This window comes from Arthrobacter sp. zg-Y877, from assembly GCF_030373105.1.
In the GTDB taxonomy this organism is placed as follows: domain Bacteria; phylum Actinomycetota; class Actinomycetes; order Actinomycetales; family Micrococcaceae; genus Arthrobacter_B.
This window is the reverse complement of record NZ_JAUCPU010000001.1, coordinates 1-57,671: the sequence shown is the minus strand read 5'-3', so window position 1 is coordinate 57,671 and position 57,671 is coordinate 1. Positions and strand designations below refer to the sequence as shown.

Here is a 57,671-nt window from a genome sequence, read left to right as displayed (position 1 = left end):
CCACCAGGGAGGGAAGCTTCTCGCGGATGTTCCGGGCCCCCATGCGGGTGATGAAGGTCAGCCGTCCGGGTTCCCGGTTGGGGTCCAGCTTCTCAATCAGGGCCAGGGCGTCTTCGGCGCCCGTGTTCGGGCCGAGTTTCACGCCGATGGGATTGCGCACCCGGGACAGGAAATCCACGTGCGCGGAATCCAGGTCCCGGGTCCGCTCCCCAATCCACAGGAAGTGCCCGGAGGTGTCGTACGGCTGGCCCGTGCGGGAGTCCACCCGGGTCAGGGCACGTTCGTAGTCGAGCAGCAGTGCCTCATGGCTGGCGAAGAACTCGACGCGCTTCAGCGCTTCGAAATCCGCTCCGCAGGCATCCATGAACCGGACGGCGCGGTCGATCTCCCGGGCCAGGGACTCATAACGGGAGTGCGCCGGATTGGATGTAAATCCCTTGTTCCAGTGGTGCACCAGCCGAAGGTCGGCGAACCCGCCCTGGGTGAAGGCACGGATGAGGTTCAGGGTGGAAGCGGACGTATGGTACGCCCGTACCATCCGGGCAGGGTCGTGCCGACGGGACTCGGGGGTAAAGTCAAAGCCGTTGACCATATCGCCGCGGTAGGCGGGCAGGGTGACGCCGTTGCGGGTTTCCTCGTTGGATGAGCGGGGCTTGGCGAATTGACCGGCCATCCGGCCCATCTTGATCACCGGGACGGAGGCGCCGTAGGTCAGGACCACGGCCATCTGCAGCAGCGTCCGGACGCGGGCGCTGATCTTATCCGCGGTGGCTGCCTCGAAGGTCTCGGCACAGTCCCCGCCCTGCAGCAGGAAGGCACGGCCCTGTGCTGCCTCCGCTAGGCGGCTGCGGAGCACGTCCACCTCACCGGCGAATACCAGCGGGGGCACCATCGAAAGTTCGGCAATGGCTGCGTCATATCCCGGATCGTCCCGCCAGGACGGCTGCTGGGAGATGGGCAGGGAACGCCAGGTGTCCAGTTCGGGGTGGGCCGCGGACGTCGCCGCTGCACCCGAGAGCATGGTCGGGATGGTCGCGCCAGTTACAGGTGTGTCAGTCACGACTTAAGCGTACTTGCTCCCCCGATGACACAAACAGGACCGTAACAATCACGCGCCCGGCACGAAACACGGGCACAGGGAGGAGTCCGGGGTGACCCGGATGTCCGAGGTTTCCCAGGGTGCCCTAGGCGGTATGGGAACGCTGGTCGGCGCTGCCGCCGTCGTCCGTGGATGCGGCATCGACGGCACCCGCGGCGGCCCGCCGGCGGCGGGACAGCATGCGGCGCTTGCTTCCGGCATTCGGGACGGCCGCTTCAGCTCTGCCTGCCTCAGCCGTTCCTGTTTCAACCGTGCCTGGCTCAGCCGCGCCTGTTTCATCCGTGCGTGCGGTCCGCTGACGTGCCCTGCCCTTGGCCGCCTTGCCCTTGGCCGCCTTACCGATGATGGTCACGGTACCGGGACGTTTGTCCCCGTCCCCGGCGGGCAACGCATCGGGCGCACCGGCGGTTCCGTCCTGCGCTCCGGCGGAAGGAGCGGGGAGACGCACGGCGGCACCCCGGGCCTGGGCAGCCTTGCCGCCCTTGCGTGCAGCCAGCTTTTCCTTGACGGTACTGGCGTACACGTCCACGTATTCCTGGCCCGAGAGACGCATGAGTTCGTACATGATCTCGTCGGTGACGGACCGCTGGATGAAACGGTCATTCTCCAGTCCGGCGTACCGCGAGAAGTCCAGCGGTTCGCCGACGATAATGCCGATCCGGCGGATATTGGGGATCCGCCGGCCGATCGGCTGGACCTTGTCGGTGCCGATCATGGCGACGGGAATGACGGGCACACCGGTGGAAAGCACCAGCTTGGCAACACCGGTCTTACCGCGGTAGAGGCGCCCGTCGGGGCTGCGTGTGCCTTCAGGGTAGATACCCAGCAGTCCACCGTTCTCCAGAACGTCGACGCCGGCCTTGAGCGAGCTGGCCGAGGCGGCACCGCCGGAACGGTCCATGGGCAGCTGGTTGGCGAGGCGGAAAAACGTCGCTGTGAGCTTTCCTTTAATACCCTTGCCGTTGAAATAGTCGCTCTTCGCCAGGAAGCTCACCGGGCGGGGCACCGCCAACGGAAGGAAGATGGAATCGGAGAAGGAAAGGTGATTGCTCACCAGGACGGCAGGCCCGGATTCGGGGATGTTATCCATTCCCTTGACCCAGGGCCGAAAGAGAAGATTTACCACCGGCCCGATGAATATCGTCTTCATCACCCAATAGAACACGCGGCTTGATCTCCTGTCCGGACAAGACAATTACGAGGGACCCGTTTGGTTCCCCGACTCTACTGTATGCGTGCTCGTCCCCGCTGGTGAATTTCCGCGCACCACGGCTGCCGGCATTTTGCCGCGTCCAGGGTCCAAAAAGGGTCCTCTAATGCAACCATAGACATATGACTTCCCTCCCGGGCACTGCTGCCTTCTCGTCTGAAGGGCACGGGCCCAATGCAGGCGTAGGCGTGCTCCTAAGCCACGGTTTCACAGGTTCTCCGGTGAGCATGGCGGCTTGGGCACGCTACCTCGCCGACCGCGGCTACGCGGTGAGCCTGCCGCTGCTGCCCGGCCACGGAACCACCTGGCAGGATCTGGCGCGCACACCGTGGCAGCGCTGGTACGAGGACTACGAGGGCGCCTATTTCTCCCTGCGGGAGCGGACCAACTGTGTGGTGTCGGCCGGCCTCTCCATGGGAGGCACGCTCGCCCTGCGTCTGGCCGCGCGCCAGCCGGTGGCCGGCGTCGCCGTCGTTAACCCCGGCCTGACGTTCTCGGACCCCCGGGCACGCTACGCCGGCGTGCTCAAGTACGTGCTGAAATCAGCTCCCTCCATCGGCAATAACATCCGGCTCGAAGGCCAGGATGAGGGTGCCTATACCCGGACCCCGGTGCGGGCGGTGCACCAGCTCGCCAGGCTCTTCCGGGAGACCACCCGTTCCCTGCCGGACGTTACCGCCCCGGTGCTGGCGTTCCGGTCCCGGTTGGACGCGGTGGTGCCCGAATCCAGCATGGACGTGCTGCGCAGCAGGCTCCTCAACGCCGACCTTGAGGTAGTGCCGCTGGAAAACAGCTATCACGTGGCCACGATGGACCACGATGCGCCGCTGATCTTTGACCGGTCCCACGAATTCATTCAGCACGTCAGCTCCGGGGTGCGGGCATGAGCGAACGCGAACCCGAGAATAACAAGTCCACCGACGAGGAAGCCTGGCTGGACCTGGTGGACCGCCTGGAACACATGGACGCCAGCGAGCCCGTGCGTCCACCGCAGGCCCAGCCGGGCGGCACCCCTGACGCCAGCGGGGACGCCGGCAACGCGGACACCGGCCCGCAGCAGCGCGGCGGATCCGGAGCCGGGCAGGCGCCGCCGTCCCCGGCGGAACGGACCCGGGACATCTTCGCCAACCAGCCGCTGGCAGCAGGTGGGCCGCGGGACTATGCGGCAGCGGAGGACGAGGACGACGACGGCAGCTTCGTTCCGCCCGAGCCGCCGCCGCTCGGCACCGGGGAACCCCTGGTGGTGCTGGGCTGGCTGGGCACGCTGGCAGGCCCTCTGCTGCTGCTGCTCTTCGCAATGTTCTGGCGCGACGCCCCGCTGGCAGTCATTCTGGGAACGGTCGCCGTCTTCGCGGGATCGGCGGGCTACCTGCTTTTCCGGCTGCCCCAGCACCGTGATGACGGCGACGACGGCGCGGCCGTCTAGGCGCAGCGCCCTCCAGAACCGCCGCTCACCGGCGGGCGGAAATCCGCGACAGGTCCGCGGCGCCGATCAGCCCGGCGGCCGGCCCCAGGGCCGCACGCTCCATCCTTGCCGCGGGGCGGAAGCCGCGTCCGGTCAGGTTCCGGGCAAAGGACCGCCGCGCCGGTTCGAGCAGCAGGTCGCCGGCATCGCTCAGGCCGCCGCCGATCACGAACATCCCCGGGTCCAGGGCCGCGGCCAGGTTTGCCAGCCCCAGCCCGAGCCACTGCCCCACCTCGTCAAGCAGTTCAATGCTGGCAGGATCGCCCTCGAGGGCCAGACGGGTGACGACGGCGCCGGTCACCTCATCCGCGTTGCCGCCTACCGCCCGGAGCAGTTCCTGGGCGACCGGCGAATTCGCAGCCGCAAGCTCCCGGGCTTCCCGCCCCAGGGCGTTGCCCGACGCGTATTGTTCCCAGCACCCACGGTTGCCGCATTCACAGCGGTGGCCACCGGGCATGATGATCTGGTGCCCGAACTCCCCGGCCACACCGAACCGTCCGCGCTCCAGACGGCCGTCGAGCACCATCGCTCCGCCGATTCCAGTGCCGAGGGTGACGCAGACCATCCGGCTCTCCCCCGCACCCACTCCGAACCGGTATTCCGCCCAGGCGGCGCCGTCGGCGTCGTTGACCAGGAAAACCCGGCGCCGCAGCAGCCGCTCCAGGTTTTCGCGGAGGGGTTCGTTGCGCCAGGCCAGGTGCGGGCTGAACAGCACGGTGCCGCCGGCGAGGTCCATCCACCCGGCTGCTCCGATCCCCACGGACCACACATGGTGATCCACCGAAAGTTCACGCACCAGGTCGACGATCACCGCCTCGACTTCCCGGGGATCCTGTCCCGGCGTCGAACGGCGTGCCTGCTTCAGGACACGGCCGTCCCCGTCGACCAGCCCCGCGGCTACTTTTGTTCCACCGATATCGATGCCGATGGCCAGACCGCGCCGCCGCATGCGGTTGGACAGCCGCATGGGCCGGCGGTTCGGGAACGGCTCGGTGGCTGCAAGCCGGCGCTGCAGGCGGGTGGAAACGGGCCGGGGAACGGGCCGGGGAACGGGTGCTGGGTTAACGGAACGCATAAGAAACCTATTCTAAGGAAACGGCAAGAGCAGCGACGCGTTCGTTATCTATCCGCAAGGTTACCGGCGGGTACGAAAATGTGATCTACGTTATAGGCTGACAGTGCCTACGGGCCCACCGGATATCAAAGGAGCTATCGTGCGAGAATTCAGCGTTCCAGTCCTGGCGGAGTCCCCGCCGCAGACAAACATCACCACCATGCTGCTCGACCAGGCAGCCAAGCCCAGCAACCCCGCCCTCTTCGCCGTCCGGAAGGACGACGGTGAATGGGAGCGGATCAAAGCCACCGAGTTCACCAAGGACGTCCGCGCACTGGCCAAGGGCTTCATGGCCAGCGGTATCAAGGCAGGCGACCGGGTAGCCATCATGTCCAGGACCCGGTACGAATGGACCCTCGTGGACTTCGCACTCTGGTTCGCCGGCGCCGTATCGGTACCTGTCTACGAGACGTCGTCCCCATCCCAGGTTGCCTGGATCCTCAGCGACTCCGGTGCGGCCGGCATTGTGGTGGAGGCCGCCCGGCACGAGAACATCGTCCGCACGGCCGCAGCCGACGAAGACCTTTCCCAGGTCGCCAACGTGTGGCAGATCGACGGCGGCGGGCTCGACACCCTGCGTTCCGCGGGCACCTCGATCAGTGACGAAGATCTCGAGGCCCGCCGCTCCACGGCGCAGATGACAGACCTCGCAACCATCATTTACACCTCCGGCACCACCGGCAAGCCGAAGGGCTGCGAACTCACGCACGCCAACTTCGTCGATGTGTCCCGGAACTCCGAGCTGGCAGAGCCCGAAGTTGCCACCGAAGGCTCGCAGACCATCATGTTCCTGCCCCTGGCACACGTCCTCGCCCGCTTCATTTCCGTGCTTTGCGTGGCCACCGGCGCCACCGTGGCACACACCCCCGACGTCAAGAACCTGCTGCCGGACCTGCAGAGCTTCAAGCCCAGCTTCATCCTCGTGGTTCCCCGCGTCCTCGAGAAGGTCTTCAACGCCTCCATGCTGAAGGCCGAAGACGGCGGCAAGGGCAAGATCTTCCACGCCGGTGTCGCGACCGCCGTCGCCTGGTCGAAGGCGAAGCAGGAGGGCAAGGTTCCGTTGAGCCTCACCCTGAAGCACGCCCTCTTCGACCGCCTCCTCTACGGGAAGATCCGCGAGGCCATGGGCGGCAACGTCAAGTACGCCGTCTCCGGCGGTGCCCCCCTGGGCGAACGGCTGGGCCATTTCTTCCACGGCATCGGCCTGCTGGTGCTCGAAGGCTACGGCCTGACCGAAACCACCGCCCCGCTGACCACCAACACTCCGCAGCTGGTCAAGCTGGGCACGGTGGGCGCCCCGCTTCCCGGCAACAGCGTGAAGATCGCGGACGACGGCGAGATCCTCGCCAAGGGCATCAGCGTGATGAAGGGCTACTACAAGCGCCCCGAACTGATGAACGAAACCTTCACCGACGGCTGGTTCCACACCGGCGACATCGGTGAACTCGACTCCGACGGTTTCCTCAAGATCACCGGCCGCAAGAAGGAAATCATCGTCACGGCCGGCGGCAAGAACGTGGTGCCCTCCCAGCTGGAGGACTCGATCCGCGCCGACTCGATCGTCTCCCAGTGCGTTGTGGTCGGGGACCAGAAGCCGTTTATCTCGGCCCTGATCACCATCGACGAAGACGCCCTCCCGGGCTGGCTGGAACGCCATAAGCTGCCGGCCACCATGACGGTGACCGAGGTCGCCAAGACCGACGAGCTGCAGAAGGAGCTTCAGGCGCTGGTGGACCGGGCCAACAAGAAGGTGTCCTCCGCAGAGGCCATCAAGAAATTCCGCGTCGTCCCGACGGACTTCACCGAGACCAGCGGACACCTGACGCCGTCACTGAAGATCAAGCGCGCCCAGGTGCTGCGCGACTTCTCCGACGTCATCGACGACATCTACAGCGGACAGCGCGTCTAAGGCACAGCCGGCCCGCGTCCTGAGCCGGGCGGGAACCCCTCTGCTAGAGGCGGTTCCTGCCCGGCTTTTCCTTTGTCTTCAGGGAAAGCAGTGCATTTTCGACAACTTCCGTCAGTGCCGGATGGATCCAGTACTGACCGCGGGCCATGGTGGCGGCATCCAGCCCGAATTCCATCGCCTGGACCAGCGGCTGGATCAGCATGGAGGCCTCATGGCCCATGATGTGGGCCCCCAGGAGCCTGCCCGTCTCCCGCTCGGCCAGGAGCTTCACGAAACCGGTGGTGTCCTCCATCGCCCAGCCGTACGCCGTCGATCCGTATTCCTGGACCGCGAGGGCCAGCTCCACGCCGCGGGACCGCGTATCCGCGATCGCCTCATTCTCGGTCATCCCCACGCTGGCGATCTGCGGACTGCTGAAGACCGCCGCAGGAACGAAGCGGTGGTCCATGGCACACAGGTCTTCGGGGTGCACCAGGTTGTGCGCCACCACCCGCGCCTCGTGGTTGGCCACATGCTTGAGCTGGTACGGGCTGCTGATGTCCCCCAGCGCCCAGAGTCCCGGTACGGGTGTCCCGGAAGCGAGGACGCGGCCGTAGCGGTCCACCGCCAGGCGGCCGTCCCCGGTGACGTCGAAGCCGGCCACGTCCACGCCCAGACGGTCGGTGTTCGGCGTCCGGCCGGTCGCCGCGAGCACCAGGTCCACGTCCACTGCCTGCTCGCCGGCCGGGCCGGAGAGTACGGCGCGCACCGAACCGTCCCCGTTTTCCACCAGTGAGTCCACGGTGGTGTTCAACTGCAGGTCCCACTCCTTGGAGGCTTCGGCCGTGAAGCGTTCGGACAGTGTTGCATCCAGGGAACGCAGCATCTCCCCCGAGCGCACGGCCACGGTGACATCCGAGCCGAAGGCCGAGAAAACGAACCCGAACTCGGCCGCAATGTACCCGCCTCCGATGATCAGTACCCGCGCCGGCAGCTCGTCGATGCGCATCACCGTGTCCGACGTATGGACCTGGGGCAGGTCCACACCTGGAATATCGGGCAGGACGGGCCGCGACCCGGCGGCCACCACAATCTCATCTGCCGTGATCTTCTCCCCCGACGCTGTCGTGAGGGCGTGCGGGGAGGTGAAGCGGACGTTTTCGCTGATGAGCGTGACGTTCTCCAGCTCCTCGTCCCGGTAGCGTCGCCCGCCCTCGGAAATGGCGTCGATGCGGCCGAAGACCCGGTCCCGGATGTCCCGCCACCGCACGCCTGCGGAGACCGAATCCACGCCCAGCCGCGCGCCGTCGGCCGCGGCGGCGGCGAGCTGGGCGGGATAGACGAACATCTTGGTGGGGATGCAGCCGACGTTCAGGCACGTTCCTCCAAACGTGCCGCCGTCGATGACCGCTACCTTTTTGCCGTCCCAGTCCGGGGTGATGAGCGAGTTGCCGGAGCCGGAACCGATGATGGCCAGATCGAAGTGAGTCACGCCTTCAGTCTATGCAGTCATCCCCCGGGGACCTCGTTGCGGCTGTCCCCGGGACCCCACCTACTTGGGTGCGATCACGAGCAGGAGGTCTCCGCCCTGCACCTGTTCCACCCGGGAAATGGCAACCCGCTGCACCGTTCCGGCGACCGGGGCCGTAATCGACGCCTCCATCTTCATGGCTTCGATCGTGGCGACCGTTTCCCCCGCGGCTACCTCCGCCCCCTCCTTGGCGGTGACCGTGACGGCGCCGGCGAAGGGCGCCGCGACCTGCCCGGCCTCGGTCGGATCGGCCCGTTCCGCCGCCTTGGTGGAGCTTTCGATGCTGCGGTCCCGCACTGCGACGGGCCGCATCTGGCCGTTCAGGGTGGTCATGACGGTGCGCATGCCCTTGTCGTCGGGTTCGGACACCGCGTCCAGTGCCACGATCAGCCGCACACCCTTTTCCAGTTCAACAATGTGCTCTTCCCCGCGGCGCAGGCCGTACAGGTAGTCGCGGGTCTCGAGCACCGAGACGTCTCCGTAGGTTTCCCGGACGGTCGCGAATTCCTTTGCCGGGCCCGCGAAGAGCAGCCGGTTGAGGGTTTCCTGCCGGGTGGCGGAATCGGCGTGCAGGCCGGCCTTGTCCACTTCGGACAGTTCGACGTCGCGCGGCTTGATCGTGCGTCCCTGCAGCGCCTTGGTCCGGAAGGGTTCCGGCCAGCCGCCGGGCGGGTCCCCGAGTTCGCCGCTGAGGAAGCCGATCACCGAGTCCGGGATGTCGTAGTTCTGCGGATTCTCTTCGAAGTCTTCCGGCGAGACGTTGGTCCCTACGAGCTGGAGGGCGAGGTCGCCCACCACCTTCGACGACGGCGTGACCTTCACCAGGCGGCCCAGGATCCGGTCCGCGGCGGTGTACATGTCCTCGATGGCTTCAAAGCGCTCCCCCAGTCCCAGGGCGATGGCCTGCTGACGGAGGTTGGACAGCTGGCCGCCGGGGATTTCATGGCGGTAGACGCGGCCGGTGGGGCCGGCCAGGCCGGATTCGAACGGTGCGTAGACGCGGCGTACCGCTTCCCAGTAAGGCTCCAGTGCGCCGACGGCGTCCAGGCTGATACCGGTGTCCCGCTCGGTGTTGGTCAGCGCGGCGACCAGCGAGGACATGGACGGCTGGCTGGTGGTGCCGGCCAGCGGGGAGCTGGCGACGTCCACCGCATCCACTCCCGCGTCGGCGGCGGCCAGCAAAGTGGCCAGCTGGCCGCCCGCGGTGTCATGCGTGTGCAGGTGCACCGGCAGGTCGAAACGCTCCCGCAGTGCTGAGACCAGCTTGGCCGCTGCGGCGGGGCGCAGCAGCCCTGCCATGTCCTTGATGGCCAGGATGTGCGCGCCGGCGTCCACCATCCGCTGTGCGAGGTCCAGGTAGTAATCCAGCGTGTACAGGTCCTCGTTCGGGTTCAGCATGTCCCCCGTGTAGCAAAGCGCCACTTCGGCCACGGCCGTGCCGGTCTTACGGACCGCGCGGATAGCGGGCTCCATCTGGGAGACGTCGTTCAGCGCGTCGAAGATGCGGAAGATATCGACGCCGGTGGCCGCGGCTTCCTCCACGAACGCTTCGGTGACCTCCGTGGGATACGGCGTGTACCCCACGGTGTTGCGTCCACGCAGCAGCATCTGGATGCAGATATTGGGCAGCTGGTGCCGCAGCGTTGCGAGGCGCTCCCAAGGGTCTTCACCCAGGAAGCGCAGGGCGACGTCGTAGGTGGCACCGCCCCAGGCCTCCACGGAAAGCAGTTCCGGGGTGAGTGCAGCCACCGCCGGCGCCGCCACGGCCAGGTCCTTGGTCCGTACCCGGGTGGCCAGCAGGGACTGATGGGCATCACGGAAGGTGGTATCCGTGACCGCCAGTTCGGTCCGCTGCCGCAGGTCCGCGGCGAAGCCCTCCGGACCCAGCTCGAGCAACCGCTGCCGCGAACCGGCGACGGGCTCCGGCAGGTCCGCAGGCAGTTTCTCCGCCGGGTCGATGTGGGCCACGGGATCGCCGTAGGGCTTGTTGACCGTCACATCGGCCAGCCAGTTGAGCAACTTGGTTCCCCGGTCGGCCGAGCCGCGCGCATTGAGCAGTTCGGGGCGTTCCTCAATGAAGGACGTGGCCACGTCACCCGCCACGAAATCCGGATCGTCCAGCACGGCCTGCAGGAAGGAGATATTGGTGGCAACGCCGCGGATGCGGAATTCCGCCAGCGCCCGGCGGGCACGGTTAACCGCCACGGGATACGTGCGGCCGCGGCAGGTCAGCTTGACCAGCAACGAGTCGAAGTGCGGGCTGATTTCGGCGCCCGCGTAGACCGTGCCGCCGTCGAGCCGGACTCCGGCACCGCCGGCCGAGCGGTAGGCGGTGATACGGCCAACGTCGGGACGGAACCCGTTTGCAGGGTCCTCGGTGGTGATCCGGCACTGCAGAGCTGCGCCGCGGATCTGCAGTTCATCCTGCTTCAGGCCAAGATCGGCCAGGTTCTCCCCCGCGGCGATCCGCAGCTGGGACTGGACAATGTCCACGTCGGTGATTTCCTCGGTGACCGTGTGCTCCACCTGGACCCGGGGGTTCATTTCAATGAAGACGTGCTGGCCGGCGCGTTCACCCACGGTGTCCACCAGGAACTCCACCGTCCCGGCATTGACGTAGTTCAGCGCCTTGGCGAATTTCACCGCATCCCGGTACAGCGCCTGCCGGATGTCCTCATCCAGGTTCGGGGCGGGGGCAATTTCGACAACCTTCTGGTGCCGCCGCTGCAGCGAGCAGTCCCGCTCGAAGAGGTGCACAATGTTGCCTTCGGCGTCCGCGAGGATCTGCACCTCGATGTGGCGGGGCCGCAAAACCGCCTGCTCGAGGAATACCGTGGCATCGCCGAAGGCCGTTTCGGCCTCCCGCATGGCCGCCTGCAGCGCCTCGGGGAGCTTATCGGGGGTGTCCACCCTCCGCATGCCGCGTCCGCCGCCGCCGGCGACTGCCTTGACGAAGATGGGGAAGCCAATGTCCTCCGCCTCGGCGAGCAGCTTTTCGACGTCGGCACTTGGCTCCGTGGAACGCAGCACCGGAATGCCCGCCTTACGGGCGGCATTCAAGGCGTGGACCTTGTGCCCGGCCAACTCCAGGATGTCCGCAGCGGGACCTACAAAGGTGATGCCGGCATCGGCGGCCGCGCGGGCCAGCTGCGCGTTTTCGGACAGGAAACCGTAACCGGGGTAGATGGCGTCGCAGCCGGATTCCAACGCCACACGGATAATCTCGTCCACATCCAGATACGCCCGTACCGGGTGTCCCTCTTCCCCGATCAGATAGGCCTCATCAGCCTTCTGGCGGTGGAATGAATTACGGTCCTCGTGGGGAAACACGGCTACGGTCTTCGCGCCGAGTTCGTACGCGGCGCGGAATGCGCGGATGGCTATTTCGCCCCGGTTCGCTACCAATATCTTCGAGAACATGGGTCTCCTGCGTCGATTACGGATTCGGGGCACCTGGGAGGGATGCCGCCATTAACGGATTGCAGCGACGGGCCACGGGCATCGCCGTCGCCCGCCGGGAGGCGGAGTCGGGGCTTGCCGTGTTGGACATCACAGTGGCACCAGTCTAAGCGCCACCCCTGTAAAAGCACGCTGCCAAGGTAACCGGCGTCCGTCACATAGAATGAGTCTGCAGCGTCCAGTGATCCCTAGACACGTTAGGTTTTGGTTCAACAAGTGCAAGTAGTGAGCATCAGCAGCCTGAAGGGCGGCGTGGGCAAGACCTCCGTCACCCTGGGTCTGGCATCCGCCGCGCTGGCCGCAGGCATTCCGACGCTCGTCGTGGACCTGGACCCGCATGCCGATGCCACGACCGGCCTGGGCGTCAGCGCAGGCAACCAGCTCGGCATCGGTGAGATGCTGCGCAGCCCCCGGCGGATTCAACTTTCGGACCACGTGGTGCCGGCCGGCTGGGTGGCCAACGCCCGGCGCCTCGCCAGGGATTCCGGCGGGAAGAAGCCGGTACTGGACGTTGCCATGGGTTCGGCCTACTCGGGCATCTACGACCGCCCTGACCTGGGCAAGCGTGACCTGCGGCGCCTGACCAGCCTGCTCTCCCGGGTCACCGGGTACGGGCTGGTCCTCATCGACTGCCCACCGTCGCTCAACGGCCTGACCCGCATGGCGTGGACGGCCAGCAACCGCGTGCTGCTGGTGGCGGAGCCGGGACTGTTCTCCGTGGCCGGCACCGAGCGCACCATGCGGGCCCTCGAATTGTTCCGTGAGGAATTCGCCCCGAATCTGGCGCCCGCTGGAATCATTGCGAACCGGGTCCGTCCCAGCTCCAACGAGCATGTGTTCCGGCTTGCCGAAATGAAGCAGATGTTCGGTGACCTGCTGCTCTCGCCAAACGTTGCCGAACAGGCGAACTGGCAGCAGATCCAGGGTGCCGCCCATTCGGTGCACCACTGGCCGGGCGAATCCGCCAAGCAGGCGGCTGGAACCTTTGACGCGCTGATCAAGAACCTGATGGATACCGGCAGCGTCCGCAACCGCGTGATGCGCCGCCCGGTCGCCTAGTTCCGGCACTGGATACTAAAAGGGCTCCGGATACTAAAAGAAGGGCATCCCCGCGGGGATGCCCTTCTTTTGTGCTGTCTTGGTGCCCGGCCTGGCTGCTAGCTGATCTTCCGCGCGATACGGCGCTGGCTCAGTTCGTCACCGGGGAATTCATGCTCATTGACGTGCTCGCTGGGCAGCTGCGCGAGGCTTCCCTCGACCTCTCGCCAGACTCGGCCCACGGCGATGCCGAAGACGCCCTGGCCGCCCTGCACCAGGTCGATAACCTCGTCGGCCGACGTGCACTCGTAGACGCTGGCGCCGTCGCTCATCAAGGTGATCTGTGCAAGGTCCTCGACACCGCGTTCGCGCAGGTGCTCGACGGCGGTGCGGATCTGCTGGAGCGATACGCCGGTGTCCAGCAGCCGCTTGACGACCTTCAGGACCAGGATGTCGCGGAAGCTGTAGAGACGCTGCGTACCGGACCCGGTAGCGCCGCGTACGGCGGGCTCGACCAGTCCGGTGCGGGCCCAGTAATCCAGCTGCCGGTAGGTAATCCCGGCAGCCTTGCAGGCTGTGGGGCCACGGTAGCCTGCATCTTCGTCAAGAAGAGGCAGATCCTCGGTGAACAGCAAGCCCTGGGCACTCTGGGAAGGAATGCTCCCCAGCGCCACGGCAGGTTCGCCGGCATCGCCTTTCGGACTCACGTGTGCCTCCTAGTAATGGTTCCCGTGGGGGTCGGCACTGGCCGAGCTGTCAGGGCTTCTTCAGTGTGCCCCGAGAACTCCCCCGGTGCAATGGGAACTCTATTCTTCGACGTTAGAACCGACGGGCACCAAGGTCAAAGACGCCGGAACTTTTTCGCAGGCGTGTCGGCTGCCGCGGCCGACGGGCGGGCTAGCGTTCGAAGTCTTCAGGCTCGACGTCGGCCAGGAACTCCCGGAACTGGCGCATCTCCTGCTCGGCGTTGTCCTGTTCCTCTTCGTTTTCCGGGTCGGCATCGGCGATCCGCACACCCGCCTGGTTGAGGACCTCGTCGGCGCAGTAGATGGGGCACGGGATGCGCAGGGCTACCGCAATGGCGTCGGAGGCACGCGAGTTAACCGCTGTGCCGTCCTCGAAGACAATCTCCGCATGGAAAACCGTGTCCTCTACGGAGATCAACCGGACGAAGGTGACTTCACGCTTGAGCGCGTGGATCAGGTTGACCAGCAGATCATGCGTCATGGGCCGCGGCGGTACGATTCCCTGCTGCACGAAGGCGATGGCACTGGCTTCCGGGGCGCCGATCCAGATGGGCAGGTGCCGTTCACCTTCGATTTCCTTGAGCAGGACCAGCGGCTGGTTGGACGGGAGTTCTATCCGCACACCCACAACTTCCACTTCCTGCATGTCAGCCCTCCATCCGCGCGATTTGGCCATGTACCAAGGCGCTGTGCAGGCTCAGGCAAAGGTCGCTGATTTCCCGCGCGGTCTCGGCTGCGCGGGCCTTCGAGGCGACGTCCCGGCGGGATGCGACGGGGGCAACCACGCGTTCCACCAGCCCCAGCTCGCGGTCCGCGGCGGCGCGGAAGGGGCGGAGATGGCGGGGCTCAATGCCGTGCGCCTCCAGCTGCACGCAGGCCTTGGCCACCTTCAGTGCGTGTTCGTCATAGTTGTCATCAGCGGCGCTGATCAGCCCGTAGCTGACCAGGCTGTGCACCAGATCGGTGCTGGCCCCGGATTCCTGCACGAGTTCGGTGAAGGTAAGGGTCCGGGCCCGGGCGCGGGCGGAAAGCTCGCCGGCGAGCTGGTCCGACACCACGCGCGGTGCCAGGGACATGCCGCCGGGCAGGGATTCGGGCCGCTCGCCCCTGTCAATCGCATCCAGGTAGTCCTTGATGACTTTCAGGGGCAGGTACTGGTCCCGCTGGAGCGCAAGCACGAAGCGGAGGCGTTCGACGTCGGCCGTACTGTACTTGCGGTAGCCCGCGGCCGTGCGCTGCGGCGTCACCAGACCCTTTTCCTCGAGGAAACGGATCTTGGACGCGCTGATGGCGGGGAACTCTCCACTCAGCTCGCTGAGGACCTCGCCGATATTCAGCACCCTGCCGCGCAGCCGTTCCGGTCCGGTGGTGCGCCTGACGGGCTGTGATGCTGACATGTCTACTACCTTATCTGCCCTACGCCGGGGCCTGTGCCTAGTTTCCGGCGGATGCGGGGCGGGCAGCGTAAAAAGTGAGCCGGAACTTGCCGATCTGCACTTCACTGCCGGTGCGCAGCAGCACGCTGTCCACGCGGTCATGGTTGACGTATGTGCCGTTCAGGCTCATCGAATCCACGACTCGGAAGCCCTCGGGGCTGCGGCGGAACTCAACATGCTTGCGCGAAACGGTGACGTCATCGAGGAAAACATCGGCGTTGGGGTGCCGTCCGGCGGTGGTGACGTCCTGGTCCAGCAGGAACCGTGCACCCGCGTTCGGGCCACTGTGGGCGATCAGCAGAGCAGACCGCGCCGGAAGCGCGGCGACAGCAGCCCGCTCATCCTGGGTCAGCTTCGGCTCCACCGAATCAGTGTCGGAGAGTGGGGGAAGACTGATGGATGTGGTGTCTTCCGCGCTGGGTGCCCTTCGGCCGCCCGTTTGTTCGGCGTTGTACTGCTCGCCCGCCATGTGCAATTTCCTCCCCAAAAAGAAAACTGATCAGCCAAAATGCCTGGCTGATCCGGTTCCGATGACTGATTCTGCCTTACCTGCTGTATCAGCCTACCCGTTACCGGCCCGGTGCGGCACTGGTTTACAGGTAGTGCTTGCCGGTTCGTCACCTGCCGGGCAATTCTGCGTTCCACCCACCTGCCCCGACCGGACGCAATTCATTTCCGCGATGGCTGGATTCCAGCTCTGCCGGACCGGGAATTCTCCTGCACAGCCCGGACCGCCGCCCACAGATATGGCCACTGCTCGGGTGTAATGTCCCGCGGCAGCGCACGCACCGGTAGGCCACAACCGGCCAGCACGGCCCGGGCAGTCCGGGCCGATCCCAGGGACCGGCCGAGGATCTCCCCCAGTCCGGCGCCGGGCCCGGTAAACAGCCGGCGAACAAACTGTTCGTAGGCATTCCGGTCCTCCGGGTCCAGAAGCGGAACGGGGCGGCGCTGGACGCTGATGACGCCGCCGTCAACGGCCGGGCTGGGCCGGAATCCTGCCGCCGGCACCCGGCCCTGGAGGATGAAGTCGAACCACGGCGCGGTCTGGGCCGTCAGGAGGGTTCCGCCGCCCACGCCGGCCCGTTTGCGTGCAACCTCCCACTGGGTCAGCAGGACTGACTGGGACCAGGTGCCCGTGCTGAACAGGCGCCGCAGGATCGGTGTGGTCAGGTGGAACGGAATGTTACCCACGACCACCGGCCGGTCGAACGGGACAGCCAAGGCGTCGGCCTGCCGTACCTGCACGGAGGGAAGCCGCTGCTGCAGCCGCCGCACACAGCGGAGATCCAGGTCAATGGCCAGCAGGTCGCGGCCAAGGGCTGCAAGCGGCCGCGTCAGGGCGCCGTCTCCGGCACCAAGTTCGAGGATGCTTCCGCCGCCTGAGGACCGGACAAGCTCAAGGACCAGGCGGATGGTGGGTTGGTGGATCAGGAAATTCTGGCCGAGCTCATGCCGGCCGCCAAACGGGGTTCTCGCTTCCACGCGGGTTCCAATCGCTGCAATTGGAGCACCCTCAGGCGTATGTGCCTCCCGGGTGCCTGGCATCCGGAACGACGGCGCGCGTACGGCTTGCGGTACTGCGTGCGGTTCTGCGCGCCGTCAGCGGCGGCGGTTGCGCACAAAGAACCCGCAGCTCAAAGCGCGGGTGGAAGCCATGGAGGTGGAAGTCATAGGAAGGAGGATACGGCGGCAGATTCGCCGATTCCAGAGGGAACAGGCTGTTTCCGGAATACCACGTGGGATGGGCGGCAACCGGCCCCTGGGAGCGGGGCCGGCTGCCGCCCGTCTGCTTTCGAGACGCTCTTCCGAAAGTGCGGCTGTTTCTATGATTCGTGAATGCCGCGGCGACGCGTGAAGTACACGCCGGCTGCACCAGCGACAAGAAGCCCTCCAGCACCCAGCAGGACAAGCGAGGTGCCGGACGCACCGGTGTCCACCAAGCCGGAGTTCGCGGGATTGGAGGCTGCTCCGGTCCGCATGCACGGCGGTGTGGTGGTCACGGCCTGGATCAGCGTGACCCCGTATTCAGCCTCCGTCGAAGTGGGTGTCGGAGTCTCGGTGTATGTCGGGGTGTGTGTCGGGGTATCCGTCGGAGTCCAGGTGTGCGTCGGCTTGCCCGTCTTCGTCGGAGTCCAGGTGTGCGTCGGCTTGCCCGTCTTCGTCGGCGACGCGGTATGCGACGGCTTGCCCGTCTTCGTCGGCGACGCGGTATGCGACGGCTTGCCCGTCTTCGTCGGCGACGCGGTATGCGACGGCTTGCCCGTCTTCGTCGGAGTCGGCGTGGCCGTGGAGGTTTCCGTCGGAGTCGGCGTGGCCGTCGTAGTTTCCGTGGGCGTCGACGTCGGTGTCGGCGTGGTCGAAGGAGTTTCAGTCGGCGTCTCTGTTGGGGTCGGAGTCGGGGTCATCCGGCACGTGGGCGTAGGCGTAGGGTCGGACACCGACAGGAGTACACCGGATTCCATCGGGGCCGCAGCGCCCAGCCGAAGAGAAGTGGCCGGAACGTGCGCTGCAGCCGTCGGGGCGGAGGCCAGGGATCCCACGAGGGTAAAAGCTGCCGCCAGGCTGCAGATCGAAGTGGTAGCTGTGGCATTTAGAAGGCGTTTTTTCTGCATGCGGAGGACGTTCACAGTCTGTTTTGTTCACCGCAAGCGTAATGGGTGCCTCCCCCGCCCCGGCCTTCTCAGGAGCGCGGATACCCTCAGGTAATTTCATGCCGTGTCACAAGTACCCGTCCGGGGCTGGTCAGGTGTCTGGCTTCCATTGGACCAGTTGAATGATCAGGCCGTTCGGATCACGGTACTGCGCAAACCTCTCGCCCCAGGGCTCCGTCTCCGGGGGTGTGACCACGTCCACACCGCCGGCGAGGAACTGTTGATGGACTTCGTCGAGATTGTCCACCACGTGTACCAGCAGCAGGCCTTCACGGGCACGGCCGGCGACCTCGGGTGGCTGGAATGTCGCGAGGCCGGTGCGGAGGAAAACAAGGTTCGATCCCCCGCCGGGATGCCGGAGCGAGACAAAGCCGTCGCTTTCCATTTCCACGGCGTAACCCAGGTGCCTGATGAGGAAACCGGCCGAGGCTTCCGGAACGGGGACGTTCAGGGAGATTGCGAAAGAGGTCACTTTGATGTCCATCAGCGTTCCTTTCCGATCACGTCGTGGGGGCGGGATTGCCGAACCACCGGTGTACCGCTGGCAGGAGGTCTTGCTGGTTGTCACCGACCCAGGCCACATGCCCGTCAGGAAGCAGCAGCACGGCGGGAACGGCTGGGCCCGGACCCGTAACCGCGTCAATGGTGTCTATCCGGTCTGCCCACCCCGCTGCCGAGAGCCCGCCGGTACGGTCGATGAGGAGGCCACGGCCGCCGTGCATCCGCCCGTAGAGCCTCCCCTGCCCCAGTGGCAGGTCGGGCAGCCGCCGCCCGAGTAAGTCGTGGCCGGTTCCGAAGTCATACCGCACTGCGGTCGCCGTAATCTTTTCGATCAAGTAGCGGTTCACCTCGGTGAAGTCCATCAGCTCTGCCAGCAGCCGCCGGACCGCCTGCGGTCCCGGCTCCGTGGAGGTCAGTTCGGATTGGGCACGGGTATTGTCCAGCACCGCTTCGGCCACGGGACGCCGCTCAGCGGCGTAGCGGTCCAGCAGCCCCTCGGGTGCCCAGCCGGCTACCTCGGCGGCAAGCTTCCAGCCCAGGTTGAATGCATCCTGGAGACCTAGGTTCAGCCCCTGTCCCCCGAACGGCGGATGGATGTGCGCGGCATCGCCTGCCAGCAGCACCCGCCCGGAACGGTACCGTTCGGCCAGCCGGGTGGCATCGCCGAAGCGCGAAATCCAGCGCGGGGAATGAGCACCGAAGTCGGTGCCGGCGAACCGATGCAGCTGCGCGCGCAGCTCATCCAGGGTTGGCGCCGTCCGGTCGTCGGCTATCCCCTCGGCCGGCACGACGATGCTGTACGTTCCTTCGCCGAGCGGGACTGCACCGAAGTCCTTATGGGTTTCGCGTATTTCTGCGACTACGGCCATCACGGATTCTTCCGGCTCGGTCAACTCCACCTCGCCCAGCAGCCGGTCCTGCCGGCTCCCCTCCCCGGGGAAGCCGATACCCAACAGCTTCCGCACGGTGCTGCGGCCGCCGTCACAGCCCACCATGTACCGCGCGCGGAACCGGCCGCCGTTTGCAAGAGTTACAGTAACGCCGCTGCCGTCCTGACTGAAGCCGACCACTCCCTGCCCGCGCATAAGTTCGACGCCGGCCGCCAGTGCCTGCCCGGTCAGCAGCTGTTCGGTAAGTGGCTGGGGAATGCCCAGGACATAGGGATGGGTGGTCTCAAGGTCCTCAGGTGCGTCCTTGAGAATGCCGGCGAAGAAGCCGCTGAGCGGATACTTGCTGCCGTGGTCCAGGAACGGCTGCACGAGTCCCCGCGCGTCCAGGATCTCCAGACTGCGGGCGTGCAGTCCGCCAGCACGGACCACAGTTGTGGGCTGCAGGTCCCGCTCCAGGACCAGCACGTCGAGGCCGTGCAGGCGCAGCTCCCGCGCAAGCATCACTCCGGTGGGGCCTCCGCCGGCAATGATGACGTCCTTCATGGCTGCGGGGCCTCCCCCTCTTCCTCTTTGGCCAACTGGATATGCACGACACTCCCACTGGGGGTTAGGTCGATGGGCCGGTAGGACGGGATGCGTCCATCCGGCCGGGCGAGGTCCTCCAACAGCCGCTCGCCGCTTCCCAGCAGGACCGGCACCATAACGAGGTGGATGCGGTCAATGAGTCCGGCGCGCAGGTACTGGCGGACGGTGTCTGCTCCACCGCCAACCAGCACATCCAGACCGTCGGCGGCCACCAGGGCACAATCCCTGGCTTCCCCGATCCCTCCGGTAATGAAGTGGAAGGTGGTGCCGCCGTCCATCTCCACGGAATCCCGCGGATGGTTCGTCAGGACAAACACGGGGTGGTGGTAGGGCGGATTCCCGCCCCACCACCCGTTCCACGCGTCGCTGCTTTCCCATGGACCGCGGACGGGGCCGAACATATTCCGTCCCATGATGGTGGCGCCGATCCCGTCGAAATGGCTGCGGACAAAAAGATCATTGATTCCTTCACCCGTCCCGTCCAAACCCTCACGTTCCGAAAAGGTGCGGGTGGCGATCATCCATTCATGGAGGCGTTCCCCTCCGGTTCCGAGCGGGTTGGACAGGCTCTGGTCCGGCCCGGCACTGTACCCGTCCAGGGACACTGAGAAGCCGCGGACATGCAGTTGCTGGTTCATGGTGCTTCCTTTACCTGGGGGCTGGCCGCGGGTGCCGCATGGCCCGGAGCCGGGGCACTGCTGTGCCACTTCAGCCGCGTTGCTTCCGCTGCCTGGATCGGCAGGTTACGGTACAGGAATCCACGCCGTCACCGTATGGGCGCGCTGCGCCGCAGGGAGCCGAAAAATGATCGAGGTCCACCCGGCCACCGCCGACCGGTTCGGCGACGTGGCCGCCGTCCTGGCACCAAGGAACCCCGGGGCCCAGGCGTGCTGGTGCCTGAGTTACCGTCTGCCGACGCCGGAGTTCAGAGCGCTGGCTGGCCCCGATCAGCAGGCCCGGCTACGCCGGTATGCGGAGGAGGGAACCCCTCCCGGCGTCGTCGCCTATATCGACCATGAACCTGCGGGCTGGTGTTCGGTGAGCCCGCGCACCAGCTATCACAGGCTGCGGACCTCCCGCACCATCCCCACTGTCGATGAGGTACCGGTGTGGAGCATTGTGTGTCTGGTCATCCGGCCCCAGTTCCGCCGGCAGGGGCTGGCTCGGCACCTGCTCGAAGGCGCGGTCGACTATGCCCGTTCATCGGGAGCTCCGGCGCTGGAGGCCTACCCCATCGACGCCGACGGCGGCCGGATCAGTTCCTCTCTCGCTTATGTCGGCACTACCGGGCTGTTTGAAGCTGCCGGATTCGAGCGGGTGGTGGAGACGGCGTCGAAATCCGGCGGGAAGACCCGGTGGCTGATGCGGAGAAGCCTGGCCTAGTCCACGTCCATCCGCAGAATCCGGTCGTCCTCCGGTGTTGGCTGCCCGCGGCCGTCAGTGTTGTTCGTCAGGATCCAGGCGCTGCCATCCGGAGCGTTGACGACGTCGCGCAGCCGCCCGTACTCACCCATCAGATACTCCGTGGAGGTGCCGAGGTCGCTGAGCGGCACCTCCACCAGCCGTTCCCCCCGCAGGTTGGCGATGAGGAGAGAGTTCCCCGCCACGGCGATGCCGCTCGGGCTGGCTGCACCCGGTGTCCACTGCTGAACCGGGTCCGTGAAGCCTTCCTCGCCGGCAATCCCTTCGACCTCCGGCCAGCCGTAGTTCCCGCCGGCCTCGATGACGTTGAGCTCGTCCCAGGTGTTCTGTCCGAACTCGCTCGCGTAGAGGGTGCCGTTACTGTCCCAGGCGATGCCCTGCGGATTGCGGTGCCCGTAGCTGTAGACCAGAGTTCCGGGGAACGGGTTGTCCGGGGGCTCGGCGCCGTCCGGCGTCATCCGCAGGATCTTGCCGGAGAGCGACTCCAGGTCCTGGGCGCTGTCCCGGTTCCCGGCGTCGCCCGTGGTGGCGTAAAGCAGGCCGTCGGGGCCGAACGCAATGCGGCCTCCGTTGTGGACCGGGCCAGCGGGGATCCCGTCGAGGATGGTTTCCGCTTCGCCCAGTTCCAAAGACCCGGGTTCGCCGGTGATCGCGCGGCGTTCGATCCGGTTCTCAACGCCCGCAGTCAGATAGGTATACAGGTAGCCGTCCTGGACGGCGATGCCCAGAAGCCCGCCCTCTCCCCTGCCGGCTGCGCCATCGATGGTGCCGATTCCGCGGGCGTTGCCGCCGGCGTCGAGCTCCAAAACGCGGGCCGAGTCCCGCTCACTGACCAGTGGGGTGCCCTCGTGGAACGCGATGGACCATGGGGCGTCGAGCCCGGTGGCGAGGACTTCCGGGACAGCGGCCCCGACAGACACCATGGACTGTGGGGGTGAGACGGAAATCGGAGGTTCCGGTCCCGGCCTGTCTGCGCTGCAGCCAGCAACCGCAGCCAGCGCGGCGGCGACAGCTGCGAGACCGGCCGACCGGCGTCGTGCCCTGTCGCATGACCGGACCGTGCCCGCGGCCCAGCCGATATCTATACCCTCAGTCCTCATGGAGTCCTTTCCTGCCGGGGCCCTCATGCCAATTCGAGGGACGAGGCTAACAGGGCCGGACCCTGGAGTCAGCCCCTTGACCTCCGGGCGGGCGGGCGGCCAAGCTCGATTGCAAGGACAGTTCCGCTTTCAAGCCCCACCAGGCCTTGCAATGGAATCCGGGAGAACGCATGGAGATCCTCTTTGTCCATGGGGCCGGTGGCTGGGAGGACGACCAGCCTCTGGCCGAAGAGCTGCATGTGCACCTTGGCGTGCCGGTCTCGGCGCCGCGCTTCCCCGATGAGGACATGTCGGCAGCAGCTTGGCGGAGCGAGCTTGAACGGCAGCTAAGCGGTCTCGGGCCTGAACTGGTGATCGTCGGCCATTCCTTCGGGGCCTCGATGGCGCTGCTGCACCTGACCGAGGAATTTACGGGTTCTCCCCCACAGGGGCTGGCCCTCCTGGCCATGCCTTTCTGGGGTTCGGAGGGTTGGCAGGCGGAGTACTCCCTGCCCGCCGACGCGGAACTGCCAACGGGCTTCCCTGTCTGGCTCCACCATTGCCGCGACGACGACGTCGTCCCCTTCGATCATCTGGACCGGCACGCGGCGCGGCTGCCGCAGGCCCAGGTCCGCCGCCACGGGTCGGGCGGGCACCAGTTCGAGGGGCGGATGGCGGCAGTCGCCGAGGATGTATCGGCGGTCAACGGCTAATCGCCAGGCACGGCTCTCAGCGAAGGGACAGCTCGCGGAGCTGGCGGCGTGAGGTGACGCCCATCTTGCGGAAGATGTTGCGAAGGTGGGCATCAATCGTGCGTGGGCTGAGAAAGAGCTCCGTGGCCACTTCGCGGGAGGTTGCACCGGTGGCCACCAGCCGGGCGATGTGCATCTCGTGGGCGGTGAGGGAATCCGCCGGCTGGGCGCTTCGCTTGCGGGGGTGCTCACCGGTGGCACGCAGTTCCCGGGCGGCGCGGGCGGCGAACGCCTCGGCGCCCATATCCAACAGCATCCCGTGTGCGGTGCGGAGCTGTTCGCGGGCGTCCTGGCGACGGCCCTCGCGGCGGAGCCACTCGCCGTAGACGAGGTGGGTGCGGGCGAGGTGGGCGGCCATCCGGCAGCGTCCGAGCTGCTCTATGGCTTCACGGTAGCTTTCCTCTGCCTTCGGCCCGGCACTGGTCAGGGCACGTGCACGTGCCGCCAGCCCGAGCCCCCAAGGGGTGCCGCTGGCGAGGGCCCGTGTGCTGAGCTGCTCCAGCGCTTCGGCCGCGCTATCCTGCCGGCCGGAACGGCAGGCCGCTTCGATGAATTCGGAGTGAGCCATGTTGTTGAACCGCCACGCTTCGGAGTCGTAGGCCCGTTTCCCAGCGGCATAAGCCGCAGGGTAATCACCGAGACCGTTGTGCAGCACGGACATGGCGTACTGCGTCAAGGATTCTTCGGTGCCGTGCGCTGGTCCGGCGGCCTTCCGGACAATGGCCGCGTGGGCCTCGGCGGTCTCGGTTGGATGGCCGCGCCAAGCGGAGAGGACGAGCTGGGCGTGGAGCAAAGGCACAGCCCCGGTCGCCGCCGCGGATGCATTCTGCTCGGCGGCCCGGGCGATCTCACCGGAGAGGACCAGCATGATGGACTGGCCGAGAAGCGCGGCAGGGAGCGTGGCCAGAGCGCCGGCCTCCCTCGTCACTCGGACATTGCGGATGGCCAACGAGCGAAGTGACTCGTCGTCGAACACTGACATCGCAGTTCGGATGGCGAGCCACCCCCAGCGGCAGCCGTTGGCGCCGTCCAGCGTGTCAGCGTCCGGCTCATGGACGAAGGCCTCCAACGCCCTCCGCCGCCCGGGCACGCCGGCCGCGTACCCCTGCGTGAACGTTTCAACCAACCCATCGAGCAACAGATCCACCGGCCTCTGCGGCCATGTAGGAGTGGGCGCCGCCCGGGCGGCCTCGGCAACTTCCGGTATGCTGCGGCCCCGGACGAAGTTGCCGGTGACAATCGCCGCTTCGAGCGCATGAAGATAGGTCTCGCGGGACAGCGCCGCATCCTGCGGGGCGAGGCTCCTGGCTGCGTGCAGCAGCATTCCCCCGCCGATACTGTCCCGGACGAGATGAAACGCGATCCGGGCACGCAGCAGTTCGAGGCGCGCCTGCTGCAAGGGATCGAGCGGACCGGCCGCAGCGATCTTCAGCAGCTCCGAGGCGTCCGCACCAGCCTCGTGCTTATCCTGCGCGGCCTCCAGCGCCCGGCTCGCGCGGGCGGCAGGGTCAGGGGTCAGTCTGGCCGCGTGCTCCATGAACGCCGCTGCGGCGGCAACCCCGCCGCGGGCACGCGCCCGGTCTGCTGACCGCACCAGCCCAGCGGCGGCGTCCTCGTCGGTGCCCAGCACGGCCTGAGCCCGGTGCCAGGCGCGGCGGTCGGGGTCGACGTCCGGATCGATGGCAGCGGCCAGCGCGTCGTGCGCACGGCGACGCTCCAGCGGGACGGCCGACCGAAGCACAGCCGAACGCACCAGCGGATGGCGGAACCTCACCCGTGTATCAATCTCCAGGAGTCCGGCGGCCTCTGCGGGCGCGGCAGACTCGCCGGCGATCCCCAGGTGCGCGGCCGCACGCCACAGCAGCGCCACCTCGCCGGTAGGATCGGCCGCGGCAACCAGCAGCAATAGTCGAGTAGGTGCCGGCAGGCTGTCCGCGCGGCGCCGAAAGGTGTCCTCGATGCGGTGCGTGATGCCCGGCACCGGCTCGAATCCGCCGACCACCCACGCCGCCGGCGCGCTTCGGGCCAGCTCCAGCAGCGCGAGAGGGTTCCCGTGCGCCTCTGCGACGACATGCTCACGCATCCCGTCGTCCAGGGGTACGTAGTCGGCTGCTGCCAGCAGCTCCCGCGCGTCGGCCTCGTCGAGCCCACCCAAGCGTACGACGGGTATGCCGTCGAACCCGCGCACATCGCGGTCGGTGGGATCCCGCAGGGTGAACACCAGTGCCATCGGCTCGGCGGCGACCCGTCGTGCCACAAATGTGAGGACCTGAGCCGACGCCTCGTCCAGCCACTGCGCATCGTCAACGAGGCACAGAAGGGGTCCTTCCTCAGCGGCCTCGGCCAGCAGGTTGAGAGTGGCCAGCCCAATCAGGAACCGATCCGGCACTGCACCGCTTTGCTGCCCGAACGCCACACCCAGGGCGGTCTGCTGCGGCTCGGGCAGGGCACCCATGCGGTCCAGCAGGGGTGCGCACAACTGATGCAGGCCACCAAAAGCGAACTGTGTTTCGCACTCCACCCCGACCGAGGACACCACCCGAAACCCCGAGGCATCAGCCCTGCCGCGGGCGTACTCGAGCAGCGCCGTCTTACCGATACCGGCTTCCCCATGCACAACGAGTGCCCCGCTCAGTCCCGCCCGCGCCTGCGAGAGAAGGTCATCGACCGCTGCGCGCTCCGCGGCTCGGCCCAGAAAGTCCACCAGTGTCGCTCCCTTCACAGTATGACGGCACCCTATTAGACAACTTTCACCTACGCAACGAAGTAGCTCCGCCCCAGCGGGTAGGCAGGAACCGGCGGAAAGGCAGGGGCTTCCACCGACGCGAAGGCACCGCCACCGGTGCCAATCTGAAGGCACGCCTGCAGGTGCAGGCAAAGCAGTACGGTCCAGCCCAGACCGGAGAACACGGTTTCTGCTGGGGACAGTTTCGCAAATCGCACGCACCCACGACCCACACTAGAAAGAGGCCCCGAGCCATGAACCCCATTCAAGAACTGATCATCAACTTCCAGGAACTTGCGGCCCAAGTGCCCGAGATCATCCGGCCCCTCATCGTGATGCTCGCCGGGGCTGTCCCCTTCATCGAGACTGAAGGCGCCTCCATTATCGGCATCCTCGGCGGCCTTCACCCTATCGTTGCCGGCATCGCCGGCGCGGTCGGCAATTTCCTGAGCGTTGTGCTCGTGGTGCTCTTCACGTCGCGGGCCCGCACGGCCGTCACTAACCAGAAGAAAGGAGGCGTCGCGGCGGCTCGGAGCATGGAGCGCGTGCCGGCAGGTCTGGGTTACGAGGGTGCTGCTGCGATAGAAGAGACAGCGCCGGCCAAGCCTGTATCTAAGGGGCGCCAGCGCTTCATGAAGTGGCTCGTCCGCTTCGGTGTCCCCGGGGCAAGCATCCTCGGTCCCCTTGCAATTCCGACCCAGTTCACATCCGTCATCCTCGTCGCCAGCGGAACCCCCCGTGGCTGGGTGCTGCTCTGGCAAGGGGTGGCGATCGTCCTGTGGACGGCTGTGGCCACAGTGTCGTTCTGGGCCGCCCTCACCTTCGTCGTCGGGGTCTGAGTCACATGAAAGTACGGATCGACGATCCATCGGAGGAACGTAGCCGCGCTGGCAGGGCTGCTCCAAAGAAGCGATTCCGGGAGGAAAAAGTGACACCCAAACAAACGCTGGAACCCGGAGACGGCCATAGGCTTCCGCGCTATCGATGGTGGCAGCTCTTCTCGCGTTCCCTCTTCCATCTGCATCTCACGGGCGAGGACGGTGCACCGGAGACCTGGTCAGTAGACGTCCGGCACGGGGGCGATTCGGACGGCGAAGTGCGCGCGCAGCTTTACCTCGACGGGGTCAACCAGGCCGGATCGAAACTTCCGGCAGTGTTCGCAGTGCCGGGTGGGGCCATCGAGGTCGAGGTCAGCATCTTCGGGCTCAGGCGCAGCCACTACGTGAGGCACGACGGGTCCGAGCGGCAACTTGTGCCCGATCCCGCCTCGGGCGAAGGACTGCGCGCCCACCTGGAACGAACCAACCCTGCGCTGAGCCGCACCGTTGGTATCGTTTCGGCCAGCGTACTCGTGGTCGCGCTCGTGCTCGGCGTTCCGCAGATCATCGAGCAGATCATGCAGCTTCCGCCCATCGCGGAGAGCATCGGCACGTTCTCCAGCCCGTTCCAGCTTCCGGCAGCCGCGAACTTCACGCTGCTGCTGGCAACGCTGGCAGCGAGCACCGAGCGCGCACTCCGGCTGCGCTACAACTGGGTCCTCGACGGCGGCTTCCTTGAGGGTGGTGACTAGAACAGGTGCCGGGCTCTGCGGCAGGCTCAGCCCGGCACTGCACCCGCTTTAAACGACAAAAGCCTGACGAAACTTACGTTTCATCAGGCTTACCGTCGGGTTGACAGGATTTGAACCTGCGACCCCTTGACCCCCAGTCAAGTGCGCTACCAAGCTGCGCCACAACCCGCAGTTCCCCCGGAATCCCTTCCGGCCGAACTACCTCAAATACCTTACACCACAACCGGATGTTCCGCCGCATCGGGGGTCGTGTGCTCGGCCACGTCAGGGCACGGAGGGCCCTAGCCGGCATGGCTGTACAGATAATGGGCTCGATTCACCTCGGACCGGCATGACTGTACAGATAATGGGCCTTTCGCGGCCGGATAACCCCGTTACCTGTACAACGATGAGCTTCCGGCAGGGTTCCGGCTATGAAGAACGCAGAAACCCCGGCCCCGCTTCCCCGAAAAGGGAGAGCAGGACCGGGGCACGTCATGCTGACGCTTAGCGCTTGCTGTTCTTGCCGCGCTTCTCGCGGACACGCATGTTGACCTCGATGGGCGTGCCTTCGAAGCCGAACGTTTCACGCAGGCGGCGGGTGATGAAGCGGCGGTAGCCGGGATCCAGGAAGCCGGTGGTGAACAGCACGAACTTCGGCGGGCGGGAGGACGCCTGCGTGCCGAAGAGGATACGGGGCTGCTTTCCGCCGCGCACGGGGTGCGGGTGGGCGGCAACCAGCTCGCCCAGGAAGGCGTTGAGCTTGCCGGTGGGGATGCGCTTGTCCCAGTTCTCCAGTGCCGTATCAAGCGCCGGAACCAGCCGGTCCTTGTGCCAGCCGGTCTTGGCGGAGATGTTCACGTGCGGAGCCCATTCGACGTGAGCCAGGTCCCGCTCGATCTCGATCTTGAGGTAGCGGCGGCGCTCTTCGTCGAGCAGGTCCCACTTGTTGAAGGCGAGGACCAGTGCGCGGCCGGATTCGATTGCCAGCTGCAGGATGCGGACATCCTGCTCACTGAGGACTTCATCCACGGCGAGGAGCACGACGGCGACCTCGGCCTTTTCCAGGGCAGCCTGGGTACGCAGCGACGCGTAGAAGTCGGCACCCTGGGCCATGTGCTGGCGGCGGCGGATGCCGGCGGTGTCGACGAAGCGCCAGGTGCGGCCGCCGAGTTCGATCATTTCGTCCACCGGGTCACGGGTGGTGCCTGCGGTGTCATCAACAACCACACGCTCGGAACCGGCCAGCTTGTTCAGCAGCGAGGACTTGCCCACGTTCGGGCGGCCGATCAGGGCGATGCGGCGCGGGCCGCCGGAGCGGTCCAGTCCACCGTAGGCGGAGTACTCGGGCAGCACGTCGAGGACGGCGTCGAGCATATCGCCGGTGCCGCGGCCGTGCAGGGCCGAGACGGGGTACGGCTCGCCGAAGCCCAGGCCCCAGAGGGAGGACGCGTCGGCTTCGTTCTGGATGTCGTCCACCTTGTTGGCGACGACGACGACGGGCTTGCCCTTGCCGCGCAGCATCCGCACCACGGCTTCATCCGTTGCGGTGATGCCGACTGTTGCGTCAACCACGAGCATGACGGCGTCGGCGTGGTCGACGGCGATTTCGGCTTGGTCGGCAACCCGGCGGTGGATGCCGCGGGCGTCGTGCTCCCAGCCGCCGGTGTCCACCAGGGTGAAGTTCACGCCGTTCCAGGTTGCCGGGTAGGACACTCGGTCACGGGTGACACCGGGGGTGTCTTCGACGACGGCCTCACGGCGGCCGAGGATACGGTTCACCAGGGTGGACTTGCCCACGTTCGGGCGCCCAACAATGGCGACCACGGGATCCTGGCGGACCGGTGCGTCTTCGTCGTATTCTTCGAAGCCGCCGGCAAGCAGCGCGGCGTCTTCTTCATCAAGTTCGTAGTCGTCGAGACCGGCGCGGAGGGAGCGGGCGCGTATATCGGCCTCGTCGTCGTCCATTGCCGCCAGGCGCTCGTCGATCGAGTCCACTCCGGACGGGATGTACTCGTCCGTGGAGATCCCGTCACCGGCGGTGTCGTCGTTGAGAGGTTTTCCGTTCATTGAATTGCTTTCTTTCCGTTGAGGTCTGCAGCACTGCGTACAGGCCGTCGCCGGACGTTCAGCCCGGTAAGTGTGAGGGAGGGTCCTTGCGGCGTTGCCGCCGAATGCCCTCCTCCCATTGAAACACGGGCAGGTGCCCGTAGTTGGTGCCGGGTCCCCCGGCAGGGAGTTAGTGGGTACTGCTGAAAACCACGTCAAGCACCGCCGAGACGGTCTCTTCGAAGTCCAGGTCCGAGGAATCGATGGTGGTGACGCCGTCGGCGGCCTGCTGGAAATCCACCACGGTGGAATCCTTGGCATCGCGGACCAGGACCTGTTCCTTCAGGGCCGCAGCGGTCTGCGTGCCGCCGAGCTGGATGCCGCGGCGGCGGAGCCGGGCTTCCTCACTGGCGGTGAGCAGGATCCGGACCTCGGCGTGCGGGGCCACCACGGTGGTGATGTCCCGGCCTTCGGCCACGATCCGCAGCCCGGAGTCCCGGATCAGCTGCTGCTGGCGGCGGACCAGCTCGGCGCGGGCGCCAAGCGTGGTCGCGACGGCACTGACCGAGGAGGAAACGGCCGGTTCGCGGATGGCCTCAGTGACGTCCCGCCCGCTGACGCGGACCCATTCCTCGTTCGGGGACAGGCTCAGGGCGATGTCGGCGTTTTCGGCGGCAGCTTCAACGGCCACCGAATCCGTCAGGTCAATCCCCGCTTCCATGCAGGAGAGGGTGACCGCACGGTACATGGCACCGGTGTCGAGGTAGGCGGCGTGCAGGCGGCGTGCCACTTCACGGCTGATGCTGGACTTGCCGGAACCTGACGGTCCGTCAATGGCCACAACCAGCGGCTTGCCCTGCCGGAACTGGGCCGGATCCACGTTATAACTCACTGCACTACCTTCCACCCGCGGGCGCTTAATTCAGTAACAAGGTCATTCACCCGGCCGGGCAGGACGGAGATTTCCGCCCGCCCCACCTGCCGGCCGGAGGCGTGCTCCAGCCGGAGGTCCTCCAGGTTCACGCCGATCTCACCAATCTCGGTGAGCAGCCGCGCGATCTGGCCGGGAGTGTCATCCACCAGCACGGTGAAGGACACAAAGGTCTGCGCCGGGCCGCCGTGCTTGCCCGGAATCCGGGCCTGCCCGGCGTTGCCTTCGGCAATGAGCTGCGCCATGTCCAGGCGCGCGCCGTCGGCCACCGGATCCTCGAGGGTACGGATCAACCGGTTCAGGTCCTCGCGGACCCCGTGCAGGATCGGCACCAGCCGCCCCGCGTTTCCGCTGAGGATCTGCACCCAGAGATTCGGATCGCTGGCGGCAATCCGGGTGACGTCCCGCAGGCCGTTGCCGGCGAGGCCCAGTGCCTGCGGCGGGGTTTCCTGCAGCCGGCTGGCCACCAGGGAAGCCATTACCTGCGGCAGGTGCGAGGTCAGCGCGACCGACGCGTCGTGGTCCTCGGCGGACATCCGGGACACCACGGCGCCCAGGTCGAACGCGAGGGCCTCGGCCCGGCGCACGGCCTCCGGAGCCGCTTCCGGCGGCGGGCAGATGACCCAGGGCATGCCGTTGAACAGTTCCGCGCGTGCGGCCACCGGCCCGGATTTCTCCCGGCCCGCCATCGGGTGGGTGCCCACGTAACGGCTGAGCTCGGCGTCGTACTCCCGGAGGTCGGTAAGGACAGCCGACTTCACGCTGGCAATATCAACGACGACGGCGGCCGGCCAGTCCTTCAGCGCTGCAGCCACCAGGGACGCAGTGACATCCGGCGGAGCGGCAACCACCACGAGCGACGGGTCGAATCCCTGGCGGGAAACGCTCAGGAGCCGCCCGGCACCGATGTCCCGGGCCACAGCCTCTGTCGAGGGAGACAGGTCCGAGAGCACCACATCGATGCCGCGGGCACGGAGCGCCAGGCCGATGCTCGTGCCCAGCAGACCCGTGCCGATGATCAGCACGGATCCGGACAGGTGGGTGCCCCCGTCAGCGGCAGCGGCCATTGGCTAGAGTCCTACTGAAGCGAGGAGGTGTCCAACCTCACCGCGGCCCAGGACGCGGATGCTGCCCTGGCGCTGGTCACCCAGGCGGATCGGGCCGATCTGGGTGCGCACGAGGCGCTCGACCGGGTGCCCGACGGCGTCGAACAGGCGGCGGACGATGCGGTTGCGGCCCGAGTGCAGAATGACCTCGACCAGGAGGTGACCCGGGGTGGAGTCGACCAGCTTGAAGGAATCGACCTTCGCGAAGCCGTCTTCGAGCTCGATGCCTTCACGCATCTGCGCACCGACGCCCTGGCCCATCGGGCCGCGGACCTGGACGAGGTAGGTCTTGGGCACTTCGTAGGAAGGGTGGGTGAGACGGTTGGTCAGCTCGCCGTCGTTGGTCAGCAGCAGCAGGCCTTCGGTCTCGTTGTCCAGGCGGCCAACGTGGAACAGGCGCTCGTTCTTGCTGGTGGCCTTGAGGAAGTCACTGATGCAGGGCCGGCCCTCGGGGTCTTCCATGGTGGAAATGACGCCGCGGGGCTTGTTGAAGACGTAGTACTTCTGGGATTCATCCAGCTGCAGGCGCATGCCGTCCACGTGGATGGCGACAGTGGCCGGATCAACGCGGACACCGAGCTCGGTGACGACCTGGCCGTCAACCTCCACACGGCCTTCGGCGATCATTTCTTCGCACACCCGGCGGGAGGCGACCCCGGCGCTGGCCATGACCTTCTGCAGGCGGATGCCTTCGGGGTTGTGCTGTTCCGAAATCACCGGCTTGGCGGGGCGGCGGGTGGCCGACCGGCGCACGGGACCCAGGTTCTGGCCAAAGCGCTCATTCCGGAAGGCACGGTCACCGCTCTTGCGCTGGCCTGCCTGCGGGCCGCCGAACTTACCGGCACCGGACTTGGCGCCCGACTTCGGTGCACCACCGGTTTTGGGGGCACCGGTCCGGGCACCACTGGGCTTGCTGTCGCCGAACGCCTTCACGGCGTCGGACTTGAACTTCTCTGGACGGGCGGCCTCCGGGCTGACGGGCCGGTAGCCGTTGGCGCGGTCTTCGCCGGGCTTCAGGCCCGATGCCGAACGGGGGCCGCCGGTGCGGTTGGAGGAAGGCTTGGAGCCGCGGCCGAAGCCTTTACCGCCGGCGGGGCCACCGGCACTGCGTCCGCCGCCGCGCGGGGTATTGCGGCCGGATCCGGAACGGGGTGCTGGGGTCATGAGTAAGTCCTTTGGGTGTAGCGGTTAATAAGTAGTGTCTTCAAATTCGGCCAGGTTTTCCAGCCCGGGCAGGTGCGGTGCAATCTGCGGAAGTTCGTCGAGGCTGCCCAGACCGAGCCGTTCCAGGAAGTACGGCGTGGTCCGGTACAGCAGCGAACCGGTTTCCGGTTCGGTGCCGGCGTCGACGATCAATCCACGCTGAACCAGCGTGCGGACCACCGAATCGACGTTTACTCCCCGGATCGCGGAGACCCGGGCCCGGGAGACGGGCTGCCGATAGGCAATCACCGCCAGTGTTTCCAGTGCGGCCTGCGACAGCCGTGCACTCTGGCCTTCCAGTACAAACTTCGACACAACGGGCGCATAGTCAGCGCGGGAAAAAATCCGCCATCCGCCTGCTACGTCGCGGAGTTCAAAACCACGCGGTGCGCCCTCGGGTCCACCCCCAGTATAGCCGTCATACTCCTGCTGCAGTTCCGTGAGGGCAGCGAGCACTTCCGTCTCCGGGACGCCGATCACCGAGGCCAGCAGTGCCGGGGCGGCAGGTTCATCCACCACCATCAGCACCGCCTCCACAGCGGCCTTCACGCCGCCGGGCAGTGAGGCCGCATCTACGGCACCATCCCCGCCGCTCTGGACAGTCCCAACAACCGGCTCCGCCGTCATGCTTGGTCCCCTTCGGTAACGCTGTCTGTCTCGCTGTCGTATTCGTCCACGCCGCCGGTCAGTCCGGCAGCCGCATCCGCATCCCCGGTCCAGGTAATCAGCAGTTCGCCCAGCGGAGTTTCCTGTTCAAAGCTGACTGACCCGTCGCGGAACATTTCCAGCAGCGCCAGGAACCGGGCCACCGCAACCGGACCGTCGGCGTCGGACACCAGAGTCCCGAATGTTGCCGCTCCGTTCCCCGCCAGCCGTTCGGCAAGGATCAGGGCCTGTTCGCGGACGCTGGTCTTGGGTGCGTGCAGGTGTTCCAGGCCCACCGTAGGGGGCTGTTCATCCCGGGGCTGCAGGGCGCGGGCGGCCAGGTCGGCAAATTGCTGAGGGGTGGTGCGCCAGATCAGTTCCGGCAGCATCGCCGCGAAGTGCGGATCCAGGGAGACCTGGCGGGGGAAACGCTGCGCCTCTTCGGCCAGCCGCTCCCCCATCTGCCGGGCCATTTCCCGAAACGCCTTGTACTGCAGCAGGCGGGCGAACAGCAGGTCGCGGGCCTCGAGCAGGGCTACGTCTTCCTCGTCCTCGACGTCACCGCTCGGCAGGAGCCGCGCGGCCTTGAGGTCCAGGAGGGTGGCCGCAATGACCAGGAATTCGCTGGCCTCGTCCAAGGCAACTTCGGGGCCGGTTCCGAAAAGCTCCCGGATGTAGCCCAGGAACTCATCGGTGACGGCGGCGAGGGCTATCTCGGTAATGTCCAGCTCGTGCTTGGAGATCAGTCCCAGCAGCACCTCGAAGGGGCCGGTGAAGTTCGTCAGGCGGACTTCAAACCCGGCGCGCGGCTCCTCCGAACCGGAATCCTGCGGGTCCGGCTTCCCCGTGCCGGGCCCCGATTTTGGGGTCGCCGGTTGAGACGACCCCGCCTTCGGGGAGCCCGACCTCGGGGACCCCGGTCCCGCGTGCGCCGGTTTAGGGCGCGCCGCCGCGGGCAATCAGTTCCTTGGCGAGACGGCGGTAGGAGTCGGCGCCCGGGTGGTTGCCGGCGTAGGTGGTGATCGGTTCGGCCGCCACAGTGGCATCGGCGAACTTGATGGTCCGCTTGATGACTGTTTCGAAGACCTTGTCGCCGAAGGCTTCCACCAGGCGGGAAATGACTTCGCGGCTGTGCAGGGTGCGGGCGTCGTACATGGTAGCCAGGACGCCGTCCACCTGCAGCCCGGGGTTGAGCCGGTCCTGGACCTTCTCGATGGTCTCCACCAGCAGCGCAACGGCGCGCAGGGCGAAGAACTCACAGATCAGCGGGATGATGACGCCGTGGGCTGCCGTCAGTGCGTTGACGGTCAGCAGGCCCAGGGACGGCTGGCAGTCGATGAGGATGACGTCGTAGTCGTCCGACACCCGGCGCAGCGCCCGTTCGAGCACCTGCTCGCGGGCCACTTCGTTCACCAGCTGGACCTCGGCCGCGGAAAGGTCGATGTTGGCCGGCAGCAGGTGGATGTTCTCGATGGAGGTTTCGTGGATGGCCTCGCGGATATCCACCTTGCGGTCCATCAGCACGTTGTAGACGGTCAGGTCCAGTTCGTGCGGGTTGGCACCCATTCCGGCGGACAGGGCACCCTGCGGGTCAAAATCGACCAGCAGTACGCGGCGGCCGGCCTCTGCAAGGGCAGCGCCCAGGTTGATGGTGGAGGTGGTCTTACCGACCCCGCCCTTCTGGTTCACCATCGCGATGATCCGGGCAGGACCATGGGACGTGAGGACGGGAGGTTCAGGGAATACCGTCAGGGGACGTCCGGTAGGGCCCATCGCCGAATCGGTTGCGGTTGCGTCCTGCAGAGTTGATGAACTCTGATCGCTGCTCACGTATAAATCCACGCTTCCGTATCTAGCTGTGCTGCGGGCTGTCAGTGACAACGTTACAGCCGCGCAACGGTGTTCCGCGCGAATCGGGGCCCCGGCGCCCGGCGAGCCTTGACGCTCAAGTAGAAGTCGAACCTTTGGCGCGGACTGCAATCGGCGGCGCAGGATGTCCCGCCAAAGAACGGCACCCCGGCACCCAAGCTCGGTTCGACAGAAAGAACGCGCCCCGCCTTACCCGGCGGAGCGCGTTCTTCGGTAGTGCTTTGCAGTTAGGCCTGGCGGTTAGTGCCGGGCCTCTCCGGTGGAACCGCCCACTGCGGAACTTCCGGCGGGGCTGGGCACCGAAGCGGCGAGTTCGGCGGACTCCGCCGTCTGGCGCGGTTCGTCAGTGCCGGCGTCGACATTCATGCTCGCCTCGTCGAAGGGCCGTTCGCGGTCCAGGACCGCGGTGACCTGGTCCTTGTCGATTTCCTTGGTCCAGGTGCCGATCAGCACGGTGGCGACAGCGTTGCCGGTGAAGTTGGTCAGGGCACGGGCTTCGGACATGAAGCGGTCGATGCCCACAATCAGGCCCACGCCTTCGATCAGGTCCGGGCGGTGCGACTGCAGGCCGCCGGCCAGGGTGGCCAGGCCTGCGCCGGTGACGCCTGCGGCGCCCTTGGACGCGATGATCATGAAGACCAGCAGGGAGATCTGCTCCCCCAGTTCCAGCGGCTTGCCCATGGCCGAGGCGACGAACAGTGCCGCCATGGTCAGGTAGATGGCGGTTCCATCGAGGTTGAAGGAGTAACCGGTGGGGACCGTGACACCGACAACCGGCTTGGAGATACCAAGGTGTTCCATCTTCGCGATCAGGCGCGGCAGGGCCACTTCCGAGGACGACGTGGAGAAGATCAGCAGGTATTCGCGTCCCAGGTACCGCATCAGCTTGAAGATGCTGACGCCGGTCACCAGTTTCAGCAGGCCGCCCAGGATGACGACGATGAAGAGGATGCAGGTGATGTAGAAGGCGACCATCAGGGTTGCCATGCTCACGATTGCCTGGATGCCGGTTTCGCCGACGACGGCGGAAATGGCACCGAAGGCGCCGATGGGCGCCAGCCACATGATCATCATGAGGATGCGGAAGACCAGGGCCTGGATGTAGCCGATGCCCTTCAGTACGGGAGCTCCGGCAGTACCCATCTTCTGCAGCGCGAAGCCGACCAGCAGGGCAACAAAGAGGGTCTGCAGGATGCTTTCACCGGTAAGGGAAGCCAGCAGCGTGGTGGGGATGATGCTCAGCAGGAAGCCGGTCATTCCCTCTGACTCTTCGGGAGCTGACGGCGCGGCGTCACCCGAGGCCTGCAGGTCCAGCCCCTCGCCCGGGTGGATCAGGTTGCCGACCACGAGCCCGATGGCCAGGGCGAAGGTCGACATGATGATGAAGTAGCCCAGCGCCAGACCGCCGACTTTGCCGACCGTGGCGGCTTTGGCAATTGATCCGATGCCTAGGACAATGGTGCAGAAGATGACCGGAGCGATCATCATCTTGATCAGGTTGATGAACCCGGTCCCGAGGGGCTTCAGGGACTTGGCGAACTCCGGGGCCACCAGTCCGAGTACGGCACCGAGGACAACCGCCGCAATGACGGCGATGTAGAGGAAATGTGTTCTGTCCCGCTTGGGGCTCTTCGGTGAGCCCGCGGAGGGTTGAGCGGCAGCTGCCATGTCGTACTCCTTGTTGCTTTTGGTCGGCCTCAATCATCCACCGATGATGTGACCCCAGTCACCCTTGTGTTCATACTGTTCTCAACAAAACTCCTAACGCAGCCGTAACGAATCGCAATCAAAGGACGAACGTGCACCGTGGCACCCTGGCCGGCCGGTTGTTCCTGGCCCAGCTCGCCTTCATCCTGTGCGCCTCGGGTGGAATGGCCTGGGGGTTGTACCAGCAGGCCGAGGAGAGCACCTACGAGGAGACCGGTCAGCGGATGCTGGCCGTGGCTGGAACCGTTGCCGCCAGCAGTACTGTCCGCACCGCCGTCGACTCCCCCGAGCCCGCCCTGCAGGACTACGCGCGTGAGGTGATGGACCGCGTGGGCATCGATTTCCTGACGATCATGGATACCGACCGCACGAGGTTCACGCACCGGAACCCGGAGCAGATCGGTAAGGCCTACATCGGCTCCGTGGACCAGGCCCTGGCCGGGGAGAGCTTCACGGAGACCTACACAGGCACCCTGGGCCCCTCGGTCCGCGCCATCACACCGGTGTACGACGACGCCGGCAACGTCACCGCGCTCGTCGCCGCCGGCATCACGGTGGACCGGGTAGGTATTGCCCGGGATGCACGGCTTCCGGAACTGTTTGCCATTGACGCAGCAGCCCTGGCCCTCAGCGCGCTGGGCTCCTACGGACTGAGCCGCTATCTGCGCCGTGCCACCCGGGGGCTGCGGCCCGCCGAACTGACCCATCTGTACGCCTTTTACGATGCGGCCCTGCACTCGGTACGCGAGGGCCTGGTGCTGCTGAACGACCGCGGACAGCTGGTGCTCTACAACGATGAAGCCGCCGTCCTCCTCGGCCTGCCGCCGGCGGGCACCGCCGCGCCGGGGCAGGAACTGCCCGACCTGCCCGGTCCGCTCACCTCCCTGCTGCGCTCGGGCCGGACCGCCCGGGAGGAAATTCACCTCACCGGCGAGCGCATCCTGGTGGTCAACCAGTCCGCGGCGGTATCCGCAGGGCCGCACGGCCGGCGTTTCGGTACCGTCACCACGCTGCGGGACCATACCGACGTCGAATCCCTCACCGGCGAGCTGGCCTCCATGCACACGCTGGCCGATGCCCTGAGCGCCCAGGCCCACGAGCATGCCAACCGGGTGCACACGCTGGCGTCCCTGATTGAGCTGGGCCGCAGTGACGAAGCACTGCGGTTCGCCACGGCCGACCTGGAACAGTCCCAGCAGCTCGCCGACGAGGTTCTGGCGTCGGTGGAGGAACCGGCGGTAACCGCCCTGCTGATGGGCAAGGCCGCCCAGGCCCGCGAGCGCGGCATTGCGCTGGACATAGTGGTGGAATCCGGGACGGAACGGTTCAGCGGGGCCGGGGTGCCACCGGTGGAACTGGTCACGATCATCGGCAACCTGCTCGATAACGCCTTCGACGCCGCGGAGCACTCGGTGGTCCTGCAGCTGGGTTGTGGTGACGGCCAGCTGCTGATCGAGGTGCAGGACGACGGCCCCGGCGTAGATCCCTCAATACTCGAACATATATTCGAACAGGGCTTCAGCACCAAGGAATTGGCGGAAGGCCGGCTGTGCACCGGCCGCGGGATCGGCCTGGCTTTGGTGCGCCAGGCCGTGACGCGGCTTGGCGGCAGCATCCGGGTGCTGGGTGGGCCCGGTGCCTGCTTCAGTGTGGAGCTGCCCGTTCCGGCGCAGGCTCCCGTACACCTGGCGGAGGTAACCCCATGAGCGGATATTCCCCCGGTTCCGACGTCGGCGTCCTGGTGGTCGAGGATGAGGAGATCCCCGCAGAGGCGCACGCGGAGTATGTCCGCCGGGTGCCGGGATTCCGGCTGGCAGGTATCGCCCGGACGGGCGCCGAGGCCCTGGAGGCGCTCAAGGCCGCCGAATCTGCCCCGGCAGGCAGCGAAGCGGAGATAGGTCTGGTCCTGTTGGACATGAACCTGCCGGATCTGCACGGCCTGGACCTGCTGCGCCGGATCCGCGGGGCAGGACTGCCCGTGGACGTCATCGCCATCACCGCTGTCCGGGACCTGGCAGTCGTCCGCAGTGCCATGTCCGGCGGCATCGTCCAGTACCTCATCAAGCCGTTTACGTTTTCGGCGTTCAGCACCAAGCTGACCGCCTATGCCGAGTACCGGCGCCGGGTGGCACAGCAGGCGGCGTCCACCACGCAAAACGAAGTGGACAGCGCCTTTGCGGCCCTGCGTCCTGCCGTCCCCGGCCCCTTACCCAAGGGCCTGTCCGGGGAGACACTGGAGGCCGTCGCGGATCTGCTCAAGCGCGCCCGGGCGCCGCTGTCCGCAGCTGAAGCGGCGGAGGCGCTGGCGATGTCCCGGATCACCACACGCCGCTACCTGGAGTATCTGGCGGACCAGCAGTCGGTGCTGCGCTCGCCGAGGTACGGCACACGGGGCCGGCCGGAGCTGGAGTACAGCTGGCGCCGGTAGGGCCGGCTGGAGGCTGCCGCTAGGGAACCGGCCGCAGCACCGTCGCCAGGGCCTCCAACACAGCGGGATCCTCGATGGTGGAGGGCACGGTGTGCGGAACGCCGTCGGCGATCTGTCGCATGGTCTTGCGCAGCACCTTCCCGGACCGGGTCTTGGGCAGCGCGTCCACCACGAACACTTCCTTGAAGTCCGCCACTGGGCCGATCTGCGAGCGCACGAGCTCGACCAGCTCGGCACGCAGCACCCCGGAGTCGATCTCCGTGCCGGCCTTGAGCACCACGTAGCCGGAGGGGCGCTGGCCCTTGACCGGATCCGCGATGCCGATCACCGCCGCTTCGGCGACCGCAGGGTGGGAGCCGACGGCCTGTTCCATGGCGCCGGTGGAAAGCCGGTGCCCGGACACGTTGATGACGTCATCGGTGCGGCCCATCACGAACACGTAGCCGTCCTCGTCCACGTAGCCGGAGTCCCCCGTGGCGTAGTAGCCGTCAAAGACGTCCAGATAGGCCGCACGGTAACGCTCGTCGCTGCCCCACAGGGTCCGGACGGTACCGGGCGGGAGCGGCAGCTCGAGGGCAATGTTGCCCTCGGTGCCCGCCGGTACCTGCTTTCCGTCCGGCCCCAGGATCCGCACGGTGAATCCCGGCACCGGAACGGTGGGCGACCCGGCTTTGACCGGCAGCTCCTCCAGGCCCACGGGGTTGGCACAGATGGCCCACCCGGTTTCGGTCTGCCACCAGTGGTCGATCACCGGCACACCCAGTGCGGTCCCCGCCCACTCCAGCGTGGCCGGGTCCAGGCGCTCGCCAGCGGCAAAGAGGTGCCGCAGCCGGGACAGGTCGTAGCGACCGGGTTCGACGGCGTCGGGGTCCGCCTTCCGGATGGCCCGCAGCGCGGTGGGCGCAGTGAAGAGGACGTCGACGCCGTGCTCGGCTGCCACCCGCCAGAAGGCTCCGGCGTCCGGGGTGCCCACGGGTTTGCCTTCGTACAGCACAGTGGTGGCGCCGGCGATCAGCGGGCCGTAGACGATGTAGGAATGCCCGACCACCCAACCGACGTCGGAGGCCGTCCACATCACCTGCCCCGGACCGATCCCGTAGATGTTCTCCATGGACCACGCCATCGCCACGGCATGGGACCCGTTGTCCCGCACCACCCCCTTGGGTGCGCCGGTGGTGCCGGAGGTGTAGAGGATGTACAGCGGATCGGTGGCGGCCACGGGCACCGGTCCGGCGGGGTCGGCGTCGGCGGCGAGCGCGGCCCAGTCATGCCAGGCTGCGCCGCCGGTACCGTCAAACTCCTCCCGGGTGGAGGTGAAGCCGGTCCGTTCGGCCACGACGACGGCGGCCACCCGGTGTGCCGCGACTTCCAGGGCCTCGGCGACGGCAGGCAGGTATTCGACGGCCCGTTTGGGTTCGAGCCCGCCGCTGGCCGTCACGATGACAGTGGGGCCGGCGTCGTCGATCCGGGCCGCAAGCTCCCGCGGGGCGAAGCCTCCGAAGACCACGGAGTGGACCGCGCCCAGCCGGGCGGTGGCCAGCATGGCGATGACGGCCTCGGGAATCATCGGCAGATAGATGACCACGCGGTCGCCCGGGCCGACACCCAGGCCGCGCAGCACCCCGGCGAAGCGTTCGGTTTCCGCCAGCAGCTCGCTGTAGGTGTAGGTGCGGCTGGTGCCGAGCATGGCGGAGTCATAGACCAGTGCTGCAGTGTCTCCGCGGCCGGCCTCCACGTGCCGGTCCAGGGCGTTGAAGGAGGTATTGAGCTCCGCGCCCGGATACCAGGAGTACAGCGGAGCGTTGGCATCCTCCAGGGCTCGGGACGGCGGCTTCTCCCAGTCCACCAGCGCGGCGGCGGCCAGCCAGAACCCCTCGGGGTCGGTGCTGCTGCGGGCGTAGGCCTGTTCGTAGGCTCCAGCGGTCTGCGCGTCCATGAATCCTCCTTGATCCGGCGTGGTACGCGCCATGGTACTAGGGGCATGGACGCGGAGGCCTTCTGGAACGCAGATGTATGTGGGGAGAAAATCTCCTAAAGTCCAGCAGCTTCTTCGTCGGTCAACTCAATCTCCTGACCGTTGTCGCCCACCCAGCGGTACGGCTGCTGCCCAGCTGCCGCGTCAACTCGTTTGATGAGCGTGTAGGTCGCGCCGTCTTGAATCTTTATCTCCATGGCCGAGAGGCTACTCCATCCGGCGGCCGCCCGCCGAAGGCCCGAATCCAGTGGGCAGGCAGCGGCGGCCGGCCGCGGAACAGCGGAGCATGCAGGGAGACTCTGTATACAAGACCGCGGCCGAGAGGCACCAATGTGACCACGGATACGCTTTGTGGCCCGCTCGTGTATACACTGTGGAGAACGTGACGCAGATATCAAGGAGGCGCACCATGCGGGCAAGTGACCGCGCGTACGCCGCCCTGCGGCAGGACATCGTGGACTGGAAGCTGCCCCCCGGCACCGTACTGGGTGAAGTGGAGCAGTCCGAACGCCTGGGTGTTTCCCGCACTCCCCTGCGTGAAGCTCTCAGCCGCCTGAGCGCTGACGGGCTGGCCGCCCCGCACAGCGGACGCGGCGTCGTCGTTACTGGCATCTCCCTCGACACTGTCGCCGAGCTCTTTGAACTGCGCCAGGCCCTGGAATGCAAAAGTGCAGCCCTGGCGGCGGTGCGCGGGCAGGCATCGGTTTTCCACGGGCTGGTATCCCGGTTCCGTTCCGCCGGCAGCCTGATCAGCACCGACGACCGGCAGAACCGCAGCCGGTACTACGAGCTGGTGGCCGAGCTGGACTCCGCCATCGATGCCGCAGCCGCCAACTCGTATCTGACCCAGGCCCTGGGCAACGTACGCCTGCACCTGGCCCGGGTGCGCCGCCTGGCCAAGGACAATCCCGAACGGCTGCTGGAAACCGCCGGCGAACACGCCACCATTGCCGCAGCCGTTGCCAGCGGGGACCCGGACCTGGCGAGCGCCTCCGTCTCGGTCCACCTGCACAAAAGTCTTGAACACCTCCGATCCGCCCGGATCGCTTCCCCTGACAGCACCATCCCCGAGAAAAGGACCACCCCTTGAACCTGAACAAAGTCCGCGTCTACCGCAGCGACGAAAAACTGGCCCGCGAAGACCAGCTGGCGTACAAGATCGCCAAGGTAGCCGCCGATCCCGTAGAGGTCACCGAAGACGTCACGGACATGGTCATCAACCGCATCATCGACAACGCCTCCGTGGCCATCGCCTCCCTGAACCGGGCTCCGATCGTTGCCGCCCGCGCCCAGGCGCTGTCCTTCTCCCCCTCCGCCCACGGCAAGGGTGCCTCTGTCTTCGGCGTCCTCGCCAAGACCTCCCCCGAATGGGCCGCCTGGGCAAACGGCGTGGCCGTGCGCGAACTCGACTACCACGACACCTTCCTCGCCGCGGAGTACTCCCACCCCGGCGACAACATTCCGCCCGTCCTCGCCGTCGCGCAGCACACCGGCGCCTCCGGCCGGGACCTGATCCGCGGCATCGCCACCGGCTACGAGATCCAGGTGAACCTGGCCAAGGCCATCTGCCTGCACAAGCACAAGATCGACCACGTGGCCCACCTCGGCCCGTCCGCCGCCGCCGGCATCGGCACGCTGCTGGGGCTCGACGTCGACACCATCTTCCAGGCCGTAGGCCAGGCCCTGCACACCACCACGGCCACCCGCCAGTCCCGCAAGGGCGAGATCTCCACCTGGAAGGCGCACGCCCCGGCCTTCGCCGGCAAGATGGCCGTCGAGGCCGTGGACCGGGCCATGCGCGGCCAGACCTCCCCCACCCCCATCTACGAAGGTGAAGACGGGGTGATTGCCTGGATGCTCGACGGCCCCGAGGCCGCCTACGAAGTGCCGCTGCCCGAAGCCGGCGAAGCCAAGCGCGCCATCCTGGACACCTACACCAAGGAACACTCCGCCGAGTACCAGGCCCAGGCCTGGATCGACCTGGCCCGGAAGATCCACGGCGAGCACCCCGAAGCTGGGGATCCGGCGAACGTGGAAAGCGTCCTCATCGCCACCTCGCACCACACCCATTACGTGATCGGCTCCGGCGCCAACGATCCGCAGAAGTACGATCCCACCGCCTCGCGCGAGACCCTGGACCACTCGATCCCGTATATCTTCACCGTCGCACTGCAGGACGGCGCCTGGCACCATGTGGACTCCTACTCCCCCGAACGCGCCGGCCGGCCGGACACCGTGGAGCTGTGGCACAAGGTCACCACCGTGGAGGATCCGGAGTGGACCCGCCGCTACCACTCGCTGGACATCAGCGAGAAGGCCTTCGGCGGCAAGGTGACCATCGTGCTGACCGACGGGACCGTCATCACCGACGAAATCGCCGTCGCCGACGCCCACCCGCTCGGCGCCAAGCCGTTCACCCGGGAGCAGTACATCACCAAGTTCCGCACCCTGGCCGAGGGCCTGGTATCCGCCGAGGAAATCGAACGCTTCCTCGCCACCGTCCAGCGGCTGCCCGAACTGGCCGCGGGACAGCTGGACCAGCTGAACATCAACGCCGCAGAGGGCGTCATCAACCCCGCCGCCGCACCGAAGGGACTCTTCTAGATGCTGTACTCCTCCGTAACCCCCGAGGCCAAGCGGGTTGCCTTCCGCGAAGGACTGGCCTCCGGCACCCTGCAGCAGTTCCCGGGTGCCTTCAACCCGCTCTCGGCCCGCCTGATCGAGGAGAAAGGGTTCGACGGCGTCTACATTTCCGGTGCCGTCCTGGCCAATGACCTCGGCCTGCCGGATATCGGCCTGACCACGCTCACCGAGGTGGCCACCCGCGCCGGCCAGATTGCCCGGATGACCAACCTGCCGGCCATCGTGGACGCCGACACCGGGTTCGGCGAGCCGATGAACGTGGCCCGCACCATCCAGGAACTCGAAAACGCCGGGCTTGCCGGCTGCCACATCGAGGACCAGTTCAACCCCAAGCGCTGCGGACACCTGGACGGCAAGAACGTGGTGGACACCGACACCGCGGTCAAGCGGATCCGCGCCGCAGCCGATGCCCGCCGGGATCCGAACTTCCTGATCATGGCCCGCACAGACATCCGCGCCGTGGACGGCCTGGAAGCGGCACAGGACCGGGCACGCGCCCTGGTCGACGCCGGAGCGGACGCCATCTTCCCGGAGGCCATGAAGTCCCTCGAGGAGTTCGCGGCCATCCGTGCCGCCGTCGACGTGCCGATCCTGGCGAACATGACCGAGTTCGGCAAGAGCGACCTGTTCACCTACGACGAGCTGGCCTCGGCAGGCGTGAACATGGTGATCTACCCGGTGACCCTGCTGCGCAGCGCCATGGGCGCCGCAGAGCGCACCCTGGAGACCATCAAGGCGCACGGCACCCAGCAGGCCGATGTGCCGAACATGCTCACACGTGCGCGTTTGTATGAACTGGTGGATTATGAGGCGTACAACCAGTTCGACACGTCAGTTTTCAACTTCCAGGTCCCGGGCACCCGCTAGGACCCGCTCCGCATTTCCTGCACGACGAAGGAGTCAGCAACAATGACAGACACCCAGATCCACAAGGGCCTGGCGGGGGTACTCGTAGACACCACCCGCGTTTCCAAGGTCAACCCGGAAACCAATTCCCTGCTCTACCGCGGCTACCCGGTCCAGGAACTGGCCGCCCGCTGCAGCTTCGAAGAGGTGGCCTACCTGCTGTGGAACGGGGAGCTGCCCACCGAGGAGCAGCTCGCCGAATTCACGGAGGGGGAACGCAGCCAGCGTGCCCTCACCCCCGAGCTGAAGGCCGTCATTGACGCGCTGCCTGTGACCTGCCACCCGATGGATGTGTGCCGTACCGCGGCATCGGTCCTGGGTGCGTCCCATGGGCAGGCCGGGGATTCCTCGGTCCAGGCCAACATGGACAAGGCGGTCAGCCTCTTCGCTGCCATGCCCGCCGTCGTCGCCTATGACCAGCGCCGCCGCCGCGGCGAGGACGTCGTGGATCCGCGCGATGACCTGGACTACTCGGCGAACTTCCTTTGGATGACCTTCGGCGAGGAAGCCGCTCCCGAGGTAGTCGAGGCGTTCAACGTGTCGATGATCCTGTACGCGGAGCACTCCTTCAACGCGTCCACCTTCACCGCCCGGGTGATCACCTCCACGCTCTCCGACCTGCACTCGGCCGTGACCGGTGCCATCGGTGCGCTCAAGGGCCCGCTGCACGGCGGCGCCAACGAAGCGGTCATGCATACATTCGCCGAGATCACCGAGAGCGCGGCGGGCGGCGACGTCGCAGCCCACGCAGCGGCCTGGCTGGACGAGGCGCTGGCGGAGAAGAAGAAGATCATGGGCTTCGGCCACCGCGTCTACAAGAACGGCGATTCCCGGGTGCCGACCATGAAGGCGTCCCTGGACAACATGGTCAAGCACTACGACCGTCCGGACATGGGTGAGCTCTACACTGCCCTGGAATCGGCCATGGGTGAGCGCAAGAACATCCTGCCGAACCTGGATTACCCGGCCGGTCCCGTGTACCACCTGATGGGTTTTGACACGCTCACCTTCACGCCGCTGTTCGTGGCCGCACGGATCACCGGGTGGACGGCGCACATCATGGAGCAGCTCGAAGCCAACTCCCTGATCCGGCCGCTGAGCGAATACAACGGAGCCGAGGAGCGGCACCTGCCGTAACCGCAGCATTCCCAGGGGCCGTCTTCGGAGTTTTCGCGAAGGCGGCCTCTTTGCGTTCGGTGCAGCTAGGAAAAGACGACGCTGGCGACGTTGACGTTGTCGTCCGCGATGGTGATCACGGCGTTGAAACAGTCGCCGGCCAGGAGGCGGGGCATCCAGTGGGCCGAGTCCGCCCACATCTGCGGGTACGGGATGGCGGTTATTGGATACCAGGCCGGAAGGATCTCGTCTGTCTCCACTGGTTCGCCGCTCCAACGGGACGTTTTGAAGAGGACGGTGGACATGTCCAGGCCGGGCTGGGCCGGGAAGATCCACTCAATGGTGCCGGCGCGTTCCAGGTCCCGCTCCGCGACGACGACGCCGGACTCCTCCTCCACCTCGCGCACCGCGGCCTGCTCGGGGGTTTCTCCGGCTTCAATGTGTCCGCCGAGCGTCACCACACGGCCAAGGCCGAAGCCGGTTTTCTTCATTCCCATAAGCACCTGCCGCCCATCCGCCGTCTCCCGGAACAGGAAACAGAGGACAACCGGGGCAGCCCGGTACGGTGCTGCGGGTACGGCCACTACAGTGCCCGCGGGTGGGCCGCGGCGTAGACCTCGCGCAGGGTCTCGGCCGTCACCAGCGTGTAGACCTGGGTGGTGGTCACCGAGGCATGGCCCAGCAGTTCCTGGACCACGCGCACGTCGGCGCCGCCTTCGAGCAGGTGCGTGGCGAACGAATGCCGCAGCGTGTGCGGTGAAACGTCCCGGCCGATATCGGCCTTCTCGGCGGCGTTCTTCAGGATGGTCCAGGCGCTTTGCCGTGACAGGCGTCCGCCCCGGGCATTCAGGAACAGGGCGGGGGTGCCCTTGCCCTTGGCCGAGGCCGCCGGGCGACCGCGCACCAGGTATTCGTCCAGGGCGCGGGCAGCATAGGACCCCAGCGGGACCAGCCGCTCCTTGGACCCCTTGCCGAACAGGCGGACGACATCCGGTCCCTTGGCGGGGATGCGTTCCAGGGACAGGTCATCCACGTCCAGGCCCACGGCCTCGCTGATGCGCGCTCCCGTGGAATACAGGAATTCGAGCAGGGCACGGTCGCGCAGCCCGGAGGGGGTGTCCAGGGAGACCGCTTCCAGGATCCGGGTGACCTCGTTGACGCTGATGGCCTTCGGCAGGCGCTTGCCGGGCATGGGTGGGTGTACGTCCGACGCCGGATCGGCCGCGGTCATGCCTTCGAGCGCCCAGAAGCGGTGCAGTCCGCGCACCGCCACGATGGTGCGGGCGGCGGACCGGACGCTCAGCGCCGAGGCGCCGTCGGACCCTTCGGAAATCGACTGGGCAAACGCCGTGACATCGTGCCGGGAGATGCGGGAAATGTCCTCCACTCCCCTGGCGTCCAGGAAACGGGCATAGCGCAGCAGGTCCCGGCGGTAGGCGTCGAGGGTATTCACGGCCAGACCGCGTTCCACGGCCATGTGCTGCAGGTAGCTGCCGATGGCCCGGCCTGCAGGTGTGGAACGGAGCTCATCCGCCGCCGATTTCATGGTTGCGGCGCGGGAGCGGGCCGGTGCTGCGCTTCCAGCCGCGGCCTTCGGCCTGCGTTTGGGTGCGGGATCCGGCACCGCGCCAGCCGGGGAATCCGGCGCCGCCGCCTCCTGGACTGCGGGCTCCGGCGTAGCGGGCTGCGTGACGGAGCCGGTGCGGTCCAGCTCGGCCAGGTCGGCGTCGCGCAGCCGGCGGGCTTCTTCCGAGTCCAGATCCAGCTTGAGGGTGGGGTTCAGGCCGGGCAGCTTAATGGCAATGGTGTCATTGTTCGTCGAGCCGCCATCAGCGTCAGCGCTGGGCATTGGTTCTAGCTCACCGGGCCGTTGGCCCAGGTGGAGTGCTGGGAGTGGTGTTCCGGCCAGGGGGCATCGGCGGGCCGCAGATCGCGGAACCCGTTGCCGCGGGCGACGGCGGCGGCCAGGACGGCGGCTACGGCGGACGGGCTGTGCATACGTCCCTGCAGGGCTGCCTGTACGGCCTCGTCCAGGTCCACCCATGCCGTGGTGATTTCGGCTTCCTCGTGGGTCCGGGTGTGCCGGTCCGCCTCGGGGACCTCGGAAATGCCGCGGGCCAGGTAAATGCGCAGGGCTTCCCGGGAGGAGCCGGGCGAGAGGAACAGGTCCGTGAGGACGTGCCACTGGGCAGCCTGCAGGTCTGCTTCCTCCGCGAGTTCGCGGGCGGCGCCGACCTGGAAGTCTTCACCGTCCACGTCGAGCAGCCCGGCGGGGACTTCCCACAGGGTCATCCGGACCGGATGCCGGTACTGGTTGATCAAAAGCACCCGTCCGGCGTCGTTCATGGCCAGGATGGCCACCGCGCCGGGGTGGGCGATGTAGTCACGGACCAGGGGTTCGCCGTCGTCGGTCAGGAGGAATTTCTCCTTGACCACGTCCCACACCGGACCGCTGTAAACCGTTTCCGATTCCAGCAGCGGGCGCGGGCTTTGTTCGTCGGCGAACCCCTCGGTCCGTGCCACGGGGCTAGGCCTTGCCGCTCTGGTGGGCCAGGGCAGCCTTGACGAGTCCGGCGAAGAGCGGGTGCGGACGCGTCGGGCGGGAGCTGAGCTCCGGATGTGCCTGCGTGGAGACGTAGTACGGGTGCACGTCGGCGGGAAGCTCGACGAACTCCACCAGGCCGCCGTCGGTGGTGGTTCCGGAGAACACCAGGCCGGCGTCGGCAATCTGGTCACGGTACTGGTTGTTGACCTCGTAGCGGTGGCGGTGGCGCTCGGCCACCTCCGTCTTGCCGTAGGTCTTGGCAACCACGGATTCCGGTTCCAGCTTCGCGTCCCACAGGCCCAGGCGCATGGTGCCGCCCATGTCGCCGCCGCCGGCAACAATGTCCTTCTGCTCCGCCATGGTGGCGATGACCGGGAACCGGGTATCCGGTTCGAACTCGGAGGAGGAAGCACCTTCGAGGCCCACCACGTTCCGGGCGTACTCAATGACCATGCACTGCAGGCCAAGGCACAGGCCCAGCGTCGGAAGCTTGTTCTCCCGGGCGTAGGTCAGCGCGCCCAGCTTGCCTTCGAGGCCACGGATACCGAAACCGCCGGGCACGCAGATGGCATCCGCGCCGGCCAGGGCCTTGGCCGCACCCTCGGGGGTGTCGCAGTCATCCGAGGGAACCCAGCGGATATTGACCTTGGTCTGGTTGGCGAAGCCACCGGCACGCAGCGCCTCCGTGACGGAGAGGTAAGCGTCCGGCAGGTCCACGTACTTGCCCACGAGGGCAATGTCCACGTGGTGCTTGGGGTTGTGCACGGATTCAAGCAGGCGGTCCCACTTGGTCCAGTTGACGTCCTTGAACTTCAGGTCCAGGTGCTGGACGATGTACGCGTCCAGGCCCTGGGAGTGAAGGGTCTTCGGGATGTCGTAGATGCTCGGGGCATCCGGGCAGCCGATTACGGCATCAACATCGACGTCGCACATGCGGCCGATCTTGTTGCGCATGGCGTCGGGCACCGGACGGTCGGAGCGGATGACGATGGCGTCCGGCTGGATACCGATGGACCGCAGGGCAGCCACGGAGTGCTGCGTCGGCTTGGTCTTCAGTTCCTGGGACGGACCGATATACGGCACGAGGGACACATGCAGGAAGAAGACGTTGCTGCGGCCGATGTCCTGGCGCACCTGGCGGGCCGCTTCGAGGAACGGCTGGGACTCGATGTCGCCCACCGTGCCGCCGATTTCCGTAATGATGACGTCGGGGGTCTTCTTCGCCTCGGAGGGCAGGCGCATCCGGCGCTTGATCTCGTCGGTGATGTGCGGAATGACCTGGACCGTGTCACCGAGGTATTCGCCGCGGCGTTCCTTGGCGATAACCGTCGAGTACACCTGGCCGGTGGTCACATTAGCGGAGCCGTCGAGGCTCTCGTCAAGGAACCGCTCATAGTGCCCGATGTCGAGGTCGGTCTCGGCGCCGTCGTCGGTCACGAAGACTTCACCGTGCTGGAAGGGGTTCATTGTGCCCGGATCCACATTCAAATAGGGATCGAGCTTTTGCATGGTCACCGCTATGCCGCGCGACCTCAACAAATGGCCGAGACTTGACGCTGTCAGTCCCTTACCGAGTGAGGACGCCACGCCACCGGTGACGAAGATGTGTTTGGTCGTAGAAGACGACTTGGGAAACCTGGAATTTGATCGCTGCACCACGGAGTTCGAGCCTATCACCTTTTGTCGTTTCGGGTTTGTCCTGCGTCTGGGTTCTTTCGGAACATCATTGGAGATGCCCCGCCGAATCCAATAATTCCTCGGCGTGGGCACGGGCCGAAGCCGAGTCCTCCTGCCCTGCGAGCATCCGGGCGAGTTCCTTGATGCGCTCCTCCTGGCCCAGCACCCGGACATCGCTGGCCGTGACGCCGGTACCGTCGTCGGTGGACGTGGAAGTCTTGATCACGCGGATGTGATGGTCGGCAAACGCCGCCACCTGGGGCAGGTGGGTTACCACGATCACCTGCACCTGCTTTGCCAGCATGGCGAGCCGGCGGCCGATTTCGACGGCGGCCTTGCCGCCGACGCCTGCATCCACCTCGTCGAAGATGAACGTGGGCACCGGATCCACTGCTGCCAGGACCACTTCGATCGCCAGCATAACGCGGGAAAGTTCGCCGCCTGAGGCACCCTTGCCCAGGGGCCGGGCCGGAGCGCCGGGATGCGGTGCGAGCAGGAAGGAAATGCTGTCGGCACCGTGCGGTCCCGGCTCACCGGTCGGTTCCACCTCGATGACCAGATTGGCGTCTTTCATGGCCAGCGCCGTCAGTTCGTCGCTGACCCGCTGCGCGAGTTCTGCTGCGGCATCGGTACGGAGTTTGGTCAGGGCCGCTCCCCGGGTGGCCAGGCGTTCGGCTAGGACGCCTATTTCCGCTTCGAGGGCGTCGATCCGGGAGTCGTCGGAGCTGAGTTCGGCCAGCCGCTTGGCGCTTTCGCCGCTCCACTCAAGGACCCCGTCGATCGAAGGGGCATACTTGCGGACCAGTCCCGCCAGATCGGCGCGGCGGGATTCCACTTCCGCGAGCCGTTCAGGTCCTTCGGAGTCCAGGGAGGCTCCGTAGCTGGCCAGCTCGGTGGCTATGTCGGCGAGGATGTACCCCACCTCGGCCAGCCGCTGTCCGGACGCGGCCAGGGCCGGGTCATGCTCCCCTGCGGACTCCAGCTGGCGTTTGGCTGCGTCCACCAGCGAGGTGGCGTCTCCGCCGTCGGCAAAGTCGTCGGCGATCAGGGCCGCATGGGCACTCACCGCTGCGGTGCGCAGCTCCTCGAGGTTGCTCAGGCGCATGGCCTCCGCCTTGAGGGAGTCGTCCTCCCCCGGCTGCGGATCCACCGCCTCGATTTCCTCCAGCGCGGCGGTCAGGTACTCGGCTTCCCGGAGCCGGTCCCGTGCCTGGTCCCGGAGTTCCGACAGCTCCTTGGCGGCGGCGCGCCAGCGGGCGTAGTCCTCGCGGTAGGCACCGAGTTCGGCGGCCAGCGGGGCACCTGCGTACTTGTCCAGCGCCTCCCGCTGGGCCGCGGCACTCTTGAGGCGCAGCTGGTCGGTCTGGCCGTGGACCACCACGAGGTGCTCGCCCACTTCCGCCAGGACGCCCACCGGGGCGGACCGTCCACCCACGTGGGCACGGCTGCGGCCATCGGCGTTGACGGTACGGACCAGCGTCAGTTCGGCCGCGCCGTCGTACTCTTCAAGCTCGGCTCCCGCTTCGCCTGCACGGACCGCCGCAGCGCTTTTCGGGTCCACGTGCACGAGTGCCTCGGCGACGGCGGACTTCGCGCCGATGCGCACGGCGCCGGCGTCGGACCGGGCACCCAGGAGCAGTCCCAGGGCGGTGATCACCATCGTTTTGCCCGCACCTGTTTCACCGGTAACCACCGTGAAGCCGGGGCCCAGGTCCAGTGTGGCGTCGGTGATGACGCCGAGGTCCCTGATCCGGATTTCCTCAATCATGCGACGAAGCCTCCGCTGTCCGAAACCGCTGTGTCACCGGTTGATGTGCCGGCAGCTTCCGGGCTGCCGGTTACTGCACCGTTGCCGGCGGAATCCGTGTTCCGGTCCCCCGGCCCCGGTACGGGGCTGAGCTGGGTCCCGGCGGTGGTAGCCGGGGCAGGACCGCGCCACCCATGGGTGGGAAGCTGGAACTTGCGCACCAGACGTTCAGAGAACGGCGTCAGGTGGGTGCGGGCCAGACGGACCGGAGTCTTGGAACGGGTCACTTCCACCCGGGAGCCCGGGGGCAGATCGATGCTGCGCCGGCCGTCGCACCACAGCACTCCGGCGGCGTCCGTACGGGTCAGGATCTCCACGGCCAGCACCGAGGTGGGTGATACCACCAGCGGCTTGGCGAACAGGGCGTGGGCGCTGATGGGTGCCAGCAGCAGGGCTTCAACCTCCGGCCAGACCACGGGGCCGCCGGCGGAGAAGGCGTAGGCGGTGGAGCCGGTGGGTGTTGCCAGCACAACGCCGTCGCATCCGAACGAGCTGATGGGGCGGGCATCCACCTCGATGACCACTTCCAGCATCCGCTGGCGGTCGGCCTTTTCGACGGCGGCCTCGTTGAGGGCCCAGGTGCGGGCCAGGAGTTCGCCGCCGTGCCAGACCTTGACGTCGATGGTCATGCGTTCTTCGACGGTGTAGGCGCGTTCAACCACCCAGTGCACGGTCTGTGCCAGGTCGGCGCGTTCGCTCTCGGCCAGGAAGCCCACGTGGCCGAGGTTGACCCCAAGCAGCGGGACATTCGTTCCGCGCACCAGTTCGGCTGCCCGCAGGATGGTGCCGTCACCGCCAAGGACCATGCCCAGGTCCACTTCATCCAGCGCCACGTCTTCATCGAGGATCTCGGTGGGTGCGGCCAGCACTCCGTATTCGGCCTGGATGTCTTCGAGGTCCCGCCGCCGCATGACCGGAACCAGTCCCGAGGAATGAAGCTGGGTGCAGGCTTCCTGGGCAGCGGTCATGGCGGCCCGTCGTCCGGTGTGGGCCAGGACCAGTATCCGTCTGCTCATCTGCGTCTTCATCCTCTTCATCCTCCGGGTGGTGCCTGCGGCATACCCATCGTCAGTCTTCTACGGCCGGCAACCGGTCCGCAAACCCGGTGAACGCTTCATCCACCAGCCTGGCGGCGGCGTCTTCGGCCGGAGTTCCCTCACTGTGCCCCGTTTCCCCAGGCCTTCCACGTCCGGGGACGGGGACCTGCATCCACATAAAGAACTCCACGTTGCCGTTCTGGCCGGGAAGCGGGCTCGGGGCAATGCCGCCGATCTCCAGGCCGGCAGCCATGGCGGCCGCCGCCACCGAAGCCACGGCAGACCGGTGCCGGGCTGGATCGGTGACCACTCCGGTCCGGTCCAGCTTCTCACGGCCCACCTCGAACTGGGGTTTCACCATAAGCAGGAGGCTGCCGCCCGGGCGGGTCGCAGCAGCCAGCGGTCCCACCACCTTGGTCAGGGAGATGAACGAGAGATCCGCGACCGTGAGGTCGACGGTGCCGCCAATATCCTCCGGGTCCAGGTACCGAACGTTCATCCCTTCGTAAACGCTGACCCTCGGATCCCGCCGAAGCGCTTCCACGAGTTGTCCGTGCCCGACGTCGACGGCGGCGACATGCGTGGCACCAGCGCGGAGTAGAACGTCGGTGAACCCTCCGGTAGAGGCCCCGGCGTCCAGGCAGCGCAGTCCGTTAGGGTCAACGGCGGGGAACGCCGCGAGGGCACCGGCGAGTTTGTGGCCGGCGCGGCTGACGTAGTCGGGCAGGCCGTCGTCGAGCACTTCCAGCCGTTCGCTGGCTTCCACCGGAGCCGAGGGCTTGGCGGCGGGCTTTCCGGCGCGCAGGACCCGTCCTGCGGCGATCAGCTTTGCTGCCTGGGTGCGCGAGCGTGCGAGTCCGCGGGTGACGAGTTCCTGGTCGAGTCGGGGCATGCCTAGTCTGCTGTCCGGGGGAAGATTCCGGGTACCGGCGCGGGGACGGCATGCCCAGTGTTCGGCTCAGTATTCAGCTCGGTGAGCAGCGCGTCATGCAGTCCTGCGTAAACGGCCGCATGGCCGGCCACGGGCTGTGCCGCCAGCGGAGGCAGGACATCGAGGAGGGAGTCAACGGCGGCATCATCCGTGGTGGCCGGAGCCTGCGGCCATGGCTGTGCCGGCTGGGATTCAGGCATGTGTCTTCCTCCTGCGGTTGCATGCGGGATGCATTGGTGACGGGTGGATCTTCTCTAAGAAGCCTAGCTGCGGCCGGTGACAGTCCAGCGGATCTCCGGGGTAAGCGCCGCTGCGGCGTCCGGCCGGGCTGCCCACCATGCGGCACAGCCGGCCCGCCAGCTGTCCAGGTCCGAGGAATCCCCGGCTATCACGACGACGGTGTCCTCCACCCAGGCCAGTGCCTGGCCGCAGCGGTATTTTCCAGCCTCGGGAACGGGCACCGGATACGGTTCGAAAAGCGCCGCCAGGTTCTCGATGAGGTAGACCGGCCGCTCCGGTTTCCGCGCCGCCAGTGCAGTCAACGGAGTGTCGACGCCGGTGAGCACCAGTGCGGTGTCAAAGCCGGCGTTGGTTCCGCCCAGGATGTCGGTGTCCAGCCGGTCCCCCACCACAAGCGGACGGTGGACGTCGAGGTGCCGTGCCGCCGTCGTAAACAGTGGCGCCTCCGGCTTGCCTGCGACGAAGGGAACCCGGCCCGTGGCTGCGCCGACTGCAGCCACCAGCGTGCCGTTGCCGGGCGCGATGCCGCGGGCCTGCGGGATGGACAGGTCTGTGTTGGTGGCCACCCACACGGCTCCGCGTCCGACGGCGAATGCGGCTTCGGCCAGATCGGCCCATCCCAGGGATGGGTCGAAGCCCTGGATGACGGCGTCGGGCGCGTCATCCGCCGAGTAGACCCGCACCAGTCCCTGGGCCTCGACGGCGGCAGCCAGGGTTGCGCTGCCGGTCACCAGCACCTTGGCCCCCGCGGGAACCTTGGAAGCCAGCAGTTCCGCCCCCGCCTGCGCGGACCCGAAGACATTTTCCGCCGTGGCGGGTGCTCCGAGTTCGCGCAGATGTGCCGCAACCGTCTCCGAAGAGCGTGAGGCGTTGTTGGTGACGTAGGCCAGCTGGACCGATACATCGGCCAGCCGGTCCAGCGCCTCCACGGCCCCCGGTATCGCGTGCGGTCCGGCGTAGACCACGCCGTCCAGGTCGGAAAAGACCGCGTCGTAGCCGGAGACCAGTGAAGGGTTAGTCGTCAAGACGCTGCGGCCCCGTCTCATCGGCGTCTTCGCGGGCAGTTTCCTCGTCGTCGTCGTCGTAATTGAAATCGGACACTACGACTTCCACGGCCTCGCCGTCGTCATTTACGTCGCTGTCTTCGGTGAGGAGGCCTTCCTGCTCATCCGTGGGAAGCGCGTCCACCTCTTCATTTGGATCGAGGTTGTCCTTCGGAGCCTCTTCGGCGGGTGCGAAATACGCGCCGGAGCGGTCCTCACGGGCCTCGGGACGACGCTTGGGACGTTCCTCTTCCTCAGGCACGAGGTCGAAGATTTCCGGCTCCGCAAAGTCGCCGAAGCCCAGGGCTTCGTCAGCGCGCAGGGCCTGCTTCTGCCACTTCTGCGCTTCCTCGCTGCGGCCGGCAACTTCCAGCGCGTCGGCGTAGGCACGGAAGAGGCGCGGGCTGTAGGAGAAGGCCCGGTTGCGGTCCAGCTGCGGGATTTCCAGTGCTGCAACAGCGGCATCAAACTGACCCATGTCCATCCGGGCACCCGAGACGACGATGGCCAGATCCACCTGTCCGGCGGTATCCAGGTCCTTGGCGTCATCGGACCGGGCCATGTCCAGTGCCTTTTCCGGATGGCCCAGACCGCGTTCGCAGTCGGCCATCATCGGCAGGTAGGCATTGGAACCGCTGATCCGGCGGTAGGTGCGGAACTCACGCAGCGCCTCACCGAAGTGCTCGGCTGCGTAGGCGGTCAGGCCGACAGCCTCGCGGACCACTGCCATGCGTCCGCCACGGCGGCTCGCGGCAAGGGCGTGCTGGAATGCCAGCTCCGGTTCGTCGTCAATCAGGCGGCCTGCCATCACCAGGTGCTTGGCAACCCACTCGCTGTTGACTTCCTCCAGGTTGCGCAGCTGGGCGCGGGTGACCTTGTCCAGTTCCTGCCCGGTGACGTCCTCATCGATTTCCGGTGAACGCTCACGGTCGGGGCGGTTGGCGCTGCGCAGGTCCTTGGCGTTGCGGGGCCGCGGTGCGGCCGGGGCATCGTCACGGCGGAACGACGGGCGGTCCGAACCGTGTTCGGGCCGGTCGCCGCGGGGCGGACGGCTGTCACGCTGTGGACGGCGGTCATCGCCGCCGAAGGACGGCTTGCGGTCGCCGCGGTCGCCGAAGGGCTTACGCTCACCGCTGCGCTCCGAGAAAGGCTTACGCTCACCGCTGCGCTCCGAGAAAGGCTTACGCTCTCCATCGCGCGGCGGACGGCTGTCACGCTGCGGACGATCATCACGCGAGAACGGCTTACGATCCCCACGGTCGCCAAAGGGCTTACGCTCACCATCACGGGCCGGACGACGGTCGTCGCCACCGAAGGACGGTTTACGGTCCCCACGGTCACCGAACGGCTTACGCTCACCATCACGCGGCGGACGGCTGTCACGCTGCGGACGATCATCACGCGAGAACGGTTTACGGTCCCCACGGTCACCGAACGGCTTACGCTCACCATCACGCGGCGGACGGCTGTCACGCTGCGGACGATCATCACGCGAGAACGGCTTACGATCCCCACGGTCACCGAACGGCTTACGCTCACCATCACGCGGCGGACGGCTGTCACGCTGCGGACGATCATCACGCGAGAACGGCTTACGATCCCCACGGTCACCGAAGGACTTACCCTCACCATCACGCGGCGGACGGCTGTCACGCTGCGGACGATCATCACGCGAGAACGGCTTACGATCCCCACGGTCACCGAAGGAGTTACGCTCACCATCACGCGGCGGACGACGGTCATCGGCGCCGCGGCTGGCGCGGTCATTTCGCTCCGCACGATCCCCGAACGACGGACGACTGTCCCCATCACGGGCGGGACGACGGTCATCGCCACCGAACGACGGCTTACGATCGCCACGGTCGCCGAAAGGCTTCCGCTCACCGCTGCGCTCGGTGAACGGCTTGCGCTCACCATCACGGGCGGGGCGGCGGTCGTCGCTGCCACGGGCGGGACGATCGCCGAAAGCGGGCTTGCGGTCCTTTGAAAACGGCTTGCGCTCCGAGGAGGCCCCCCGGTCGCCGAAAGACTTCCGTTCGCCGTCGCGTGCGGGCCGGCCGCCAAAGGAGGGCTTGCGGTCTTCGAACCGCTTGGGAGCGTTGCGGTCGTTCGTCGCGGGGCGTCCGCGGTCGTCGCGCCGGTCTGACGAGCTGCCGCTGGAAGAATTGCTTCCTTCGCCGCCGCGGTGATCCCTGTTATTTTGCTCTGACATGCTGCTGAGTTCCTCTCGTCGTGAGCCGACCAACGGAATTACTGCAGTCGCTCGTCACTATGTACCTGTAATGAAGATGTAAAAGTCGTGGGAGGCGGTCGCGCCTCAGGGTAATTCTAGTGCAGTGGCAGTCCAGGTGCCGATTCAACAGGGGATCAAAGCGGTCCGATGCAGGTGAGTCTCGACACCACGGGCACCTGAGCGGCCCCAACTCAGGACGTTCGAACCCCGACGGCGGCCAAAGGAACCCGCCGGCAGTACCCCGAAGGTCAGGGCCCGCCCGGGTTAGGCCTGGCGGGTTAAAGAGGAAGAGCCCGTACCAGCACTGGTACGGGCTCATCCTGTTATTCAAATATTGTCCGGCGGTGACCTACTCTCCCACATCCTCCCGGATGCAGTACCATCGGCGCTGTGGGTCTTAGCTTCCGGGTTCGGAATGGGACCGGGCGTTTCCCCCA

The 57,671-nt window shown here is 66.8% G+C and carries 50 protein-coding genes, 1 tRNA gene, 1 rRNA gene and 1 pseudogene (1 of these 53 running past the window's edge); 16 read left to right on the top strand and 37 right to left on the bottom strand.

Features of this window, described 5'->3' with window-relative positions; genetic code table 11:
* Positions 1–1,021 carry the 5' portion of a class II 3-deoxy-7-phosphoheptulonate synthase gene (locus tag QNO03_RS00265; protein WP_229947983.1) on the bottom strand. It extends 341 nt beyond the left edge of the window, so the window shows 1,021 of its 1,362 coding nt (coding positions 1–1,021); the start codon lies at positions 1,019–1,021; its stop codon lies beyond the left edge, outside the window.
* Between the two features lie 562 nt (positions 1,022–1,583).
* Positions 1,584–2,264 (bottom strand): annotated as a pseudogene (locus tag QNO03_RS00260) (lysophospholipid acyltransferase family protein); the annotation flags it as partial.
* Positions 2,265–2,431: 167 nt separating this feature from the next.
* On the opposite strand from QNO03_RS00260, the gene QNO03_RS00255 reads away from it, so the two are divergent.
* Both QNO03_RS00255 and QNO03_RS00250 read left to right on the top strand, forming a co-directional pair.
* Entirely contained in the window at positions 2,432–3,196 is a 765-nt protein-coding gene (locus QNO03_RS00255) for an alpha/beta hydrolase (protein WP_289601258.1), read from the top strand.
* The gene (locus QNO03_RS00250) at positions 3,193–3,735 is read left to right on the top strand and encodes a hypothetical protein (RefSeq protein ID WP_289601256.1); all 543 of its coding nucleotides are present in this window, start codon (positions 3,193–3,195) and stop codon (positions 3,733–3,735) included. Before QNO03_RS00255 ends, QNO03_RS00250 begins: the two co-directional genes overlap by 4 nt.
* 25 nt (positions 3,736–3,760) lie before the next feature.
* On the opposite strand, the gene QNO03_RS00245 is transcribed toward QNO03_RS00250, so the two are convergent.
* Complete coding sequence (locus QNO03_RS00245) at positions 3,761–4,741, bottom strand: ROK family glucokinase (RefSeq protein ID WP_289602031.1); 981 nt, start codon at positions 4,739–4,741, stop codon at positions 3,761–3,763.
* Positions 4,742–4,988: 247 nt separating this feature from the next.
* Between QNO03_RS00245 and QNO03_RS00240 the strand changes: the two genes are divergently transcribed.
* The gene (locus QNO03_RS00240) at positions 4,989–6,797 is read left to right on the top strand and encodes an AMP-dependent synthetase/ligase (RefSeq protein ID WP_289601254.1); all 1,809 of its coding nucleotides are present in this window, start codon (positions 4,989–4,991) and stop codon (positions 6,795–6,797) included.
* Between the two features lie 43 nt (positions 6,798–6,840).
* Here QNO03_RS00240 and QNO03_RS00235 read toward each other — a convergent pair whose 3' ends face one another.
* Positions 6,841–8,268 carry a mycothione reductase gene (locus QNO03_RS00235; RefSeq protein ID WP_289601253.1) on the bottom strand — a complete coding sequence of 476 codons (1,428 nt, stop codon included), beginning with the start codon at positions 8,266–8,268 and terminating at the stop codon, positions 6,841–6,843.
* Between the two features lie 60 nt (positions 8,269–8,328).
* Positions 8,329–11,727, bottom strand: coding sequence for a pyruvate carboxylase (locus QNO03_RS00230; protein ID WP_229947520.1), 3,399 nt, complete (start codon positions 11,725–11,727; stop codon positions 8,329–8,331).
* A gap of 255 nt (positions 11,728–11,982) precedes the next feature.
* Here QNO03_RS00230 and QNO03_RS00225 point away from each other — a divergent pair, with 255 nt between their 5' ends.
* Positions 11,983–12,825 carry a ParA family protein gene (locus tag QNO03_RS00225; protein ID WP_229947519.1) on the top strand — a complete coding sequence of 281 codons (843 nt, stop codon included), beginning with the start codon at positions 11,983–11,985 and terminating at the stop codon, positions 12,823–12,825.
* A 98-nt stretch (positions 12,826–12,923) separates the two neighbouring features.
* Here the strand turns inward: QNO03_RS00225 and QNO03_RS00220 are convergent, their stop codons facing one another.
* The 5 genes from QNO03_RS00220 to erm form a co-directional block, all read right to left on the bottom strand.
* Positions 12,924–13,511, bottom strand: a complete 588-nt coding sequence (locus QNO03_RS00220) for a MerR family transcriptional regulator (RefSeq protein WP_289601251.1) — start codon at positions 13,509–13,511, stop codon at positions 12,924–12,926.
* Positions 13,512–13,701: 190 nt separating this feature from the next.
* Positions 13,702–14,196 (bottom strand): bifunctional nuclease family protein, encoded by a 495-nt coding sequence (locus QNO03_RS00215; protein ID WP_229947518.1) that lies wholly within the window; start codon positions 14,194–14,196, stop codon positions 13,702–13,704.
* Position 14,197: 1 nt separating this feature from the next.
* Complete coding sequence (gene ftsR, locus QNO03_RS00210) at positions 14,198–14,947, bottom strand: transcriptional regulator FtsR (RefSeq protein WP_229947517.1); 750 nt, start codon at positions 14,945–14,947, stop codon at positions 14,198–14,200.
* Between the two features lie 37 nt (positions 14,948–14,984).
* Positions 14,985–15,455, bottom strand: a complete 471-nt coding sequence (locus QNO03_RS00205) for an FHA domain-containing protein (protein ID WP_289601249.1) — start codon at positions 15,453–15,455, stop codon at positions 14,985–14,987.
* A gap of 200 nt (positions 15,456–15,655) precedes the next feature.
* Positions 15,656–16,471: a 23S ribosomal RNA methyltransferase Erm gene (gene erm / locus QNO03_RS00200; protein ID WP_229947515.1), complete on the bottom strand. Its 816-nt coding sequence runs from the start codon at positions 16,469–16,471 to the stop codon at positions 15,656–15,658.
* A gap of 447 nt (positions 16,472–16,918) precedes the next feature.
* On the opposite strand from erm, the gene QNO03_RS00195 reads away from it, so the two are divergent.
* Complete coding sequence (locus QNO03_RS00195; protein ID WP_289601247.1) at positions 16,919–17,695, top strand: hypothetical protein; 777 nt, start codon at positions 16,919–16,921, stop codon at positions 17,693–17,695.
* A gap of 36 nt (positions 17,696–17,731) precedes the next feature.
* Here QNO03_RS00195 and QNO03_RS00190 read toward each other — a convergent pair whose 3' ends face one another.
* The 3 genes from QNO03_RS00190 to QNO03_RS00180 are packed head-to-tail and all read right to left on the bottom strand — an operon-like array spanning position 17,732 to position 20,254.
* Positions 17,732–18,124, bottom strand: a complete 393-nt coding sequence (locus tag QNO03_RS00190) for a VOC family protein (RefSeq protein WP_289601246.1) — start codon at positions 18,122–18,124, stop codon at positions 17,732–17,734.
* A 16-nt stretch (positions 18,125–18,140) separates the two neighbouring features.
* Positions 18,141–19,574, bottom strand: a complete 1,434-nt coding sequence (locus QNO03_RS00185) for an FAD-dependent oxidoreductase (RefSeq protein ID WP_289601245.1) — start codon at positions 19,572–19,574, stop codon at positions 18,141–18,143.
* Positions 19,571–20,254 (bottom strand): dihydrofolate reductase family protein, encoded by a 684-nt coding sequence (locus QNO03_RS00180; protein ID WP_289601244.1) that lies wholly within the window; start codon positions 20,252–20,254, stop codon positions 19,571–19,573. Before QNO03_RS00180 ends, QNO03_RS00185 begins: the two co-directional genes overlap by 4 nt.
* A gap of 166 nt (positions 20,255–20,420) precedes the next feature.
* Here QNO03_RS00180 and QNO03_RS00175 point away from each other — a divergent pair, with 166 nt between their 5' ends.
* A complete protein-coding gene (locus tag QNO03_RS00175) occupies positions 20,421–20,999 on the top strand; it encodes a GNAT family N-acetyltransferase (protein ID WP_229947507.1) in 579 nt (192 codons plus the stop codon).
* Here the strand turns inward: QNO03_RS00175 and QNO03_RS00170 are convergent.
* Entirely contained in the window at positions 20,996–21,961 is a 966-nt protein-coding gene (locus tag QNO03_RS00170) for a PQQ-dependent sugar dehydrogenase (RefSeq protein WP_354003868.1), read from the bottom strand. The two genes, QNO03_RS00175 and QNO03_RS00170, sit on opposite strands and share 4 nt — an antisense overlap.
* 347 nt (positions 21,962–22,308) lie before the next feature.
* Here QNO03_RS00170 and QNO03_RS00165 point away from each other — a divergent pair, with 347 nt between their 5' ends.
* Positions 22,309–22,830 (top strand): alpha/beta fold hydrolase, encoded by a 522-nt coding sequence (locus QNO03_RS00165; RefSeq protein ID WP_229947504.1) that lies wholly within the window; start codon positions 22,309–22,311, stop codon positions 22,828–22,830.
* 16 nt (positions 22,831–22,846) lie between these two features.
* On the opposite strand, the gene QNO03_RS00160 is transcribed toward QNO03_RS00165, so the two are convergent.
* On the bottom strand, positions 22,847–25,591 hold the full coding sequence (locus QNO03_RS00160) for an ATP-binding protein (protein ID WP_289601241.1): 2,745 nt from the start codon (positions 25,589–25,591) through the stop codon (positions 22,847–22,849).
* A gap of 257 nt (positions 25,592–25,848) precedes the next feature.
* Here QNO03_RS00160 and QNO03_RS00155 point away from each other — a divergent pair, with 257 nt between their 5' ends.
* Both QNO03_RS00155 and QNO03_RS00150 read left to right on the top strand, forming a co-directional pair.
* Positions 25,849–26,433: a small multidrug efflux protein gene (locus QNO03_RS00155; RefSeq protein ID WP_289601239.1), complete on the top strand. Its 585-nt coding sequence runs from the start codon at positions 25,849–25,851 to the stop codon at positions 26,431–26,433.
* A gap of 89 nt (positions 26,434–26,522) precedes the next feature.
* On the top strand, positions 26,523–27,164 hold the full coding sequence (locus QNO03_RS00150) for a hypothetical protein (RefSeq protein WP_229947497.1): 642 nt from the start codon (positions 26,523–26,525) through the stop codon (positions 27,162–27,164).
* A 95-nt stretch (positions 27,165–27,259) separates the two neighbouring features.
* Here QNO03_RS00150 and QNO03_RS00145 read toward each other — a convergent pair.
* From QNO03_RS00145 to QNO03_RS00105, 9 genes are all read right to left on the bottom strand, one after another.
* A tRNA-Pro gene (locus tag QNO03_RS00145) sits at positions 27,260–27,333 on the bottom strand.
* A gap of 317 nt (positions 27,334–27,650) precedes the next feature.
* The gene (gene der, locus QNO03_RS00140) at positions 27,651–29,213 is read right to left on the bottom strand and encodes a ribosome biogenesis GTPase Der (protein ID WP_229947495.1); all 1,563 of its coding nucleotides are present in this window, start codon (positions 29,211–29,213) and stop codon (positions 27,651–27,653) included.
* A gap of 169 nt (positions 29,214–29,382) precedes the next feature.
* Positions 29,383–30,084 (bottom strand): (d)CMP kinase, encoded by a 702-nt coding sequence (gene cmk / locus QNO03_RS00135; RefSeq protein WP_289601238.1) that lies wholly within the window; start codon positions 30,082–30,084, stop codon positions 29,383–29,385.
* Entirely contained in the window at positions 30,081–31,190 is a 1,110-nt protein-coding gene (locus QNO03_RS00130) for a prephenate dehydrogenase (RefSeq protein ID WP_289601237.1), read from the bottom strand. Before QNO03_RS00130 ends, cmk begins: the two co-directional genes overlap by 4 nt.
* 3 nt (positions 31,191–31,193) lie before the next feature.
* Positions 31,194–32,393, bottom strand: a complete 1,200-nt coding sequence (locus QNO03_RS00125; protein ID WP_289601236.1) for a pseudouridine synthase — start codon at positions 32,391–32,393, stop codon at positions 31,194–31,196.
* A 24-nt stretch (positions 32,394–32,417) separates the two neighbouring features.
* Complete coding sequence (gene scpB / locus QNO03_RS00120; protein WP_289601234.1) at positions 32,418–33,059, bottom strand: SMC-Scp complex subunit ScpB; 642 nt, start codon at positions 33,057–33,059, stop codon at positions 32,418–32,420.
* Positions 33,056–34,036, bottom strand: coding sequence for a segregation and condensation protein A (locus QNO03_RS00115; protein ID WP_502874531.1), 981 nt, complete (start codon positions 34,034–34,036; stop codon positions 33,056–33,058). Before QNO03_RS00115 ends, scpB begins: the two co-directional genes overlap by 4 nt.
* Complete coding sequence (locus QNO03_RS00110; protein WP_229947486.1) at positions 34,014–34,907, bottom strand: ParA family protein; 894 nt, start codon at positions 34,905–34,907, stop codon at positions 34,014–34,016. The genes QNO03_RS00115 and QNO03_RS00110 overlap by 23 nt, the downstream gene beginning before the upstream one ends.
* Before the next feature lie 279 nt (positions 34,908–35,186).
* Positions 35,187–36,614, bottom strand: a complete 1,428-nt coding sequence (locus QNO03_RS00105; protein WP_289601232.1) for a cation:dicarboxylate symporter family transporter — start codon at positions 36,612–36,614, stop codon at positions 35,187–35,189.
* 131 nt (positions 36,615–36,745) lie between these two features.
* Between QNO03_RS00105 and QNO03_RS00100 the strand changes: the two genes are divergently transcribed.
* Positions 36,746–38,359 (top strand): sensor histidine kinase, encoded by a 1,614-nt coding sequence (locus QNO03_RS00100; protein WP_289601231.1) that lies wholly within the window; start codon positions 36,746–36,748, stop codon positions 38,357–38,359.
* Positions 38,356–39,081, top strand: a complete 726-nt coding sequence (locus QNO03_RS00095) for a response regulator (protein ID WP_289601230.1) — start codon at positions 38,356–38,358, stop codon at positions 39,079–39,081. Before QNO03_RS00100 ends, QNO03_RS00095 begins: the two co-directional genes overlap by 4 nt.
* Positions 39,082–39,100: 19 nt before the next feature.
* Here QNO03_RS00095 and QNO03_RS00090 read toward each other — a convergent pair whose 3' ends face one another.
* Both QNO03_RS00090 and QNO03_RS00085 read right to left on the bottom strand, forming a co-directional pair.
* Positions 39,101–41,017, bottom strand: coding sequence for an AMP-binding protein (locus tag QNO03_RS00090; RefSeq protein WP_289601229.1), 1,917 nt, complete (start codon positions 41,015–41,017; stop codon positions 39,101–39,103).
* Positions 41,018–41,112: 95 nt separating this feature from the next.
* A complete protein-coding gene (locus tag QNO03_RS00085; RefSeq protein WP_229947473.1) occupies positions 41,113–41,253 on the bottom strand; it encodes a hypothetical protein in 141 nt (46 codons plus the stop codon).
* Positions 41,254–41,465: 212 nt separating this feature from the next.
* Here QNO03_RS00085 and QNO03_RS00080 point away from each other — a divergent pair, with 212 nt between their 5' ends.
* Genes QNO03_RS00080 through QNO03_RS00065 form a run of 4 tightly spaced genes read left to right on the top strand, consistent with a single transcriptional unit; the run spans position 41,466 to position 45,742 of the window.
* Positions 41,466–42,146, top strand: a complete 681-nt coding sequence (locus QNO03_RS00080) for a GntR family transcriptional regulator (protein WP_289601228.1) — start codon at positions 41,466–41,468, stop codon at positions 42,144–42,146.
* Positions 42,143–43,660 carry an MmgE/PrpD family protein gene (locus tag QNO03_RS00075; RefSeq protein WP_289601226.1) on the top strand — a complete coding sequence of 506 codons (1,518 nt, stop codon included), beginning with the start codon at positions 42,143–42,145 and terminating at the stop codon, positions 43,658–43,660. Before QNO03_RS00080 ends, QNO03_RS00075 begins: the two co-directional genes overlap by 4 nt.
* Entirely contained in the window at positions 43,661–44,566 is a 906-nt protein-coding gene (gene prpB / locus QNO03_RS00070) for a methylisocitrate lyase (protein WP_229947466.1), read from the top strand. It abuts the gene before it with no gap.
* 42 nt (positions 44,567–44,608) lie between these two features.
* On the top strand, positions 44,609–45,742 hold the full coding sequence (locus tag QNO03_RS00065; RefSeq protein ID WP_289601225.1) for a bifunctional 2-methylcitrate synthase/citrate synthase: 1,134 nt from the start codon (positions 44,609–44,611) through the stop codon (positions 45,740–45,742).
* A gap of 65 nt (positions 45,743–45,807) precedes the next feature.
* Here QNO03_RS00065 and QNO03_RS00060 read toward each other — a convergent pair whose 3' ends face one another.
* The 10 genes from QNO03_RS00060 to QNO03_RS00015 form a co-directional block, all read right to left on the bottom strand.
* Positions 45,808–46,305 (bottom strand): 8-oxo-dGTP diphosphatase, encoded by a 498-nt coding sequence (locus tag QNO03_RS00060; RefSeq protein WP_289601223.1) that lies wholly within the window; start codon positions 46,303–46,305, stop codon positions 45,808–45,810.
* A complete protein-coding gene (gene xerD, locus QNO03_RS00055; protein ID WP_289602029.1) occupies positions 46,305–47,267 on the bottom strand; it encodes a site-specific tyrosine recombinase XerD in 963 nt (320 codons plus the stop codon). Before xerD ends, QNO03_RS00060 begins: the two co-directional genes overlap by 1 nt.
* A 308-nt stretch (positions 47,268–47,575) precedes the next feature.
* On the bottom strand, positions 47,576–48,244 hold the full coding sequence (locus QNO03_RS00050; protein ID WP_289601222.1) for an NUDIX domain-containing protein: 669 nt from the start codon (positions 48,242–48,244) through the stop codon (positions 47,576–47,578).
* 4 nt (positions 48,245–48,248) lie between these two features.
* Entirely contained in the window at positions 48,249–49,943 is a 1,695-nt protein-coding gene (pyrG, locus tag QNO03_RS00045; protein ID WP_289601221.1) for a CTP synthase, read from the bottom strand.
* A gap of 46 nt (positions 49,944–49,989) precedes the next feature.
* On the bottom strand, positions 49,990–51,711 hold the full coding sequence (gene recN / locus QNO03_RS00040; protein WP_289601219.1) for a DNA repair protein RecN: 1,722 nt from the start codon (positions 51,709–51,711) through the stop codon (positions 49,990–49,992).
* The gene (locus tag QNO03_RS00035) at positions 51,708–52,766 is read right to left on the bottom strand and encodes an NAD kinase (RefSeq protein ID WP_289601218.1); all 1,059 of its coding nucleotides are present in this window, start codon (positions 52,764–52,766) and stop codon (positions 51,708–51,710) included. The genes recN and QNO03_RS00035 overlap by 4 nt, the downstream gene beginning before the upstream one ends.
* Before the next feature lie 52 nt (positions 52,767–52,818).
* A complete protein-coding gene (locus QNO03_RS00030; RefSeq protein ID WP_289601217.1) occupies positions 52,819–53,679 on the bottom strand; it encodes a TlyA family RNA methyltransferase in 861 nt (286 codons plus the stop codon).
* A gap of 2 nt (positions 53,680–53,681) precedes the next feature.
* Entirely contained in the window at positions 53,682–53,918 is a 237-nt protein-coding gene (locus QNO03_RS00025) for a hypothetical protein (protein WP_289601216.1), read from the bottom strand.
* A 63-nt stretch (positions 53,919–53,981) separates the two neighbouring features.
* Complete coding sequence (locus QNO03_RS00020) at positions 53,982–54,983, bottom strand: HAD-IIA family hydrolase (protein WP_229947451.1); 1,002 nt, start codon at positions 54,981–54,983, stop codon at positions 53,982–53,984.
* Positions 54,973–55,809: a tetratricopeptide repeat protein gene (locus QNO03_RS00015; RefSeq protein ID WP_229947450.1), complete on the bottom strand. Its 837-nt coding sequence runs from the start codon at positions 55,807–55,809 to the stop codon at positions 54,973–54,975. The genes QNO03_RS00020 and QNO03_RS00015 overlap by 11 nt, the downstream gene beginning before the upstream one ends.
* A 213-nt stretch (positions 55,810–56,022) precedes the next feature.
* Between QNO03_RS00015 and QNO03_RS00010 the strand changes: the two genes are divergently transcribed.
* Complete coding sequence (locus QNO03_RS00010) at positions 56,023–56,988, top strand: hypothetical protein (protein ID WP_289601213.1); 966 nt, start codon at positions 56,023–56,025, stop codon at positions 56,986–56,988.
* Between the two features lie 582 nt (positions 56,989–57,570).
* Here the strand turns inward: QNO03_RS00010 and rrf are convergent.
* A 5S ribosomal RNA gene (rrf, locus tag QNO03_RS00005) occupies positions 57,571–57,671 on the bottom strand; the annotation flags it as partial.

What these genes read in the sequence shown, in the direction of transcription:
- QNO03_RS00255 (WP_289601258.1), top strand. Translation starts at nt 2,432, where the DNA reads ATGACTTCCCTCCCGGGCACTGCTGCCTTCTCGTCTGAAGGGCACGGG.
- QNO03_RS00250 (WP_289601256.1), top strand. Translation starts at nt 3,193, where the DNA reads ATGAGCGAACGCGAACCCGAGAATAACAAGTCCACCGACGAGGAAGCC.
- QNO03_RS00245 (WP_289602031.1), bottom strand. Translation starts at nt 4,741, where the DNA reads ATGCGGCTGTCCAACCGCATGCGGCGGCGCGGTCTGGCCATCGGCATC.
- QNO03_RS00230 (WP_229947520.1), bottom strand. Translation starts at nt 11,727, where the DNA reads ATGTTCTCGAAGATATTGGTAGCGAACCGGGGCGAAATAGCCATCCGC.
- QNO03_RS00215 (WP_229947518.1), bottom strand. Translation starts at nt 14,196, where the DNA reads ATGCAGGAAGTGGAAGTTGTGGGTGTGCGGATAGAACTCCCGTCCAAC.
- ftsR (WP_229947517.1), bottom strand. Translation starts at nt 14,947, where the DNA reads ATGTCAGCATCACAGCCCGTCAGGCGCACCACCGGACCGGAACGGCTG.
- QNO03_RS00205 (WP_289601249.1), bottom strand. Translation starts at nt 15,455, where the DNA reads ATGGCGGGCGAGCAGTACAACGCCGAACAAACGGGCGGCCGAAGGGCA.
- QNO03_RS00190 (WP_289601246.1), bottom strand. Translation starts at nt 18,124, where the DNA reads ATGGACATCAAAGTGACCTCTTTCGCAATCTCCCTGAACGTCCCCGTT.
- QNO03_RS00185 (WP_289601245.1), bottom strand. Translation starts at nt 19,574, where the DNA reads ATGAAGGACGTCATCATTGCCGGCGGAGGCCCCACCGGAGTGATGCTT.
- QNO03_RS00180 (WP_289601244.1), bottom strand. Translation starts at nt 20,254, where the DNA reads ATGAACCAGCAACTGCATGTCCGCGGCTTCTCAGTGTCCCTGGACGGG.
- QNO03_RS00175 (WP_229947507.1), top strand. Translation starts at nt 20,421, where the DNA reads ATGATCGAGGTCCACCCGGCCACCGCCGACCGGTTCGGCGACGTGGCC.
- QNO03_RS00170 (WP_354003868.1), bottom strand. Translation starts at nt 21,961, where the DNA reads ATGGTGTCTGTCGGGGCCGCTGTCCCGGAAGTCCTCGCCACCGGGCTC.
- QNO03_RS00165 (WP_229947504.1), top strand. Translation starts at nt 22,309, where the DNA reads ATGGAGATCCTCTTTGTCCATGGGGCCGGTGGCTGGGAGGACGACCAG.
- QNO03_RS00155 (WP_289601239.1), top strand. Translation starts at nt 25,849, where the DNA reads ATGAACCCCATTCAAGAACTGATCATCAACTTCCAGGAACTTGCGGCC.
- der (WP_229947495.1), bottom strand. Translation starts at nt 29,213, where the DNA reads ATGAACGGAAAACCTCTCAACGACGACACCGCCGGTGACGGGATCTCC.
- QNO03_RS00130 (WP_289601237.1), bottom strand. Translation starts at nt 31,190, where the DNA reads ATGGCCGCTGCCGCTGACGGGGGCACCCACCTGTCCGGATCCGTGCTG.
- QNO03_RS00125 (WP_289601236.1), bottom strand. Translation starts at nt 32,393, where the DNA reads ATGACCCCAGCACCCCGTTCCGGATCCGGCCGCAATACCCCGCGCGGC.
- scpB (WP_289601234.1), bottom strand. Translation starts at nt 33,059, where the DNA reads ATGACGGCGGAGCCGGTTGTTGGGACTGTCCAGAGCGGCGGGGATGGT.
- QNO03_RS00105 (WP_289601232.1), bottom strand. Translation starts at nt 36,614, where the DNA reads ATGGCAGCTGCCGCTCAACCCTCCGCGGGCTCACCGAAGAGCCCCAAG.
- QNO03_RS00095 (WP_289601230.1), top strand. Translation starts at nt 38,356, where the DNA reads ATGAGCGGATATTCCCCCGGTTCCGACGTCGGCGTCCTGGTGGTCGAG.
- QNO03_RS00090 (WP_289601229.1), bottom strand. Translation starts at nt 41,017, where the DNA reads ATGGACGCGCAGACCGCTGGAGCCTACGAACAGGCCTACGCCCGCAGC.
- QNO03_RS00085 (WP_229947473.1), bottom strand. Translation starts at nt 41,253, where the DNA reads ATGGAGATAAAGATTCAAGACGGCGCGACCTACACGCTCATCAAACGA.
- QNO03_RS00080 (WP_289601228.1), top strand. Translation starts at nt 41,466, where the DNA reads ATGCGGGCAAGTGACCGCGCGTACGCCGCCCTGCGGCAGGACATCGTG.
- prpB (WP_229947466.1), top strand. Translation starts at nt 43,661, where the DNA reads ATGCTGTACTCCTCCGTAACCCCCGAGGCCAAGCGGGTTGCCTTCCGC.
- QNO03_RS00065 (WP_289601225.1), top strand. Translation starts at nt 44,609, where the DNA reads ATGACAGACACCCAGATCCACAAGGGCCTGGCGGGGGTACTCGTAGAC.
- xerD (WP_289602029.1), bottom strand. Translation starts at nt 47,267, where the DNA reads ATGAAATCGGCGGCGGATGAGCTCCGTTCCACACCTGCAGGCCGGGCC.
- recN (WP_289601219.1), bottom strand. Translation starts at nt 51,711, where the DNA reads ATGATTGAGGAAATCCGGATCAGGGACCTCGGCGTCATCACCGACGCC.
- QNO03_RS00035 (WP_289601218.1), bottom strand. Translation starts at nt 52,766, where the DNA reads ATGAGCAGACGGATACTGGTCCTGGCCCACACCGGACGACGGGCCGCC.
- QNO03_RS00030 (WP_289601217.1), bottom strand. Translation starts at nt 53,679, where the DNA reads ATGCCCCGACTCGACCAGGAACTCGTCACCCGCGGACTCGCACGCTCG.
- QNO03_RS00025 (WP_289601216.1), bottom strand. Translation starts at nt 53,918, where the DNA reads ATGCCTGAATCCCAGCCGGCACAGCCATGGCCGCAGGCTCCGGCCACC.
- QNO03_RS00015 (WP_229947450.1), bottom strand. Translation starts at nt 55,809, where the DNA reads ATGGCAGGCCGCCTGATTGACGACGAACCGGAGCTGGCATTCCAGCAC.